Source organism: Ornithinimicrobium jinqii, from assembly GCF_045032595.1.
Taxonomy (GTDB): Bacteria; Actinomycetota; Actinomycetes; order Actinomycetales; family Dermatophilaceae; genus Ornithinicoccus.
The window spans coordinates 1-56,540 of the sequence record NZ_JBJFZS010000002.1 but is presented as its reverse complement, the minus strand read 5'-3'; the positions used below and the strand labels follow the sequence as shown (position 1 = coordinate 56,540).

General features: G+C 71.6%; 53 protein-coding genes (1 of these 53 running past the window's edge). 28 read left to right on the top strand and 25 right to left on the bottom strand.

Annotated features, from left to right (window positions below; genetic code table 11):
- From ACI3ET_RS00655 to ACI3ET_RS00645, 3 genes are all read left to right on the top strand, one after another.
- Positions 1-59 carry the 3' end of an ArsR/SmtB family transcription factor gene (locus ACI3ET_RS00655; RefSeq protein WP_405030967.1) on the top strand. It extends 631 nt beyond the left edge of the window, so 59 of the gene's 690 nt are visible here — the last part of the coding sequence; its start codon lies off the left edge, out of view; it ends in the stop codon at positions 57-59.
- An 80-nt stretch (positions 60-139) separates the two neighbouring features.
- Positions 140-898 carry a DsbA family protein gene (locus tag ACI3ET_RS00650; RefSeq protein WP_405030965.1) on the top strand — a complete coding sequence of 253 codons (759 nt, stop codon included), beginning with the start codon at positions 140-142 and terminating at the stop codon, positions 896-898.
- A complete protein-coding gene (locus ACI3ET_RS00645) occupies positions 895-1,794 on the top strand; it encodes a cytochrome c biogenesis CcdA family protein (protein ID WP_405030964.1) in 900 nt (299 codons plus the stop codon). Before ACI3ET_RS00650 ends, ACI3ET_RS00645 begins: the two co-directional genes overlap by 4 nt.
- Positions 1,795-1,913: 119 nt before the next feature.
- On the opposite strand, the gene ACI3ET_RS00640 is transcribed toward ACI3ET_RS00645, so the two are convergent.
- Together ACI3ET_RS00640 and ACI3ET_RS00635 are read right to left on the bottom strand one after the other, a co-directional pair.
- Positions 1,914-3,461, bottom strand: a complete 1,548-nt coding sequence (locus tag ACI3ET_RS00640) for a DEAD/DEAH box helicase (RefSeq protein ID WP_405030963.1) — start codon at positions 3,459-3,461, stop codon at positions 1,914-1,916.
- A gap of 181 nt (positions 3,462-3,642) precedes the next feature.
- The gene (locus tag ACI3ET_RS00635) at positions 3,643-4,632 is read right to left on the bottom strand and encodes an NYN domain-containing protein (RefSeq protein WP_405030962.1); all 990 of its coding nucleotides are present in this window, start codon (positions 4,630-4,632) and stop codon (positions 3,643-3,645) included.
- A 92-nt stretch (positions 4,633-4,724) separates the two neighbouring features.
- On the opposite strand from ACI3ET_RS00635, the gene arsB reads away from it, so the two are divergent.
- Together arsB and ACI3ET_RS00625 are read left to right on the top strand one after the other, a co-directional pair.
- A complete protein-coding gene (arsB, locus tag ACI3ET_RS00630) occupies positions 4,725-5,819 on the top strand; it encodes an ACR3 family arsenite efflux transporter (protein WP_405030961.1) in 1,095 nt (364 codons plus the stop codon).
- 45 nt (positions 5,820-5,864) lie between these two features.
- Positions 5,865-6,281 (top strand): arsenate reductase ArsC, encoded by a 417-nt coding sequence (locus ACI3ET_RS00625; protein WP_405030960.1) that lies wholly within the window; start codon positions 5,865-5,867, stop codon positions 6,279-6,281.
- 27 nt (positions 6,282-6,308) lie between these two features.
- Here ACI3ET_RS00625 and ACI3ET_RS00620 read toward each other — a convergent pair whose 3' ends face one another.
- Genes ACI3ET_RS00620 through ACI3ET_RS00610 form a run of 3 tightly spaced genes read right to left on the bottom strand, consistent with a single transcriptional unit; the run spans position 6,309 to position 7,897 of the window.
- On the bottom strand, positions 6,309-6,689 hold the full coding sequence (locus ACI3ET_RS00620) for an ArsR/SmtB family transcription factor (RefSeq protein ID WP_405030959.1): 381 nt from the start codon (positions 6,687-6,689) through the stop codon (positions 6,309-6,311).
- Between the two features lie 57 nt (positions 6,690-6,746).
- Complete coding sequence (gene arsM, locus ACI3ET_RS00615; protein ID WP_405030958.1) at positions 6,747-7,517, bottom strand: arsenite methyltransferase; 771 nt, start codon at positions 7,515-7,517, stop codon at positions 6,747-6,749.
- Positions 7,514-7,897, bottom strand: coding sequence for an ArsR/SmtB family transcription factor (locus ACI3ET_RS00610; protein WP_405030957.1), 384 nt, complete (start codon positions 7,895-7,897; stop codon positions 7,514-7,516). The genes arsM and ACI3ET_RS00610 overlap by 4 nt, the downstream gene beginning before the upstream one ends.
- Positions 7,898-7,945: 48 nt before the next feature.
- Here ACI3ET_RS00610 and ACI3ET_RS00605 point away from each other — a divergent pair, with 48 nt between their 5' ends.
- Complete coding sequence (locus ACI3ET_RS00605) at positions 7,946-10,780, top strand: FAD-binding and (Fe-S)-binding domain-containing protein (protein ID WP_405030956.1); 2,835 nt, start codon at positions 7,946-7,948, stop codon at positions 10,778-10,780.
- Here ACI3ET_RS00605 and ACI3ET_RS00600 read toward each other — a convergent pair.
- Genes ACI3ET_RS00600 through ACI3ET_RS00590 form a run of 3 tightly spaced genes read right to left on the bottom strand, consistent with a single transcriptional unit; the run spans position 10,722 to position 14,554 of the window.
- Complete coding sequence (locus ACI3ET_RS00600; RefSeq protein WP_405030955.1) at positions 10,722-11,879, bottom strand: YbfB/YjiJ family MFS transporter; 1,158 nt, start codon at positions 11,877-11,879, stop codon at positions 10,722-10,724. The genes ACI3ET_RS00605 and ACI3ET_RS00600 overlap by 59 nt on opposite strands.
- A gap of 44 nt (positions 11,880-11,923) precedes the next feature.
- A complete protein-coding gene (locus ACI3ET_RS00595) occupies positions 11,924-13,255 on the bottom strand; it encodes a glycoside hydrolase family 32 protein (protein ID WP_405030953.1) in 1,332 nt (443 codons plus the stop codon).
- 3 nt (positions 13,256-13,258) lie between these two features.
- On the bottom strand, positions 13,259-14,554 hold the full coding sequence (locus tag ACI3ET_RS00590) for an ABC transporter substrate-binding protein (protein WP_405030952.1): 1,296 nt from the start codon (positions 14,552-14,554) through the stop codon (positions 13,259-13,261).
- 160 nt (positions 14,555-14,714) lie between these two features.
- Here ACI3ET_RS00590 and ACI3ET_RS00585 point away from each other — a divergent pair, with 160 nt between their 5' ends.
- The gene (locus ACI3ET_RS00585) at positions 14,715-15,551 is read left to right on the top strand and encodes a L,D-transpeptidase family protein (RefSeq protein ID WP_405030951.1); all 837 of its coding nucleotides are present in this window, start codon (positions 14,715-14,717) and stop codon (positions 15,549-15,551) included.
- A 20-nt stretch (positions 15,552-15,571) separates the two neighbouring features.
- Here ACI3ET_RS00585 and ACI3ET_RS00580 read toward each other — a convergent pair whose 3' ends face one another.
- The gene (locus ACI3ET_RS00580; RefSeq protein ID WP_405030950.1) at positions 15,572-15,805 is read right to left on the bottom strand and encodes a hypothetical protein; all 234 of its coding nucleotides are present in this window, start codon (positions 15,803-15,805) and stop codon (positions 15,572-15,574) included.
- A complete protein-coding gene (locus ACI3ET_RS00575) occupies positions 15,802-17,304 on the bottom strand; it encodes a DHA2 family efflux MFS transporter permease subunit (RefSeq protein WP_405030949.1) in 1,503 nt (500 codons plus the stop codon). Before ACI3ET_RS00575 ends, ACI3ET_RS00580 begins: the two co-directional genes overlap by 4 nt.
- A gap of 155 nt (positions 17,305-17,459) precedes the next feature.
- Between ACI3ET_RS00575 and ACI3ET_RS00570 the strand changes: the two genes are divergently transcribed.
- The 15 genes from ACI3ET_RS00570 to ACI3ET_RS00500 all read left to right on the top strand — a co-directional run bounded on the left by ACI3ET_RS00570 (position 17,460) and on the right by ACI3ET_RS00500 (position 32,575).
- Positions 17,460-18,455 carry a tripartite tricarboxylate transporter substrate-binding protein gene (locus tag ACI3ET_RS00570; protein ID WP_405030948.1) on the top strand — a complete coding sequence of 332 codons (996 nt, stop codon included), beginning with the start codon at positions 17,460-17,462 and terminating at the stop codon, positions 18,453-18,455.
- Between the two features lie 94 nt (positions 18,456-18,549).
- Positions 18,550-19,056 (top strand): tripartite tricarboxylate transporter TctB family protein, encoded by a 507-nt coding sequence (locus ACI3ET_RS00565; RefSeq protein WP_405030947.1) that lies wholly within the window; start codon positions 18,550-18,552, stop codon positions 19,054-19,056.
- Between the two features lies 1 nt (position 19,057).
- Positions 19,058-20,566: a tripartite tricarboxylate transporter permease gene (locus ACI3ET_RS00560; RefSeq protein ID WP_405030946.1), complete on the top strand. Its 1,509-nt coding sequence runs from the start codon at positions 19,058-19,060 to the stop codon at positions 20,564-20,566.
- A gap of 52 nt (positions 20,567-20,618) precedes the next feature.
- On the top strand, positions 20,619-21,923 hold the full coding sequence (locus ACI3ET_RS00555; RefSeq protein WP_405030945.1) for an MFS transporter: 1,305 nt from the start codon (positions 20,619-20,621) through the stop codon (positions 21,921-21,923).
- 85 nt (positions 21,924-22,008) lie between these two features.
- Positions 22,009-22,980, top strand: coding sequence for a quinone oxidoreductase family protein (locus ACI3ET_RS00550; protein WP_405030943.1), 972 nt, complete (start codon positions 22,009-22,011; stop codon positions 22,978-22,980).
- Between the two features lie 142 nt (positions 22,981-23,122).
- On the top strand, positions 23,123-23,332 hold the full coding sequence (locus tag ACI3ET_RS00545) for a hypothetical protein (protein ID WP_405030942.1): 210 nt from the start codon (positions 23,123-23,125) through the stop codon (positions 23,330-23,332).
- Positions 23,333-23,335: 3 nt separating this feature from the next.
- Positions 23,336-24,523: a hypothetical protein gene (locus ACI3ET_RS00540; protein WP_405030941.1), complete on the top strand. Its 1,188-nt coding sequence runs from the start codon at positions 23,336-23,338 to the stop codon at positions 24,521-24,523.
- 399 nt (positions 24,524-24,922) lie between these two features.
- A complete protein-coding gene (locus ACI3ET_RS00535; protein ID WP_405030940.1) occupies positions 24,923-26,233 on the top strand; it encodes an ABC transporter substrate-binding protein in 1,311 nt (436 codons plus the stop codon).
- The gene (locus ACI3ET_RS00530; protein ID WP_405030994.1) at positions 26,230-27,216 is read left to right on the top strand and encodes a carbohydrate ABC transporter permease; all 987 of its coding nucleotides are present in this window, start codon (positions 26,230-26,232) and stop codon (positions 27,214-27,216) included. The genes ACI3ET_RS00535 and ACI3ET_RS00530 overlap by 4 nt, the downstream gene beginning before the upstream one ends.
- Complete coding sequence (locus ACI3ET_RS00525; protein ID WP_405030993.1) at positions 27,210-28,028, top strand: carbohydrate ABC transporter permease; 819 nt, start codon at positions 27,210-27,212, stop codon at positions 28,026-28,028. Before ACI3ET_RS00530 ends, ACI3ET_RS00525 begins: the two co-directional genes overlap by 7 nt.
- Complete coding sequence (locus tag ACI3ET_RS00520) at positions 28,025-29,491, top strand: glycoside hydrolase family 1 protein (RefSeq protein ID WP_405030939.1); 1,467 nt, start codon at positions 28,025-28,027, stop codon at positions 29,489-29,491. The genes ACI3ET_RS00525 and ACI3ET_RS00520 overlap by 4 nt, the downstream gene beginning before the upstream one ends.
- Positions 29,492-29,539: 48 nt before the next feature.
- Complete coding sequence (locus ACI3ET_RS00515) at positions 29,540-30,541, top strand: LacI family DNA-binding transcriptional regulator (protein WP_405030938.1); 1,002 nt, start codon at positions 29,540-29,542, stop codon at positions 30,539-30,541.
- A 19-nt stretch (positions 30,542-30,560) separates the two neighbouring features.
- Positions 30,561-31,385: an alpha/beta fold hydrolase gene (locus ACI3ET_RS00510; RefSeq protein WP_405030937.1), complete on the top strand. Its 825-nt coding sequence runs from the start codon at positions 30,561-30,563 to the stop codon at positions 31,383-31,385.
- Positions 31,386-31,430: 45 nt separating this feature from the next.
- Positions 31,431-31,790 carry an AAA family ATPase gene (locus ACI3ET_RS00505; protein WP_405030936.1) on the top strand — a complete coding sequence of 120 codons (360 nt, stop codon included), beginning with the start codon at positions 31,431-31,433 and terminating at the stop codon, positions 31,788-31,790.
- The gene (locus tag ACI3ET_RS00500; protein ID WP_405030935.1) at positions 31,787-32,575 is read left to right on the top strand and encodes a hypothetical protein; all 789 of its coding nucleotides are present in this window, start codon (positions 31,787-31,789) and stop codon (positions 32,573-32,575) included. Before ACI3ET_RS00505 ends, ACI3ET_RS00500 begins: the two co-directional genes overlap by 4 nt.
- A gap of 49 nt (positions 32,576-32,624) precedes the next feature.
- Here ACI3ET_RS00500 and ACI3ET_RS00495 read toward each other — a convergent pair whose 3' ends face one another.
- The 3 genes from ACI3ET_RS00495 to ACI3ET_RS00485 form a co-directional block, all read right to left on the bottom strand.
- On the bottom strand, positions 32,625-33,563 hold the full coding sequence (locus tag ACI3ET_RS00495; protein ID WP_405030934.1) for an aldo/keto reductase: 939 nt from the start codon (positions 33,561-33,563) through the stop codon (positions 32,625-32,627).
- A 213-nt stretch (positions 33,564-33,776) separates the two neighbouring features.
- Positions 33,777-34,661 carry an aldose-1-epimerase gene (locus tag ACI3ET_RS00490; protein WP_405030933.1) on the bottom strand — a complete coding sequence of 295 codons (885 nt, stop codon included), beginning with the start codon at positions 34,659-34,661 and terminating at the stop codon, positions 33,777-33,779.
- Between the two features lie 13 nt (positions 34,662-34,674).
- Positions 34,675-35,679 carry a LacI family DNA-binding transcriptional regulator gene (locus tag ACI3ET_RS00485; protein ID WP_405030932.1) on the bottom strand — a complete coding sequence of 335 codons (1,005 nt, stop codon included), beginning with the start codon at positions 35,677-35,679 and terminating at the stop codon, positions 34,675-34,677.
- A 134-nt stretch (positions 35,680-35,813) separates the two neighbouring features.
- Here ACI3ET_RS00485 and ACI3ET_RS00480 point away from each other — a divergent pair, with 134 nt between their 5' ends.
- The 5 genes from ACI3ET_RS00480 (at position 35,814) to ACI3ET_RS00460 (ending at position 41,997) form a co-directional block, all read left to right on the top strand.
- Entirely contained in the window at positions 35,814-37,169 is a 1,356-nt protein-coding gene (locus ACI3ET_RS00480; RefSeq protein ID WP_405030931.1) for an ABC transporter substrate-binding protein, read from the top strand.
- A gap of 5 nt (positions 37,170-37,174) precedes the next feature.
- Positions 37,175-38,176 (top strand): carbohydrate ABC transporter permease, encoded by a 1,002-nt coding sequence (locus tag ACI3ET_RS00475; RefSeq protein WP_405030930.1) that lies wholly within the window; start codon positions 37,175-37,177, stop codon positions 38,174-38,176.
- Positions 38,173-39,000, top strand: a complete 828-nt coding sequence (locus ACI3ET_RS00470; RefSeq protein WP_405030929.1) for a carbohydrate ABC transporter permease — start codon at positions 38,173-38,175, stop codon at positions 38,998-39,000. Before ACI3ET_RS00475 ends, ACI3ET_RS00470 begins: the two co-directional genes overlap by 4 nt.
- 64 nt (positions 39,001-39,064) lie before the next feature.
- Positions 39,065-40,132 (top strand): glycoside hydrolase family 43 protein, encoded by a 1,068-nt coding sequence (locus tag ACI3ET_RS00465; protein ID WP_405030928.1) that lies wholly within the window; start codon positions 39,065-39,067, stop codon positions 40,130-40,132.
- On the top strand, positions 40,129-41,997 hold the full coding sequence (locus ACI3ET_RS00460; protein ID WP_405030927.1) for a glycoside hydrolase family 2 protein: 1,869 nt from the start codon (positions 40,129-40,131) through the stop codon (positions 41,995-41,997). Before ACI3ET_RS00465 ends, ACI3ET_RS00460 begins: the two co-directional genes overlap by 4 nt.
- A 71-nt stretch (positions 41,998-42,068) precedes the next feature.
- Here ACI3ET_RS00460 and ACI3ET_RS00455 read toward each other — a convergent pair whose 3' ends face one another.
- The 7 genes from ACI3ET_RS00455 to araB form a co-directional block, all read right to left on the bottom strand.
- Positions 42,069-43,058, bottom strand: coding sequence for an aldo/keto reductase (locus ACI3ET_RS00455; protein WP_405030992.1), 990 nt, complete (start codon positions 43,056-43,058; stop codon positions 42,069-42,071).
- 28 nt (positions 43,059-43,086) lie between these two features.
- Positions 43,087-44,259 carry a multiple monosaccharide ABC transporter permease gene (gene mmsB, locus ACI3ET_RS00450; RefSeq protein ID WP_405030926.1) on the bottom strand — a complete coding sequence of 391 codons (1,173 nt, stop codon included), beginning with the start codon at positions 44,257-44,259 and terminating at the stop codon, positions 43,087-43,089.
- Positions 44,256-45,797: a multiple monosaccharide ABC transporter ATP-binding protein gene (mmsA, locus tag ACI3ET_RS00445; RefSeq protein ID WP_405030925.1), complete on the bottom strand. Its 1,542-nt coding sequence runs from the start codon at positions 45,795-45,797 to the stop codon at positions 44,256-44,258. The genes mmsB and mmsA overlap by 4 nt, the downstream gene beginning before the upstream one ends.
- A 122-nt stretch (positions 45,798-45,919) precedes the next feature.
- Positions 45,920-47,107: a multiple monosaccharide ABC transporter substrate-binding protein gene (chvE, locus tag ACI3ET_RS00440; protein WP_405030924.1), complete on the bottom strand. Its 1,188-nt coding sequence runs from the start codon at positions 47,105-47,107 to the stop codon at positions 45,920-45,922.
- An 83-nt stretch (positions 47,108-47,190) separates the two neighbouring features.
- Positions 47,191-48,699, bottom strand: coding sequence for an L-arabinose isomerase (gene araA, locus ACI3ET_RS00435; RefSeq protein ID WP_405030923.1), 1,509 nt, complete (start codon positions 48,697-48,699; stop codon positions 47,191-47,193).
- Complete coding sequence (locus ACI3ET_RS00430) at positions 48,696-49,409, bottom strand: L-ribulose-5-phosphate 4-epimerase (protein WP_405030922.1); 714 nt, start codon at positions 49,407-49,409, stop codon at positions 48,696-48,698. Before ACI3ET_RS00430 ends, araA begins: the two co-directional genes overlap by 4 nt.
- Positions 49,406-51,133 carry a ribulokinase gene (gene araB / locus ACI3ET_RS00425; RefSeq protein ID WP_405030921.1) on the bottom strand — a complete coding sequence of 576 codons (1,728 nt, stop codon included), beginning with the start codon at positions 51,131-51,133 and terminating at the stop codon, positions 49,406-49,408. Before araB ends, ACI3ET_RS00430 begins: the two co-directional genes overlap by 4 nt.
- A gap of 163 nt (positions 51,134-51,296) precedes the next feature.
- On the opposite strand from araB, the gene ACI3ET_RS00420 reads away from it, so the two are divergent.
- Positions 51,297-52,304 (top strand): LacI family DNA-binding transcriptional regulator, encoded by a 1,008-nt coding sequence (locus tag ACI3ET_RS00420; RefSeq protein ID WP_405030920.1) that lies wholly within the window; start codon positions 51,297-51,299, stop codon positions 52,302-52,304.
- 6 nt (positions 52,305-52,310) lie between these two features.
- Here ACI3ET_RS00420 and ACI3ET_RS00415 read toward each other — a convergent pair whose 3' ends face one another.
- From ACI3ET_RS00415 to ACI3ET_RS00395, 5 genes are all read right to left on the bottom strand, one after another.
- Positions 52,311-52,592, bottom strand: coding sequence for a WhiB family transcriptional regulator (locus ACI3ET_RS00415; protein ID WP_405030919.1), 282 nt, complete (start codon positions 52,590-52,592; stop codon positions 52,311-52,313).
- Between the two features lie 160 nt (positions 52,593-52,752).
- Positions 52,753-53,613: a dihydrodipicolinate synthase family protein gene (locus ACI3ET_RS00410; protein WP_405030918.1), complete on the bottom strand. Its 861-nt coding sequence runs from the start codon at positions 53,611-53,613 to the stop codon at positions 52,753-52,755.
- Positions 53,614-53,615: 2 nt separating this feature from the next.
- Positions 53,616-54,566, bottom strand: a complete 951-nt coding sequence (locus tag ACI3ET_RS00405) for a sugar kinase (protein ID WP_405030917.1) — start codon at positions 54,564-54,566, stop codon at positions 53,616-53,618.
- Positions 54,563-55,837 carry a TRAP transporter large permease gene (locus tag ACI3ET_RS00400; protein WP_405030916.1) on the bottom strand — a complete coding sequence of 425 codons (1,275 nt, stop codon included), beginning with the start codon at positions 55,835-55,837 and terminating at the stop codon, positions 54,563-54,565. The genes ACI3ET_RS00405 and ACI3ET_RS00400 overlap by 4 nt, the downstream gene beginning before the upstream one ends.
- 3 nt (positions 55,838-55,840) lie before the next feature.
- Positions 55,841-56,461 (bottom strand): TRAP transporter small permease, encoded by a 621-nt coding sequence (locus ACI3ET_RS00395; RefSeq protein WP_405030915.1) that lies wholly within the window; start codon positions 56,459-56,461, stop codon positions 55,841-55,843.
- Positions 56,462-56,540: the final 79 nt, after the last annotated feature.

Here is a 56,540-nt window from a genome sequence, read left to right as displayed (position 1 = left end):
TCGAGGACGGGCTCCTGGAGTGGCGCGTGAACGGACTCCACGTCGAGACCGGCGCCTGACCCCGACGCCGGTCCGCCCGACCGTCCACCCCCGCGAACGACCGTCCACCCCCGAGAACGACCGTCCCCCCAGGAGAACCATGCCCCGGACCACCAGCACCGCCCCCCGCAGGAGAGTCACCGTCCCCGTCGTCGTGGCGGTCGTCGCCGCTCTGATCACCGGCGTCATGCTCATCACCCTCGGCCTCACGCGCGGCGCACCCGCCGACGAGGGCGGCACGGCGGCAACGGCCGGACGCGCCGAGGCCGGTAGCGCCACGGTCCAGGACCCCTCCGCGCAGGAGGACCCGCTCCTGGCGGTCGTGCGACGGGACCCCCAGGACGGCCTGGCGGTCGGCGACGTCGACGCACCGGTCGTCATCGTCAACTACTCGGAGTTCCAGTGCCCGTTCTGCGGCAAGTTCGCCCGCGACACCGCCCCGGCGCTGCAGGAGTACGTGGACGACGGCACGCTGCGCATCGAGTGGCGCGACTTCCCCTACCTCGGTCCTGAGTCCATGACGGCGGCCCTGGCCGGCCGTGCCGCGGCGGCTCAGGGTGAGTTCTGGGCCTTCCACGACGCCATGTTCGCCGACCAGCAGCCGCCGAACAGCGGCAGGCTGACCGAGGACCACCTGGTCGGCATCGCCGAGACGGTCGGCCTCGACACCGAGCAGTTCGTCGAGGACCTCTCCGACGGAGCCGCCCGGGAAGCGGTCGAGGCGGACTTCGCCGAGGGCCAGGCGATCGGCGTGACCGGGACGCCGGCCTTCCTGGTGAACGGGCGCCCGATCATCGGGGCGCAGCCGACCGAGGTGTTCCTCCAGGCGGTCGAGCAGGCCGCGGACGAGGCACCGTGATCGAGGTCAGCCTGCTCGCGGCCTTTGCGGCAGGCGTGCTCGCACTCCTCTCCCCGTGCAGCGCGTTGCTGCTGCCGTCGTTCTTCGCCTATGCGTTCGCGAGCCGCTCCGCCCTGCTCCTGCGGACCGCGGCCTTCTACGGCGGACTGCTGCTGACCCTCGTCCCCCTGGGGACGGGCGCCGCCGCCGCGTCCACCCTCTTCTACGGCCACCGCGGACTGCTGATCACGATCGCCGGATGGTCCATCATCGGCCTGGGCGTCGTGCAGGTCCTCGGCCGATCCTTCGCCATGCCGTTCAGCCGCCAGCTCCAGGCGTGGACCAGCCGGCAGTCGCGGGGCTCCGGCACGGGGGGCGCGTCCTTGCTCTCCACCGTCGCGCTCGGGGCCGTCTACGGGCTCGCCGGGTTCTGCTCCGGACCCGTCCTCGGGGCGATCCTCACGATGGCGGCGACGCAGGACTCGCCCTGGCAGGGCGCTCTCCTGCTGGCCGTCTACGCCCTCGGCATGGCGGCGCCGCTGTTCGTGCTGGCCGCGCTCTGGGACCGGTTCGACCTGGGCCGCAAGCCCTGGCTGCGCGGCAGGATGCTGACGCTGGGCCCCGTGACCGTGCACTCCACGTCGTTGGTCTCCGGCGTGCTCTTCGTGCTCATCGGCATCCTCTTCCTGCGCTTCGACGGCACAGCAGGCCTGACCGGTGTCCTCGGTGCGGGTGACACCACGGACCTCGAGTTCGAGGCTCAGCGCTGGGTCGCCCAGGTCACGGCCGGGGTGCCCATGTGGCTGGTCCCGGCGACCGTCGCCGTGGTCGCAGGACTGGTGGCCTGGCGTCGGTCCCGGCGCGACCGGGAGGACGCCCCGGTCGTCGACGACCGCGAGGACACGTTCTCGACCTGAGGGCGACCGGTGGCCGGCCGGGCACCGCCCCGACGGGCGGGAACGCGGAACGGCGACCCTGGCGCTGTGCGCCAGGGTCGCCGTTCAACCGTAGTGGGAGACCCGCTCGGGTCGTTCTCTCAGCGGCGCCCGGACTGCGAGGACGACGAGAACGCGACCACCGAGCCGGAGCCGCGGCTGGCGCCGGAGCGCCCGCGACCGCCGGAGCCGGTGGAGGTGCGTCCCCCGGCACCGGTGGACGGACGACCGCCGCCGGTGCTGCGACGTGCGCCACCCTGACCCGCGCTGCTGCCGGAGCCCTGGCTCTGCTGCCCACGGTGGCCGGCTCCCTGGCCCGAGCGACCCCCGCCGCCGGCAGCGCTGCTGCCGCGAGCGCCACCACCGGTGGAGCGGCCACGACCGCCGCCACCGTTGCCGCCACGACCGCCGCCGTTGCCACGACCGCCGCCGCCCTGGGCCGCGCCCTCGCCGGCCGGCACGAGGCCGCCGGAGAGGGTGCGCTCGCCCGGTGCGAGGTCGGTGAGCACGGGGTGCCCGACGTGGGCACGGGTGGTCTGCGGCTTGATGCCGGCCGCCTTGGTCAGGGCGCGGACGTCGCGCACCTGGTCGTCGGTCATGATCGTGATGACGGTGCCCTCGGCTCCGGCGCGGGCGGTGCGCCCGGAGCGGTGCAGGTAGGCCTTGTGCTCGACCGGCGGGTCGGCGTGGACGACGAGCGCCACGTCGTCGACGTGGATGCCCCGGGCGGCGATGTCGGTGGCGACCATGGTGCTGGCCTTCCCGCTCATGAACGCGTCGAGGTTGCGGACGCGGGCGTTCTGGCTGAGGTTGCCGTGCAGCTCGACCGCCGGCACACCGGCGCCGTTGAGCTGCTTGGCCAGCTTCTTGGCGCCGTGCTTGGTCCGCGTGAACATCATCGTGCGGCCAGGTGCCGAGGCGAGGTCGGTGAGGACCGGCAGGCGGTCGGCCCCGTCGATGTGCAGCACGTGGTGGCTCATCGTCGACACGGGGGACTGCTCGGAGTCGGCGTGGTGGGTGACCGGCCGGGTGAGGTAGCGCTTGGCGAGCACGTCCACGCCCGCGTCCAGGGTCGCCGAGAACAGCATGCGCTGGCCCTCGCGCGGCGTCCGGTCGAGCAGGCGCTTGACGGCGGGCAGGAAGCCGAGGTCGGCCATGTGGTCGGCCTCGTCGAGGACGCTGACCTCGATGCGGGACAGGTCGGCGTGCCCCTGCCCGATGAGGTCCTCGAGGCGTCCCGGCGTGGCGATGAGGACGTCGATGCCGCCCTGGAGGGCCCGCACCTGCGGGTTCTGCCCGACACCGCCGAAGATCGTCACGGTGCTCAGACCACCGGCAGCCGCCAGGGGCGCGAGCGCCTCCGCGATCTGGCGGGCCAGCTCACGGGTGGGGGCGAGGACGAGCGCGCGCGGCGAACGTCCACGTCGGGTCGAGGCGGCGCGGTCGGCCATGAGTCGGGTCACGGTCGGCAGGAGGAAGGCGTAGGTCTTGCCCGACCCGGTGCGGCCGCGGCCGAGCACGTCGCGCCCGGCCATCGAGTCGGGAAGGGTCGCGGCCTGGATCGGCGTGGGCACGGTGATGCCGCGCTCGTCCAGGACGGAGATGAGGGAGGAGGGCACGCCGAGGTCGGCGAAGCGAGCAGAAGTCACGGAAGTCTTTCGAGACGGTTCGAGGCGTCTCACCCGGCGCGCAGGCCCGGAGGGGGCGGCGCGACCTGTCAGCCAGAACGGCTGTGATCGTGCATCCCGAGGCGAGACGGAGCGGGATGCTGCCGCCAGTCTATCAGCGCGCGGGCGTCTCGCCCCACACCAGCACGTCGGCCGCCCGGCGTCAGGTCGAGGTGGCCGCCGTGGTCGCACGGCGGGTCCGCTTCTTGGCGGGCAGCTGGGTCGTGGGCGGCTGCGTCGCGGGCTGCTGGTCAGGAGCGGCGGTGGCGACCGTCTCGGCGGCGGCGGCCTTCGGGGCCGCTGTCCTCGGGGCAGCCGTCTTCCTGGCAGCGGCCTTCGTGACAGGCGGGGTCGTGGCCGCCTGCTTGGCGGTCCGCTTCTGGCGCAGCCGCAGCTGCCGGTGGCTGCCCTCGGTGCGGGTGTCCAGGTAGGTCTGCTCGTCGATGAGCGTGCTGAGCTTCTGGTGGCCGAAGTCGCGCGGGTCGAAGTCGGGGTGGGCCCGGCTCAGGTGCTGACCGACCTGGCTGAGCGTGCTCCAGCCGTCGTCGCCGGACGTGGCGTTGATCGCCTTGGTCAGAGCGCTCTGCAGGTTGATGGTGGGTGCGTCGTCGGCCGGGTCGCCGCTCCGGGTGCCCGACACGGCCCGCTCACCACCGGCGTCGGACGTCGCCGCGGCCGCCGCCTGCTCGCTGTCCTGGCGGTCCTGCTCCTGCAGCACCTCCAGGAAGATGAACTGGTCGACGGCACGCCGCAGGCTCTCCGGCGTCTTGCGGTGGCCGAGACCGAAGACCCGCTTGCCCGACTCCCGCAGCCGCGTCGCGAGCCGGGTGAAGTCGGAGTCGGAGGAGACGATGGCGAAGGCCTCGACGTTGCTCTGCCACAGCAGGTCCATGGCGTCGATGATCAGCGCCGAGTCGGTCGAGTTCTTGCCGACGGTGTTGGAGAACTGCTGCACGGGCTGGATCGCGTTGCGCAGCAGCTCGGGCTTCCAGCTGGTCAGCTGGGTGGTCGTCCAGTCGCCGTAGGCCCGCTTGACCGTCGGGACGCCGTAGCTCGCGAGCTCCTCCAGCACCGCCCCGATGTGCCTGGCGGAGACGTTGTCGCAGTCGATGAGCACGGCGATCCGGGTCGAGCCGCTAGAGGTGGTGTCCACCCCCGCACCCTACCCGGCCACCCACATTGACAGTCGTCGATCCTGTGCGGGACGATGTGGTATATCGACGTTCGTCTATAGATAGGATCACGATGAGCCAGGGCGCGCCCGCGGCACCCCCGACCGCGACGGGTCGTCCGCCGGTCCACCTGTCCACCACCGACAAGTATCTCCCGCTGTGGATCGGCGTGGCCATGGTCGCCGGTCTGCTCCTCGGCCGTCTCGTCCCCCGCCTCGGAGCGGCGCTCGGGGCCGTCGAGATCGACGGCGTCTCGCTGCCCATCGCGCTCGGCCTGCTCGTCATGATGTACCCCGTCCTGGCCAAGGTCCGCTACGACCGACTGGACACCGTCGTCGCCGACCGCCCGCTCCTGATCAGCTCGCTCCTGCTCAACTGGGTGATCGGGCCCGCGCTGATGTTCGCGCTGGCGTGGATCTTCCTGGCAGACCTGCCGGAGTACCGCACCGGCCTCATCATCGTGGGCCTCGCCCGCTGCATCGCGATGGTCATCATCTGGAACGACCTCGCCTGCGGCGACCGGGAGGCTGCGGCGGTCCTGGTCGCGCTCAACTCGATCTTCCAGGTCATCGCCTTCGCCGGCCTCGGCTGGTTCTACCTCTCGGTGCTCCCCGGCTGGCTCGGCCTGGACCAGGCAGCACTCGACGTCTCGCCCTGGCAGATCGCCACGTCGGTCCTCATCTTCCTGGGCATCCCGCTGCTCGCCGGCTGGCTCTCCCGGATCTGGGGGGAGCGGGCCATGGGCCGCACCTGGTACGAGGAGCGGTTCCTGCCCCGCGTCGGCCCCTGGGCGCTCTACGGGCTGCTGTTCACGATCGTGCTCCTCTTCGCGCTCCAGGGCGAGCAGATCACTTCCAACCCGCTGGACGTCGTCCGCATCGCGGTCCCGCTGCTGGTCTACTTCGCCGTCATGTGGGGCACGGGCTACCTGACGGGCAAGGGCCTGGGCATGACGTACGAGCGCACGACCACGCTCGCGTTCACCGCGGCGGGCAACAACTTCGAGCTCGCCATCGCGGTGGCCATCGCCACCTTCGGCGTCACCTCCGGCCAGGCGCTGGCCGGGGTCGTCGGCCCGCTCATCGAGGTCCCCGTGCTCGTGGGCCTGGTCTACGTCTCGCTCGCCCTGCGCAGCCGTTTCCCGCACCAGGCGCCCGTCGCCACCTGACCCGAGCTCACGGCATACCCCCCTCTCCCCTGAAAGGCTCTCCCCATGACCGACAAGCCGACGGTGCTCTTCGTCTGCGTCCACAACGCCGGCCGCTCGCAGATGGCCGCGGGCTACCTGCAGCACCTCGCCCAGGGGCAGGTCGAGGTCCTGTCCGCCGGCTCCGCGCCCGCCGACCAGGTCAACCCCTGGGCGGTCGCGGCGATGGCCGAGGAGGGCATCGACATCACCGCAGAGCAGCCCAAGGTGCTGACCGACGGGGCCGTGCGGGCCTCGGACGTCGTCATCACGATGGGGTGCGGCGACACCTGCCCGATCTACCCGGGCAAGCGCTACGAGGACTGGGAGCTGGAGGACCCGGCGGGCCGGGGCCTCGACGGTGTGCGCCCGATCCGCGACGAGATCAAGGGGCGCGTCACCGCGCTGATCGAGTCCCTGGGCGTGCCGGTCGCGACGCGCTGACGCGGCGCAGCCCAGAGGTCCTACCGGTCAGCAGCAGAGGTCGCCGCTGCGGTGGGCCGGCAGCGCGAGGAAGCCGCGCACCCTCGCCAGCGACTCCGGGCGGATCGAGTAGTGGACCCACCGGCCGCGCTTCTCGCGCGTGACCAGCCCGGCGTCGTGCAGCTTGCGCATGTGGAAGGACAGGGTGGGCTGGCTGACCCCCAGCGCCGTGGGCAGGTGGCAGGCGCAGGCGGTGCCCGACTGCGACTCCGCGAGGTACTGCAGCAGCCGCACCCGCGTCGGGTCGGCCAGCGCCTTGAAGACGTCCGCCAGCTCGTCGGCCTGCTCGCGGGGGAGGAGCTCGCAGTCCGCGCCGGGGCAGCAGACGTCCTCCACCGCGTGGGTGTGGGGGGTGGCGAGGTTGGTCACCGCCCCAGGATACGCCTCATATCGACGACGGTCCATGTATCCACGTCGAGGATGTGGTCAGCCCGCGTCGCGCAGGGTGGCGCGCACGACGGCGGCCCGCGCGTGCGGGTGGACCTCGTGGGTGGGGGTGATCTCCACGTCGGTGAAGCCCGCGTCGGTCAGCGACCGCCGGAACTGCGTCTCGGTGAGCGCCCCGGCGATGCAGCCGGTCCACTGCGCGAGGTCGGCGCGGGTCGCGTCGTCCATGTCCTCGTCGGCGATGACGTCCGAGACCGCGAACCGGCCACCGGGCCGCAGGACCCGTGCCGCCTCGGCGAGGACGAGGGACTTGTCGGCCGCCAGGTTGATGACGCAGTTGGAGATGACGACGTCGACGCTGTCGTCGGGGAGCGGCACCTCCTCGAGGTAGCCCAGGAGGAACTCGACGTTGTCGACCCCGGCGGTCTCGGCGTTGTGGCGGGCCAGCTCGACCATCTCGGTGGTCATGTCCAGGCCGATGGCACGGCCACCGGGCGCCACGCGTCGGGCGGAGATCAGGACGTCCCCGCCGGCGCCGGACCCGAGGTCGAGGACGACGTCGCCGGGCTGCAGGTCGGCGACGGCGGTGGGCACGCCGCAGCCGAGCGAGGCCTGCAGGGCGGCGCCGACGCCCTCGGTGTCCTCGCCGTAGAGCTCGCGGCCGAAGACGGTGTGCCCACTCGCGTCCTGGCTCAGCTCGACGAAGGTGGTGCTGGAGCAGCACGACGCGGACGTGCCGTCGGCAGGTGCGGTGGCCGCCCTGGCTGCGGCGGCGTAGCGCTCGCGGACGGTCTCGCGGATGTCGGTCATGGTCTCTCCTGTGCTAGGTGCGGGACGCTGACGGGTGCGGCCAGGGTGCGGGTGGGGGAGCAGCAGATCCCGGAGGCGCCGGCCATGATCTGGTCGGCGGCGCCGGGCAGGGCGCTGAGGCAGGTCGGGTTGACCACGTAGTAGGTGCTCGTGCCACGCCGTTGCACCAGTACGAAGCAGGTGCGGGCGAGCGAGGCGAGGTGGTGGCTGACCGTCGACTGCGACAGCGGGAAGGCGTCGACCACGGCCCGGACCGGCACGGGTGCCTCCTGGCGGGCCAGCCACGCCAGCATCTGCACGCGCGTCGGGTCGGAGAGCGTGCGGAACCACCCCGCGTACTCCTCGGCGGTCTCCCGGGGCAAGATCTCGTTCTCGTTCATCGAAGATCGACGATAGTCGATGAACGGGAATCTGGCTAGAGTCTCCTCATGTCGATCGAACAGCTGACCGCCCAGCTGGCGGTGGCCCTCGGGCCTGGCCAGGTCTCCACGCGGGCGATCGACCGGCACGCGCTGGCCCACGACGCCTCGCACTACCTGCTGGTGCCCCGGCTCGTGGTCCGTCCCACCAGCAGCAGCCAGGTGTCGACGGTGATGGCGGCCTGCGACCGGGCCGGGATCCCGCTGACCTTCCGGGCCGGCGGGACGAGCCTGTCGGGACAGGCCATCAGCGACACCGTGCTCGTGGACGTGCGCCGCCACTTCTCCGGCGTCGAGGTCCTCGACGACGGCGCGCGGGTGCGGGTCGACCCCGGGGTGACCGTGGCTCGCGTCAACGCCCACCTGGCACGTCATGGGCGCCGTCTCGGTCCCGACCCCGCCAGCGAGGCGGCCTGCACGATCGGCGGGGTGGTCGCCAACAACTCCTCGGGCATGCAGTGCGGCACCGAGCACAACACCTACGCCACCCTCGACTCGATGGTCGTCGTGCTGCCCAACGGCACCCTGCTCGACACCGGCGACCGCGACGCGGACGAGTACCTGCGCACGGTCGCCCCCGAGATCCACGAGGGCCTGCTCCGGCTGCGCGACCGGGTCCGGGGCGACGCCGCGTCGGTGGCGACGATCCGCCGGCTGTTCGCCCTGAAGAACACGATGGGCTACGGCGTCAACTCCTACCTCGACCACGACAGCCCGGTCAAGATCCTCGAGCACCTCATGATCGGCAGCGAGGGCACCCTGGGCTTCATCGCCTCGGCGACCTTTCGGACCGTGCCGGTGCGACCCCACATCGCGTCCGGCCTGTTGGTCTTCGACGACGTCCTGCGCGCCACCGCCAGCGTCCCGCAGCTCGTCGCCGCCGGGGCGGCCACGGCCGAGCTGCTGGACGCCGCGTCGTTGCGCGTCTCCGCGCAGGACCCGACCTGCCCGGCGGTCATCCGGGACCTCGACGTGGTCGACCACGCCGCGATCCTCGTCGAGTGGCAGACCGACGACGCCGGCGAGCTGGACGCCACGGTCGAGCGCGTGGGTGCCGACCTCGCGGACCTGCCGGTGAGCTCGCCCTACCGGCTGACCCGCGTGGCTGCCGAGCGAGCCGGTCTGTGGCGGGTGCGCAAGGGGCTCTACAGCGCGGTCGCGGGGGCTCGGCCGCAGGGGACCAACGCGCTCCTCGAGGACGTCGTGGTCACCGTCGACCGCCTGGGGGAGACGATCCGCTCGCTCACCGAGCTCTTCGAGCGGCACGACTACCCGGAGACGGTGATCTTCGGGCACGCGCGCGACGGCAACGTCCACTTCATGCTCAACGAGCAGTTCGACGACCCCGCGTCCATGCGCCGCTACGAGGAGTTCACCGACGACATGGTCGACCTCGTGCTGGGCCAGGGCGGATCGCTCAAGGCCGAGCACGGCACGGGCCGGATCATGGCTCCCTTCGTGCGACGGCAGTACGGCGACGAGCTCTACGCGGTGATGTGCGAGACCAAGGAGCTCCTCGACCCCCGCGGGTTGCTCAACCCGGGCTCGGTGCTCTCCGACGACCCCACGTCATACCTCCAGCACCTCAAGACCGCGCCCGAGGTGGAGGACGAGGTCGACCGCTGCGTCGAGTGCGGCTTCTGCGAGCCGGTCTGCCCCTCGCGCGCCCTCACCACCACGCCGCGCCAGCGGATCGCCACGCGCCGCGAGATCCGGGCCGCGCAGCTGCGCGGCGACACGGGACTGGCGGAGGAGCTCACCGAGCAGTACGAGTACGACGGCACCGACACCTGCGCCGTCGACGGCATGTGCCTCACCGTCTGTCCGGTGCAGATCAACACCGGCGACCTCACGCGCCGCCTGCGGAAGGAGGCGTCGGGGCCGGTCGGGGAGGCCGTGTGGGGGACGGCCGCACGGGTATGGGGTGCCGGCTCGACCCTGGCGGGCGCGGCGCTGACCGTCGCCCGCGTGCTGCCGGGTGCGCTGCCCGAGGCGGTGACCGGGGTCGCGCGGACGGTGGCGGACCACGACGCGGTGCCGGCCTACGACCGGCGCCTGCCGGCCGGAGGCCGACGACGACGGTCCGCGGCCGGCGGGGAAGGTGCCGAGGGTGCCGGGGCCGACGGCGCGGTGGCCGTGCACTTCGCCCCCTGCGTCGGCACGATGTTCGGTCCGGAGCGGGACGCCGGAGGAGTCGGGGCGGACCGCGCGGTGCGTGAGCTGGCGGAGCGGGCAGGGGTGGTCCTGCGCACGCCGCCGGGCATCGGCGGGCTGTGCTGCGGCACGCCGTGGAAGTCCAAGGGTCGGGCGGCGGGCTACCGCGCGATGGCGCAGCGGGTGCTGCCCGCGCTGTGGGAGGCGACCGAGCACGGGCGGCTGCCGGTGGTGTGCGAGGCGTCCTCGTGCGCGGAGGGCCTGATGCAGATGATCGCCGGTTCGCCGGAGCACCGGGAGCTGCGGGTCGTCGACGCCGTCCAGTGGGTCGCGGACACCCTGCTGGACCGGCTGGCCGTCACCCGGCCGGTGGCCTCCGTCGTGGTGCACCCGACCTGCTCGGGCCAGCACCTGGGCTCCAACCCTGCGCTGGAGCAGGTCGCGCGCCACGTCACCGACGACGTGACGGTGCCCATCGCGTGGGGCTGCTGCGGCTTCGCCGGAGACCGCGGGCTGCTGCACCCCGAGCTCACCGCCTCGGCCACGGCGCCGGAAGCCGCAGAGGTCGCCGAACGACGCTACGACGCCTACGTCTCGTCCAACCGCACCTGCGAGATCGGCCTGACGAGGGCTACCGGGCAGCCCTACCAGCACGTCCTCGAGCTGCTGGAGCACGCCACCCGACCGTGACCGCCGCCACCACGAGCACGACCGTCGCGACGACGAACGCCGCCTCGTAGCCCCGGTCGAGCGTGGGGGCGACGACGATCGGACCGACGATCTGCCCGAGCCCGTAGACCACCGTCAGCGTGGCGGCGGCGCTCGGCAGCCCGAGCCGCGCGCCCCACGTCATCGCGGTGAGGACCAGCCCCAGGAAGGTGGCGCCGAAGAGCACCCCGGACACGATCGTGGTGACGAGTCCGGGCAGGATGACGGGCAGCAGTGCCGAGAGCGCCTGCAGCAGGAGGGCGCCGACCATGAGCGCCCGCAGCGACCAGTGCCGGCGCGCCCAGGAGACGGCGACGGCACCGGACGCGGCCGAGAGGCCGACGACCGACCAGGCGGCCGGTCCGGCCCACACCACCCCGAGGGTGTCGCGCACCAGGGCGACGAGGAAGGTCCCGACGATGATGTAGCCCATCCCCTCGAGGGAGTAGGCCACCGCGAGCAGGACGCCGTCCCGGGTCCAGCCGGAGCGCGAGTGCGGCACCGACGGCACGGCATGGTCCGGGCGGAGCCACCAGGAGGCCAGGGCCAGCACGGCGGTGAGCGCGGCCGCGACGAGCCACAGCTCCCGCCACCCGAGCACAGGCTCGAGCAGGAGGGTCAGGGCGCCGGAGAGGAAGATGCCCAGCCCCACGCCGGCATACCCCAGCCCGGCGGGCACCGCACCCGCGATGGTCCGCGCGCAGAAGACGAAGACGAACGCGCTCGCCACCCCCGCCACCAGCCGTGCCGCGCCCCACAGGGCGACGGACTCGCCGGCCACCATCGCCAGCTCGCTGAGCACGAGGGCGACCAGTGCTCCTCGGTTGAGCAGGGGGACGGCGAGGTCGTGGCGCCACATGAGGAGGGCGGCTCCGAGGAGGTAGCCCGTGTAGTTCACGGTCGCCAGCCAGGCACCGACCTCCGGGGTCAGCGTCGACTGCTCGATCATCACCGGCAGCAGCGGGGTGTAGACGAAGCGTCCGAGCCCCATCGCCGCCGCCAGCCCGCACGCGGCCGCCAGGGCGACGAGCACCGGGTGCGCCGCCCCGGCGGTTCGAGCGGTCGTCGGCGGGGTCGGCACGGGTCGATCGTAGGGGGCCGCGGCGCCCGGTCCCCGCCCGCCGCTCAGGTCCAGGTCGCGGTCGTCAGCATCGCCGACGGGAAGACCTGCGCGGTGAGGGTGACGAGGCCGCCCTGGGCGTAGACCTCCACGACGCAGCCGTCGACGACGACCAGCACGTCGACGGTCGGACCGGCCGGCGCCTGGGCCACCAGCGGTGCCGTCGCCACCCCCGAGAACGGTCCGCCGAGCTGGTCCCCGCACCGGCTCCGGTCGAGCACGAGGACGCCGGCGGCCGCGTCGACCGTGACCACGAGCGGGTCGCGCCCCTCGTCGGTGGTGAGGGTGAGCGTGGCCACGCCCTCGGCCGGTACCGCGCGGGTATGCCGTGCCACGTCGGCGTGGGCAGGCAGGACCGGTCGCTGCCGCAGCGCGGGCCCCTCGGAGGTCCGGACGAGGTCGACCTCGCGGGCCAGCGACATGACGCCCACCCACGGGGAGGTCGGGACGTCGGTGGCATAGGCCCAGTTGCCCGCCCAGCCGACCATCAGGCGACGCCCCGGGGTGTTGTCGAAGGAGACGGCCGCGTAGTGGTCCGGCCCGTGGTCCAGCCAGCGCACGGGGGGTGGCCCCGCCCCGGCGGGCGCGAACGTGACACCGTCGAAGGACCCCACCCACCACTGCGTCCCCGACCCGCCGGCAGGACCGCCGGCGCCGACGCTGGCGACGAGCACCCAGGCCGTCCCGTCCGTCCCGGCCACCGGCACCTCGAAGAGGTCCGGGCACTCCCACACGCCCTCGGTGCTGCCGGCCGGGCCGAACGTCGAGGCGTGCTCCCACGTCCGCAGGTCCCAGGAGCGGTAGACGACCACCTGCCGCTCGAGAGCCTCGACCGCCACCATCACCCAGGAGGCCGTCGGCCGGTGCCAGAAGACCTTGGGGTCGCGGAAGTCCGAGGAGCCGCGGTCCAGCACCGGGTTGTCGGGGTAGGTCGTCCAGGTGGTGCCGCCGTCCCGGCTCCAGGCCAGCGACTGCGCCTCGGTGCCGCCGCGCGGTGCGTGCGGCTCGTAGTGGCTCGTGTAGACCGCCACCAGCGTCGGCGCGTCGTCCGACGGCTCGCCGAAGCCGGAGGTGTTGTCGTGGTCGACGACGACGCTGCCGGAGTAGATGGCCTCGGACCCGTTGTGCCGCAGCGCGACCGGCTGCTCGACCCAGGTGATGAGGTCCTGCGACGTCGCGTGCCCCCACGACATGGTGCCCCAGACGGCGCCGTCGGGGTTGGTCTGGAAGAACAGGTGGTAGGTGCCGTCGACGAGCACGAGCCCGTTCGGATCGTTGAGCCAGGTGCTCGCCGTCGTGAAGTGCGCGCGCGGTCGCAGGTGGTGCGTCTCGGGCACGGGTCAGGCCGTGACCCGGTCGAGCTCGGCCTCGACGACCGGCACCAGCGCGTCGAGCTCCTCCTGGGGGTCGGAGCCGTCGTGCACGATACGGGTCATCATCTCGCCCCACGCGCTCGCGCAGGCGTCGGTCCACAGCAGGGGGGTCAGCGACCGGCCGTGCTCGGCGACGTAGGTCGCGGCGTCCTGCTCCGGGCCGGAGGCCAGGGCCTCGGCGTCGGCGGCCACGCTGATCCGCGCCGGGATGCCCAGGCCGTGGGAGGTGGCGAAGTCGAGCTGGTGGTCGGGGGAGTCGACCCACAGCCAGCGGACGTACTCCCGTGCCGCGTCGATGTCGCGCGCGAGCGCGGACACGCTGGCGGCGTAGGCGGTGACGGGCACGGAGGGCGCCCCGCCCGGCATCGAGGGCCACGGCACAGCGCCGAAGTCGTCGCCGAGCCGTTCGCGGATGCGGGGGAAGGCGGACAGCTCGGTCCACTGCATCGCCACCCGACCTGCCGTCAGCGGCGTGGGGTCGGTCCAGTCGTCGGAGGCGTCGAGCAGGAGCACCTCGTCGGTCCACAGGGTGCGCAGGACCGCCAGCGACTCGGCCGCGCCGGCGTTGTCGAAGCCGACCGACTCGTCGTCCAGGAAGTCGAAGCCACCGGCCCACAGCATCGGCCCGCCCATCCGGCCGGCCCCGCCGTCGGCGCCGAGGAACAGACCCTTGACGTCGTCGCGGGTCAGCGCCCGGGAGGACTCGAGCAGCTGCTCCATCTGCTGAGGGGGAGCGATCCCGGCCTGATCGAGCATGCTCCTGCGGTAGACGAGCAGCTGCGTGGAGACCACCTGCGGCACCGCGTAGATCCTGCCGTCCCAGGTCACCCGCTCCACCAGCGCGGGAGGGAAGTCGGACAGCTCGCGGCCGAAGACGTCGGTGAGGTCGACGACCTGCTCGCCGCGGATCATGTCGATGGTCGGGCCGTTGGCGTACTCGAAGACGTCCGGGCCGGCCGGCGTCAGGAGCGCCTCGGCCGTGGTGCGGGCGTAGTCACCCGGGCGCCAGGAGACGGTGACGTCGGCGGCGGAGTAGGCCTCGGCATACCGGGTCGCAGCCTCGTGCCGACCCTCCTCGGGGTACTGGTGGTACCAGTGCGCCAAGGCGGGCCGCGGTCCTCCGGCGGTCGTCTCGGCCTCACCCGTCGGGGTCAGGCCCGGGGGCGCGCCGCCGGTGCACGAGGAGAGCAGGGCGCCGAGGGTCGCGCTGCCCCCGAGGGCCAGCACGCTGCGGCGGGACAGAGGCGGGGTCGGACGGGCCATCGTCACCTCCGGGCGTCGTTGCGGGACAGGGTCTCGTGCACCACCCTATTCGGTGAGCGGCAGATCACGTTTCGGCAAAGGCCGCGTGTCCGGGGCGGCACCGCGGGGGCCCCTGACGTCTACTTGTCGACCGGGACGGTGCGAGGGAGCGAGGGGAACGATGAGGCTGCAGAGGTATGACGTGCTGCCGGGGGTGGTGCTGAGCGAGCTGGCGCTGCACCGCAGGGACCTCATCAAGGGTGGGCTCGGGCTCGTGATGGGGACCCTCGTCGGCGGGCTCTCGGAGAACGACGACGTCGTGGCCGCTCCGGCTCCGCCGGAGCCTGTCGTGCCGGAGCCGGTGGCCGAGCCCGAGCCCGAGCCCGAGCCCGAGCCCGAGCCCGAGCCCGAGCCGCCGGCGCAGACCGTCTTCAGCCTGGGCTCGGCCGGTGAGGGTGTCCGGGCGCTGCAGGAGCAGCTCGACGAGCACGGCTACTGGTGCGGCTCGCCCGACGGCGGCTTCGGCCACCTCACCGAGCAGGCCGTCTTCGCGGTGCAGAAGGCTCACGGCCTGGTGCGCGACGGAGTCGCCGGTCCCGCGACGCAGGAGGCGCTGGCCACCGGCTACCGGGTGCCGCCGGTCTCCGGCGGCGACCACGTCGAGGTCCACCTGGGTCGGCAGCTGCTGCTCGTGGTGCGCGGCGGGTCGACGTCGATGACGCTGAACACCTCGACCGGCAACGGCGAGCCGTACGAGTACCAGGGCGCCGACTACTCCGCGATCACACCGACCGGCGACTTCTCGGTCTGGTTCACCGACGGCAGCGGCTGGCGGGTGGGCGAGCTGGGCGAGCTGTACCGGCCGATGTTCTACTCCGGCGACTACGCCGTCCACGGCTCCGGCTCGATCCCGCCCTACCCCGCCTCGCACGGCTGCGCGCGCATCTCGGTCGCGGCGATGGACATGTTCTGGTCCAAGGGGCTGCTGGGCATGGGCGGACGCGTGCTCGTCGTCTGACAGCGGTGCGAGGCGGGGTGTCAGCTCGGGTGGCCCGCAAGCGTCTCGTCGTCGCTGTCCCGGGTCGGTACAGGTCGAGCCGCCGGCGTGCCCGCGCGGTCGCGGCGGTCCAGGACCGCGCGGGTGGCGGCCCCGAGGGCCACGAACGACAGCGCGGCGCCGAAGATCCAGGCGAACGGCGACGGGTCCTGCGAACGGTCTGACGAACGGCTCATGTCCTTCTCCTCGTCTGACTCGATGACCAGAGTGTTCATCGTCTCACCATGTGCCGCGGCCGCTCGAAGAACAGCGACGCCACCGCGCCGACCAGGATCACCACCACCGGTAGCGACAGCGACTCGGCCAGCGCCTGCGACAGCTCCTCCGCCACCGCGGGCGGCACCGTGGCGCCGGCGGACGGCATACCCTCCGGTGTCCCGACGGCGCCGGCCCACCCGCCCCCGCCACCCACGCGCGCTGCGATCCGGGCCTCCATGAGCACGGCGATCGTGGCGCTGCCCAGCACCGCACCGATCTGGCGGGTCGTGTTGTAGACACCCGCGCCCGCCCCCGCGCGCGCCAGGGGCAGGTTGCGGGTGGCCGTGGTCGACAGCGGCCCCCAGACCAGGGGGTTCGCGACGCCCATCAGGGTGGCCGCCACGACGGTTCGCCACAGGGGGGCGTCCGGCGTCATCGCCGACGACAGCATCCAGATCGACGCCGCGAGCAGGGTGGTGCCGGTGCCCACGAGCAGCCGGGGGTGCACGCGGTCGGTGAGGTGGCCCGCCAACGGCGCGAGGAGGAAGGAGACGACCGACGACGGCGCCATCAGCAGCGCGGCGGTCGACGGCGACAGACCCCGCACGCTCTGCGCCCACAGGTAGAAGGGGAAGATCATCGCCGTCACCGTGAACGCCATCGTCGTGATCGCGGTGTTCGCCAGGGAGAAGTTGCGGTCGGCGAACAGGGACAGCGGCACGAGCGGCTCGGCCGGGTTCCGGGCCTGCCACCAGACGAACGCCACGAGGAGCAGCACCCCGGTCACGAGCAGCCCCCGCACCCCGACCGGCCCCCAGATCTGCCCCCAGTCGTAGGTCTGTCCCTCCTGGATCGCGAAGACCGCGCAGAAGAGACCCACCGCGCTGAGCGCCACGCCCAGCACGTCGAAGCGGTGGACGTGCGTCTCCAGCCTCGGCACGAGCCGCGCGGCGAGCACCAGACCGACGATGCCGACCGGCACGTTGACGAAGAAGATCCACTCCCAGCCCAGCGTGTCGACGAGCACGCCGCCGAGCAGCGGACCGACCAGTGTCGCCACCCCGGCGGTCGCGCCCCACAGCGCCATCGCCTGGCCGCGGCGCTCGGCGGGAAAGGTCCGCGTGATGACCGCCATCGTCTGCGGCGTCATCATGGCCGCCCCGAGCCCCTGGACCACACGCCCCGCGATCAGCCCGCTGATGCCGGTCCCGAGCTCGCCCGACAGCCCGCACCACAGGGAGGACAGCGTGAAGACGCTCAGCCCCACCAGGTAGACCCGCCTCGGCCCCACCCGGTCACCGAGGCGGCCGGTGATCAGGAGCGGCACGGCATACGCGAGCAGGTAGGCCGAGGTCACCCACAGCACCTCGGTGACCCCGACGCCGAAGGCTCCCATGAGCGCCGGTGTCGCCACCGACACGATCGTCGAGTCGACGAGGATCATGAAGAAGCCGATGACGAGCGCCCACAGGGCGGGCCACGGGTTGGTGGGGAGGGCGGGGGCGGGGGCGGCCACCCCCCGGACTGTATGCCGCGCGCGTCGCCGCAGCAGGTGCGGCCGCCCCGCGCGACACGCTCCAGCGTGCCTGTGGTGCCCGAGATACCCGAGGGAGTACCTTGTCGCCAGAGCCCGCTTGCTCGCCCCCGGGTCAACGACGATCGGAGCACCACATGGCAACTCTTCCAAGGCCTTCGCGGAGCGTGCGGGCCACCGCAGCCCTCGCCCCCCTGATGCTCGTCCTGGCTGCCTGCGGCGCCGGTGACAGTGACCCGGCGGACTACCCGGAGGAGAGCGTCAGCATCATCGTCCCGTTCTCCGCGGGCGGTCCGACGGACACGGTCACCCGCCTCATCGCCGAACCCATGAGCGAGGCCCTCGGCCAGCAGGTGCTCGTCGAGAACGTCGAGGGTGCAGGCGGCACCGTGGCGGGCGCCGAGGCCGCCTCGGCCGACCCGGACGGCTACACGGTGCTCATGCACCACATCGGCATGTCGACAGCCCCGACCCTCTACGAGGACCTCGCCTACGACCCGCTCACGGACTTCAAGACGGTCGGGCTCGTCACCGAGGTGCCGATGACGATCATCGCCCGGTCCGACTTCGAGCCGGAGACGATGGAGGAGCTGACGACCTACCTGCAGGAGAACGCCGACACGGTCAACCTCGCCAACGCCGGCGTGGGCGCCGCGTCCCAGCTCTGCGGCGTGCTGCTGCAGGACGCGCTGGGGGTGGAGCTCAACGAGGTGCCCTACGACGGCACCGGTCCCGCGATGACCGAGCTCGTCGGTGGGCAGGTCGACCTCATGTGCGACCAGACCACCAACACCACCAACCAGATCAACGCGGGCGAGGTCAAGGCGTACGCCGTCACCACACCCGAGCGGATCGACGCGCTGCCCGACGTGCCGACGGCCGTCGAGTCGGGACTCGACCTCGAGGTCAGCGTCTGGCACGGCCTCTACGTGCCGGCCGAGACGCCGGACGAGATCGTCGCGACCCTGACCGAGGCACTCCAGGCGGCGCTCACCGACCAGAACGTGATCGACGAGATGGCCAAGCTCGGCACGGCACCCGTGCCCGAGGACCAGGCGACCCCCGAGGCGCACACCGCCAAGCTGGAGGACCAGATCGAGCTGTGGCGGGACCTGCTGTCCGCCGGAGGCTGACATCAGCACTCCTGACCGACCGACGTCCTCGCGCGGCGGGCCGACCGACGGCTCGTCGCGCGAGGGTGCGTCCCCCGAGGTGTCGTCGGGTGAGGTGTCGTCCCGCACGTGGTCGTCGGCGGACCTCGCGGCCGGCCTCATGTTCATCGCCATCGGGGGCGCGTTCGCCGTCGGCTCGCTCTCCTACGACCTCGGCAGCCTCCTGCAGATGGGCCCGGCCTACGTGCCGCTCCTGGTGGGGCTGGTGCTCGCCGCGCTCGGAGCGGGCATCATCGTGAAGGCTTTCGTCGCGCCGGACCGCACCCCTTCCGCGACGGACGGGACGACGGATCAGGGGGCCCCGCTGCAGTTCGGGCGCATCCACTGGCGGCCCACCTTGTTCATCTTCGCCTCGCTCTTCTTCTTCGCCTTCACCTTCGAGGGGCTCGGCCTCTTCATCACGGTCTTCGGCACCTCGGTGCTGGCGTCCTACGCGCGCGCGGGCACCACCGTGCGGCAGGCCGTCCTGCCGGCCGTCGGCCTGTCCGTCGGGTCCTGGCTGGTCTTCGTGCTGGCCCTGCAGCAGCGCCTGCCGCTCCTCGGCGAGTGGCTGGGGGGCTGACGTGGAGCTCTTCGACAACCTGGCGCTCGGGCTCGCGACGGCCTTCCAGTGGCAGAACCTCCTCTTCTGCCTGGTCGGGGTGGCCCTGGGCACAGCGGTCGGCGTCCTGCCGGGGATCGGGCCGACCGCCACGGTCGCCATGCTGCTGCCCATCACCTACACCTTCGACGAACCGGTCACCGCGATCATCATGCTGGCCGGCATCTACTACGGAGCGCAGTACGGCGGCTCCACGACCGCGATCCTCATCAACCTGCCGGGGGAGTCGTCGTCCGCCGTGACAGCTCTCGACGGTCACCAGCTGGCCCTGCAGGGCAAGGCCGGCACCGCGCTGGCGGTGGCCGCGATCTCCTCGTTCATCGCCGGGACCGTGGCCACCGTCGTCATCGCCGTCGCGGCACCGCCGTTGACGGACGTCGCCCTGGAGTTCGGCCAGGCCGAGCTCTTCTCCGTCGTCGTCCTCGGGTTCATCGTGTCCATCGCCCTCGCCAGCGGCTCGCCGCTCAAGGCGCTGGCGATGATCGTGCTGGGCGTCCTGCTGTCCACCGTCGGTCGGGACAGCTTCACCAACACCGCCCGGTTCACCTTCGGCCAGCCGGCCCTCGACGGCGGGTTCAACTTCGTCTCCGTGGCCGTCGGTCTCTTCGGCATCGCGGAGATCCTGCGCAACCTGCACGACCCCCACCACACCGGCCGCATCGTCGGTGCCGTCAAGGGCCTGTGGCCCTCCCGGTCCGACCTGCGCAAGATCGGTGGCCCCGTGGCCCGCGCCACGGGTCTGGGCTCGATACTCGGCGTGCTGCCCGGTGGCGGCCACGTCCTCGCCTCCTTCGGTTCCTACGCCCTGGAGAAGCGCATCTCCAAGAACCCCCAGGAGTTCGGACGCGGCGCCATCGCGGGCGTCGCCGGACCAGAGGCGGCCAACAACGCGGCGGCGCAGACCTCGTTCATCCCGCTCCTCACGCTGGGCCTGCCGGCCAACGGGGTGATGGCCATGATCGCCGGGGCCCTCATCCTGCAGGGCATCACCCCCGGACCGGGTGTCCTCACCGACGAGCCCGAGCTGGTCTGGGGCCTCATCGCCTCCATGTGGATCGGCAACCTGCTGCTCGTCCTGCTGAACCTGCCGCTCATCGGCATCTGGGTGAAGATGCTCTCGGTCCCCTACTGGATCCTCTTCCCTTCCATCATCATCTTCGCCTCCATCGGCTGCTACTCCATCCGGGGCAACATCTGGGAGGTCCTGGGGGTCGTGGTCTTCGGCGCCGGCGGCTTCCTGCTGATCCGAGCCGGCTGCGAGCCGGTGCCTCTTCTGCTCGGCTTCGTCCTCGGCCCGTTCCTGGAGGAGAACCTGCGTCGCGCGCTCATCATCAGCAGGGGCGACCCCACCACCTTCATCACCCGACCGATCTCCGCGACCCTGCTGGCACTGGCCTTCGTCGCACTCGTCCTCGCGCTGCTCCCGGCGGTGCGCAAGAAGCGCGAGGTGGTCTTCGCCGAGGAGGAGTGACCTGAGCAGGGCTGCCTGTCAGGACGAGGAAGGCACGACGGACGGAGACCAGTTGCCGCGCGTCAGCTCCGGACCGGGGGAGGCTGTCGCAGCTCCCGACCCCGGGTCTGCGCTGGCGACGATGCTCGGGGCGAGCGCCCTGACGACGCTGGGGGCGATCCCGCCCTTCCTGCTCGGGGCGCAGGCGGTGCTGATGCGGCGCGACCTGGACTTCGGGGCGGCCGGCCTGGGCGCTGCCGTCAGTGCCTTCTTCGCGGTGGCAGCCCTCGTCACGATCGGGGCCGGCGGAGCGTTCGAACGGTGGTCGCGCCGTCGTGGTCTCCTCCTCGCGGGCACCCTGGTGGCGGCCGGTGGCCTGGGCATGGCCCTGCTGGCCGAGGGCTGGGTCGCGCTCATGCTGCTCATGGCACTGCTCGGCGCGGCGAACGCGGCCTGCCAGGGCAGCTCCAACGCGACGGTCTCGACCGCCTTGCCGCCGCACCGTCGGGGACTCGGCTTCGGCATCAAGCAGAGCGCGGTGCCCGCGGCGATCATGTTCGGAGGGCTCGCGGTCCCCACCACCACGGCCCTGCTGGGCTGGCGCAGCACCTTCCTCACGACCGGGGTGCTGGGACTCGTCGTCGTCGTCGCGGCCCTCCTGCCCGACCGGTCGCGACGACGTCCCGTGAGGGCTCGCCGGCTGAGGTCGGGCGAGCGGGCGCCGCGCGGCCCGCTCCTCGTGGCCGGCGCCTCCATCACGTTCGCCAGCGCCGCGGCCAACTTCCTCGGTGCCTACCTCGCCAGCTGGGCGCACGGGATCGGTCTGACCGTCGGACAGGCCGGCCTGCTCATGGCTGCCGGGTCGGCCAGCTCGATCGTGGTGCGGATCGTGAGCGGCCACCGGGCCGACCGGCGCCACGGCGGGAACCTGTCCCTCGTGGCGGTCCAGATGTTCGTCGGCGGCGCCTGCCTGGCCCTCATCGCCCTCCTGCCGTTCGCCTGGTCGGTCGTCCTCTTCGGCTTCGTCGCCTTCGCGCTCGGCTGGTCCTGGCCGGGTCTGCTGCTGTATGCCGTGGCGCGCGTCGGTCGGGACGCGCCCGGTCAGGCGTCCTCGGTCGTCCAGGCCGGTGCCTTCACGGGCGGGGCCCTGGGGCCGGTGCTGTTCGGCCTCGTCGTCGGCGAGGTCGGTTTCGTGGCCGCCTGGTTCACCGCGTCGGCCTCGTTCCTGGTGGCCGGGGTCCTGGCGCTGGCGGCGCGCACGGGGTTCCGGCGCGACCTGCGCCGGCGCCCGCCGACAACGCCCTTCGGATACGGCGGAGGTCGCGACCGGCCCCGCTACACCGCCGGACCTCGTCCAGCGGCGGAAGGAGGAGCGTGAGCGGCCACGACCTCCCCGGCAGCCCCGTCGCCGTCGCCTCCCACCCACAGGGCCGCGCTCGACGTGGCCCCGCTAGGGTCGCCCCATGCGTGCAGTCGTGGTGGAGCAGACCGGTGGACCCGAGGTCCTGACCCTCGTCGAGCGGGAGACTCCCGAGCCCGGACCGGGGGAGGTGCGGGTCGACCTCGCCGCCGGCGGCGTCAACTTCATCGACGTCTACCAGCGGGAGGGCCGCTACCCGCTGCCGCTGCCCTTCGTCGGCGGCAGCGAGGGCGCCGGGACCGTCTCGGCCGTGGGCGAGGGCGTTCCGGACGTGCAGGTGGGCGACCGCGTCGCATGGGCGATGGTCGTCGGCACCGGGTACGCCGAGCAGGCACTGGTCCCCGCCGACCGGCTCGTGCCGGTCCCCGAGGGCCTCGACCTCGAGCTGGCCGCCGCGTCGATGCTGCAGGGCATGACCGCGCACTACCTGGTCACCTCGACCTTCGAGGCGCGCGAGGGCCAGACCGCCGTCGTGACGGCCGCCGCCGGCGGGGTCGGCCTCCTGCTCTGCCAGATGCTGCGCGACAGGGGCGTCCGGGTCACCGGCACGGTCGGGAACGAGGGCAAGGCCCAGCTGGCCCGCGACCACGGCGCCACGGACATCGTGCTCTACCGGGAGAACGACCTCGCGGACGAGGTCCGGCGGCTGACCGACGGCGAGGGCGTGCACGTCGTCTACGACGGGGTCGGCAAGGACACCTTCGACGCCGGTCTGTCCGTGCTCCGCCCCCGCGGGATGATGGTGCTCTTCGGCGCCGCCAGCGGCGCGGTGCCGCCGGTCGACCCCATGCGCCTCAGCAGCGGCGGCTCCCTGTTCCTGACCCGTCCGACGCTGGCCCACTACGCCGCCGAGCGGGACGAGCTGCTCTGGCGCGCGGGGGAGGTCCTCGGCGCCGTCGCCGCCGGCTCGCTGGCCGTCCGCGTCGGGGAGCGCTATCCGCTGGCCGACGCTCGCCGGGCCCACGAGGACCTCGAGGGTGGCGGCACCACCGGCAAGCTGCTGCTGGTCCCGTGAGCAGACAAGCGCCCGTGAGCAACGAGGAGACCGTCCCGGGCCGACTGGAGCACCGTTGACGGTGGTCGCGGGGCTGACTGGAGCACCGTTGACGGTGGTCGCCGAGGGGGAGGAGACTCTGATCTCGGAAGGGAGCGGAATCATGACACAGGTGCCGAGCGAGCCGGAGCTTCCCCGTCGTGAGGGCTGGGTCGAGGAGGACCGGCAGGCGCGGATGGTGCAGGAGCCGGAGCTGCCGGGCGACGCGGAGGACGCTTCGGAGGCGGAGGACGTCGTCCTGGACAGGGAGATGCTGGACGCTCCGTCGATGATCAACGAGCCGGACATGCCCCAGCACGGCGACACGGACTGACCAGTGGGGCAGACGCCGGTGGCCGGGACGCCGGTGGGCCCCGCACAGGCGCCGGACCCGGTCGAGGTGCGCGTGCAGAGCAACTTCCCGGACCTCTACGCCACGGTGACCCAGGGGCACGCGTCCTTCGACCATGTCGCGCAGGCGCGACGGATCCGTCAGCGGGACCCGCGGTACAGCGCCGAGAGCAGACGGCTCGAGGAGCTGGCCGAGAAGCGCTTCCTCGGACCGCTCGACGACGCCATCGAGGCCGAGTACTGGTGCGAGCACGAGTACGCCGGCTGCGCGCTCACCCGGGACGGTCGGCTGCTGTCCGTGTCCAACACCCACCAGCAGGACCTGGTCGTGCTTGAGGCACAGGTGCGGCAGCTGGGCCGGGACGTGGAACAGGTCTTCGGCCGAGCCAGGCTGGCCGCGCCGCGCCGAGCCGCGGCGGCCACGCTCTACTCGGTGCTCACCCGGCTGATGGCCACCGCAGACCTCGTCAAGGTCGGCGGGGAGCCTGAGCCGGTCGAGCAGGCCCTCGGGTCGCTGCGGGCCGAGTGGTCGCTGGCCAGGGCGCGCGTCACGGCCGCCATCCAGCGCCAGGCACGTTTCGAGTACCTCCAGGGCGTGGCTGCTGGCCTGGTCCTCGCGCTGTTGCTCCTGGCCGTCCTGGGCTGGGCCGCGTCCGAGTGGTGGCCGCGTCAGATCAACGCCCCAGCGTTCCTGGCGGCCTCGCTCTCGGGCGCTGTCGGCGCGCTGGTGAGCGTGCTCGAGCGCATGACTCCCCGCAGCGGCGGCCCGACGCGGGTGCTCGTGCTCGACTACACGGCACCACGCGCGCAGAAGGTGATGATCGGTGCCACGCGTCCGCTGGTGGGCGGGATCTTCGCGATCGTCGTCTACTTCGCCCTGCTCGGGGGACTGCTCACCATCCAGGGACCGGACAGCCAGACCCAGGACACGCCGGCCACCTTTGCCTTCTTCGGCCTGCTCGGGTTCGCGGCCGGTTTCACCGAGCGGTTCGCCACCGACATCCTCGAGCGGGCCGTCGCACCCCTGACGACCGCGGCGACACCTCCCGCGACCGCACCCTCGACCACCACCGCGGCCCCACCCCCGACCACCACCGCGGCCGCACCCTCGACCACGACCTCCTCGACCACGGCTACCGACGACGACCCACCGGTCGCCCAGCCGGGCGGCTGAAGGGCTGTGGGTCCCTGGGCCGAGCGACCGAACGAGTGATGCGGGTCGGCCGGCAGCGAGCAGGTCGAGCTGTCACCGCCTCCCCGCACGCCGCGAGGGCGGACTCGCCCGACGTTTCCACGACATCGACTTCTCTTGTGTCACAGTGGTTGTCGGGCCGACCACCGTGACGCGACATCCGTGCACATCGGTGGCCAAGACCACCGGGTGCCAGCTGGCGCCCGCCCGAGACTCTGCCGCTGCCGGTCCCCGGCACGCCGCGGCCCCCGGGAGACGCGGCGAACGGCATACCCGGGTGGGGGTTGACAGCGAGGAGCACCTGCCTCCATCATGTTCGTGAGAGCGCTCTCACGACGACATGGACGTCGGGTGCTCCCTACGTGGACAAAGGAGTTCGGCATGCAGCGCAGCAAGCACACCTACTACCTCATCGCCGCGAGCACGGCCCTCGGGCTCGTCCTCAGCGGGTGCGGCGGAGAGTCCGACGCCACCGGATCCGGCGACGGTGACGGCGGCGAGGGCACCGCCGGCGGCGGCGAGGAGATCACGCTCAGCGTGGCCACCTTCAACGAGTTCGGCTACGAAGACCTGCTCACGGAGTACGAGGACGCGAACCCCGGCGTCACCGTCAAGCACGTCAAGGCGGACACCGCGGACAACGCCCGCGCGGCCCTGCGCAACAGCCTCGGCGCCAACTCCGGCGCCGCGGACATCGAGGCGATCGAGGTCGACTGGGTCACCGAGTTCAAGCAGTACCCCGACAAGTTCGTCGACCTGTCCTCGCCGGACGTCGAGGGCCGCTGGCTGGACTGGAAGACCGAGGCCGTCACCCTCGAGGACGGCACCCTCATGGGCTACGGGACCGACATCGGGCCGGAGGCCGTCTGCTACCGCGCGGACCTCTTCGAGGAGGCCGGTCTGCCGACCGACCGCGAGGAGGTCGCCGAGCTGCTCGGTGAGTCGTGGGAGGACTACTTCGGGGTCGGCAAGGAGTTCGTCGCCGCGTCCGACGCCGCCTGGTACGACTCCGCGGGCGCCCTGTGGCAGGGCATGATCAACCAGGTCGACTACGCCTACGAGGACGCCGACGACGAGATCGTCGCGCTGGAGAACGCCGAGGTGCGCGCCCTCTACGACCAGGTGCTGGCCGCCTCCGTCGACGACGAGCTCTCCGCCGGCCTGGGCCAGTGGAGCGCCGACTGGGCCTCGGCCTTCCAGGGCGACGAGTTCGCCACCATGCTGTGCCCGGGCTGGATGCTCGGCGTCATCGAGGGCAACGCCGCGGGCGTCGAGGGCTGGGACATCGCCAACGTCTTCCCCGGCGGCGGCGGCAACTGGGGCGGCTCCTACCTGACCGTCCCCGCCCAGGGCGAGAACATCGAGGAGGCCAAGAAGCTGGCTGCCTGGCTGACCGCCCCGGAGCAGCAGATCAAGGCCTTCGAGGCCAAGGGCACGTTCCCGAGCCAGGTCGAGGCGCTGGAGTCCGACGTCCTCCTCAGCTCGACGAACGCGTTCTTCAACGACGCACCGACCGGGCAGATCCTCGCCGAGCGCGCCGAGGCGGTCACGATGATGCCGCACAAGGGCCCGCGCTACTTCGAGATCAACACCGCTCTCCAGGACGCCATCACCCGGGTGGACGTCGACGGCACCGACGACCCCGACAGCAGCTGGGACAAGTTCGCGGCCGCCGTGGAGGCGCTGGGCTGACGTGGGTGCCACCACCACGGCCCCGCCCTCCGGCGCCCGCGCCCGCGCCGGCCCCGGTCTCGCCTCGCCGCGAGAGCCGGGGCCGGCTCGGCCGGCTCGACGCGAAGGTCTCGCCGTACCTCTACATCGCGCCCTTCTTCCTGCTCTTCCTGGTCACCGGCCTCTTCCCGCTCTTCTACACCGGGTGGGTCGCCATGCACGACTGGGACCAGATCATGGGCAAGGGCGAGTTCGTCGGGATGGCCAACTTCGTCGACGTGCTCACGGGGCGCGGCTTCTGGCGGGCGCTGGCCAACACGGTCAGCATCTTCCTGCTCTCCTCGGTCCCGCAGATCCTCGCCGCCCTGCTGATCGCGGCGCTGCTGGACCGCAACCTGCGGGCCAAGACCCTGTGGCGGATGGGCGTCCTGCTGCCCTACGTCGTCGCGCCGGTGGCGGTGGCCCTCATCTTCTCCAACCTCTTCGCCGACCGCTTCGGCCTCATCAACGCGCTGCTCGAGACGGTCGGGATCGAACCGGTCCGCTGGCACTCCGACCGGCTCGCCAGCCACATCGCCATCGCCACCATGGTCAACTTCCGCTGGACCGGCTACAACGCGCTCATCCTGCTGGCCGCCATGCAGGCGGTCCCGAAGGACCTCTACGAGCAGGCGTCCATCGACGGAGCCTCGGCGTGGCGGCAGTTCTGGTCGGTCACCGTCCCGATGCTGCGCCCCACGATCATCTTCGTCATCATCACCTCCACCATCGGTGGCCTGCAGATCTTCGACGAGCCCAAGATGTACGACCAGTTCGGTCGCGGCGGCGCCGACCAGCAGTGGCAGACGCTGACGATCTACCTCTACGAGCTGGGGTGGACCCGCGCCGACTTCGGTATGGCGTCCGCGGTCGCCGTGCTCCTGTTCCTGGTGATCGTGGTGTTCGGGATCGTCAACTTCCTGCTCACCCGGCACATCGCCCACGACGAGGGGAAGCGATCGTGAGACGCCCCGGCTGGACCGTCTACGGGATGCTCGCGGCTGTCGTCCTCGGCAGCATGTTCCCGCTCTGGTGGTCGTTCGTGATCGCCAGCCACGACTCGACCGTGCTCGCGCGCACCCGCTTCCCGCTGCTTCCCGGCGGCAACTTCCTGCGCAACGCGGCCACCGTGCTGGACACCGTGCCGTTCTGGCAGGCCACCCTCAACTCGATCATCGTCTCCACGACGGTGGCCGTCTCCGTGGTGTTCTTCTCCACGCTGGCCGGCTACGCCTTCGCCAAGCTGCGCTTCCCCGGGTCCAAGCCCCTGCTGGTCTTCGTCATCGCCACGATGGCGGTGCCGACCCAGCTCGGCGTCGTCCCGCTCTACCAGGTGATGGCCCGGCTGGGCTGGACCGGTGAGCTGACCGCGGTGATCGTGCCCGGGCTGGTGACCGCCTTCGGTGTCTTCTGGATGACGCAGTACCTCAGCCAGGCCGTGCCGACGGAGCTCATCGAGGCGGCCCGCGTCGACGGCGCCAGCATGTTCCGCACCTTCTGGCACGTGGGCCTGCCCGCGGCCCGACCCGCGGCGACGATGCTCGGCCTGTTCACGTTCGTCGCGACGTGGACCAACTTCTTCTGGCCGTTCATCGTGCTCGGTCCGTCCAACCCCACCCTGCCCGTCGCGCTGCAGCAGCTCCAGGCGGCGCACTACGTGGACTACTCGCTCGTCCTCGCGGGGGCCGTGCTCGCCACGATCCCGCTCATCCTGCTGTTCGTCGTGGCCGGTCGCCAGCTGGTGTCCGGCATCATGCAAGGAGCTGTGAAGCAATGACCGCAGGTTCACCCCTGTCCTTCCCGGACGACTTCCTCTGGGGCGCCGCCACCGCGTCCTACCAGATCGAGGGCGCCGCGGACGCGGACGGCAGGTCCGACAGCATCTGGGACACCTTCGCCCGCCAGCCGTGCAAGGTGCTCCACGGGCACGACGGTGCGGTCGCGTGCGACCACTACCACCGCTACCCGGACGACGTGGCCCTGATGCGTGAGCTCAACCTCTCGGCCTACCGCTTCTCGCTCGCCTGGCCCAGGGTCGTCCCGGACGGGCGCACGGTCAACCAGGGGGGTCTCGACTTCTACTCCCGTCTCGTCGACGAGCTGCTCGGAGCCGGCGTCACGCCGTGGCTCACGCTCTACCACTGGGACCTGCCCCAGGTCCTCGAGGACGCCGGGGGCTGGCCGGAGCGCGACACGGCGCTGCGGTTCGTGGACTACGCCGCGGCCGTCCACGACGCGCTGGGCGACCGGGTGCACTACTGGACCACGCTCAACGAACCCTGGTGCTCGGCCTTCCTCGGGTATGGAGCGGGCGTGCACGCGCCCGGTCGGACGGACCCCCGGGCGGCGCTGCGCGCGGCCCACCACCTGCTGCTCGGCCACGGCCTCGTCACCCAGGAGCTGCGCCGCCGCGACCCGGACCTCAGCCTCGGCCTGACGCTCAACTTCACCGACACGCAGCCGCTCGACCCCGCGTCCGAGCGCGACCGGGACGCCGCTCGCCGGATCGACGGACTGGCCAACCGGTTCTTCGTCGAGCCGATCACCCTGGGTGCCTACCCGGAGGACGTGCTGGAGGACCTGGACGAGCTCTGGCCCGACGACCTCGTGCGGGACGGCGACCTCGAGGTCATCTCCGCACCGATCGACGTCCTCGGGGTCAACTACTACGCGACGCAGGCCGTCGCCGCCGGGTGCGCGCCTGAGCTCGCGCCGGTCGCGGCGGCCCAGGCCCGCCGCTTCGACCCACCCTCGCCCGCGGTCGGGTCCGAGCACGTGGCCGTGGTGCGACGCGGCATACCCGTCTCGGACATGGGCTGGGAGATCTCGCCCGACGGGCTCAGCGACCTGCTGCTGCGCCTGCACAGGGACTACACCGGCCCGCTGGGCGTGCGGCTGGCGGTCACCGAGAACGGGGCGGCCGCGGACGACCAGCCCGACGAGACGGGGTACGTCGAGGACCGGGACCGGGTGGACTACCTGGACCGGCACCTGCGCGCGGTCCACGACGCGATGGAGCGCGGCGCGGACGTCGACGGCTACTTCGTGTGGTCGCTGCTCGACAACTTCGAGTGGGCGTGGGGCTACACGAAGCGGTTCGGGATCGTGCGCGTCGACTACGACACGCAGGAGCGGACGCCCAAGGCGAGCGCCCGGTGGTACGCCGACGTGGCAGGATCGGGCACGATCCGCGCCAGCGCGGTCGGCATACCGGTCCCCACCGGCGGGCCCGTGGCCTGACGGCGAGGGCACCCGACAGAGAGCCCTGACAGTGAGGTGGAGGTGAGCGTGCGACGACCGCCGACGCTGGAGGACGTCGCCGCCCACGCCGGCGTGTCGCGCGCGACCGCCTCGCGCGTCGTCAACGCCGACCCGCGGGTGCGTGAGACGGCCAGGTATGCGGTGACCGCGGCGATCGCCGAGCTGGGCTACCTGCCCAACCGGGCCGCCCGCTCGCTCGTCGTGCGCGAGCCGGACTCCGTCGCGGTGCTCATCCACGAGCCGGACGAGCGGATCTTCGCCGACCCGTTCTTCAGCGGCATGCTGCGGGGGGTCAGCCAGCGGCTGGCGGACACGCCGCTGCAGATGGTGCTGCTGATGGGGGAGCCGGCGCGCGACGCCGAGCGGATGGAGCGCTACCTGCGGGCGGGGCACACCGACGGGGTGATCGTCGTCAGCGCGCACCGGGGCGACAGCCTCATCACGGCGCTGACCGAGACGCGGCTGCCGACGGTCTTCGTCGGGCGACCGCTCACGCAGGACACGGCGTTCGTCTACGTCGACGTCGACAACCGTGAGGGTGGCCGCATCGCCGCGCGTCGCCTGGTCGAGCGCGGCTGCCGCCGGATCGGGACCATCAGCGGCCCGACCGACATGGCCGCAGGTATCGACCGTCTCCAGGGCTGGCACGACGTGCTCACCGAGGCGGGGCTGCCGACCGACGCCGTGGAGACCGGGGACTTCACCCCGCAGGGGGGCGCGGACGCGATGCGCCGGCTGCTGGCCGCCCACCCGGACCTTGACGGGGTCTTCGTGGCCTCGGACCTCATGGCGACGGCGGCGATGGCCGAGCTGCAGGCGGCGGGCCGGCGGATCCCCGAGGACGTCGCGCTGGTGGGCTTCGACGCCTCGGCGGCGGCCTCGATGACGCGGCCACCGTTGACGACCGTCGCCAACCCGGTGTCCGAGATGGCCGTGCGCGCCACCGAGCTGCTGCTCCAGCTGCTGGGGGGCGAGGAGGCGCGGTCCGAGGTGCTGCCGACGCGGCTGGTGGAGGGCGGGACCGCCTGACACGGCGCTACCGTGGCCCATGGACTCCTTTGCCCACGACGGCCTGCGCTTCGACGTGCTCGACGGCGGCCCGACCGACGGTGAGGTCGTGGTCCTGCTGCACGGCTTCCCGCAGGACGCGACGGCGTGGGCGGGGGTCGCGCCCCTCCTCCACGAGGCCGGGCTGCGGACCCTCGCACCCCACCAGCGCGGCTACTCCGGCGGCGCGCGCCCACGGCGCGTGACGGCATACCGGATGGAGCACCTCGTCGGGGACGTGCTCGCGCTCCTGGACGCCGCGGGCGTGGAGCGCGCGCACGTCGTCGGGCACGACTGGGGCGGGGGTGTCGCGTGGGCGCTCGCGGAGCAGCACCCGGACCGCGTGGCAAGCCTGGTGGTGCTGTCGACGCCGCACCCCGCGGCGATGCTGTGGGCGGTGCGCCACGCGGACCAGGGCCGCCGCAGCTGGTACATGCTCGCGCTCCAGCTGCCGGTGCTCCCCGAGCGTGGCCTGGCCCGGATGCTGCGGCGCGGTGGCCTCGCGCGGTCGGGCGTGCCGGTCGAGCAGGACCGCCGGTATGCCGCGCGCCTGGGTCGCGCGCGCGACCTGCGGGGGCCGGTCAACTGGTACCGCGCGATGCTGCGGCCGTCGGTGGGGCGGCGACCGGGGCGCGGCGGCAGGGTGACGGTGCCGACGACCTACGTGTGGGGGAGTCGCGACCCCTTCCTGGGACGCGCAGCTGCCGAGCGGACCGCGCAGCACGTGGTGGGGGACTACCGGTTCGTGGAGGTGGCTGCCGGGCACTGGCTGCCGGAGCGGCAGGTGGAGCTGGTGGCCAGGGAGGTGATGGCCAGGGCGCTATAACGTGCTATAAAAGCGACCATTTCCTATATGCGCTATATTGCGCCCATGTCTCGTCGCACGCCGAACCCCTACCGTCCCGGCTTCAACCAGGCACCCGCCCGGCTGGTCGGCCGGGACGCGATCCTCGCCGCGGCGGCCGAGGCGCTGGAGATCGCGGCGTTCGACGGGCGGACGCCTCGCCCCCTGCTCCTGGTCGGTCCGCGGGGCGTGGGCAAGACGGTGCTGCTGGGGGAGATCGCCACGGTGGCGGCGCAGGGCACGGCTGGCCCACCGTCGCGGTCGAGATCCGTCCCGGCACCCCCTTCACCGCTGAGCTGGTCGAACGGCTGCGGGATGCGGCCACCCTGCTCCGACAGGCGACGGTGGAGAAGGGCGGACGGCTGCGGGTGTCCGGTGGCAAGGTGAGCGCGAAGGTCTTCGGCGTCGGCGGTGAGGTCGACGTGGTCCGCAGCGCGGCCGGGTCGGTAGCCGTCCCGCTGGACGAGGCGCTGAGCGACGCGGCGGACGCTGCCACCGCCTGCGGCGGCGGCCTCGTGATCACGGTCGACGAGCTGCAGCTCGCCGATCGTGCCGAGCTCGCCAACCTCGCCGCCGTCCTGCAGCAGCACGTCGCCGACCACTGGCCGCTGGTGGTCGCCGGCGCCGGGCTGCCCAGCCTGCGCGAGCGAGACCGGACCGTCACCTACCTCGAGCGGGGCGAGTGGCACGAGCTCGGGCTCCTCGAGCCTGCCGACACGCGGGAGGCGCTGGTGGCTCCGGCCGCAGACGCCGGCCGACCGATGGACGAGGCTGCGGCCGACGTCCTCACCCGCGCCTCGGGCGGCTATCCCTACGCCGTCCAGGTCCTGGGGCACCACGCGTGGCGAGCCTCGCACGGGCAGGAGCGCATCGGGGTGGTCCACGCCTGTGCGGCCCTCTCCGCCGCCCAGCGGGACCTGTCCGCGGGGCTCTACGCCTCCAGGTGGAACGACGCGTCGCCGAAGGAGCGTGAGTACCTCGCAGCCCTGGCCCACCTGCCGGAGGGCGCCGGGGGTGGGGACGTCGCACGGGAGCTCGGTCAGCCCACCTCGGGCGTGTCCTACCTGCGTGACCGCCTGATCAAGAAGGGCACGCTCTTCCCCGAGCGGGGAGCGCTGCGCTTCCTCGTCCCGGGCATGGCGAGGTGGATACGCGAGCAGGCCGACGCGTGACGTGACCACTCGGAGGAACGACCTGGGCACCGAGGATGGGGTCGACCCCCTAGAACCCGGCGGACGCCTCGTCCAGCGCAGCGACGTCCTCGGTCGTCAGCCGCAGCGACGGTGCCGCCATCAGCGCCTCGAGCTGCTCGGGCCGGGAGACGGACGCGATCGGCGCCGTGACCCCCTTGGCCAGCACCCAGGCGAGCGCGACGGTGGCGGGCGTGACGTCATACCGGTCCGCGATCTGCACCTGCACGTCGACGACGCGCAGCCCGCCTGCCTCGAGGTAGCGCCGGGCGGCCCCGCCGCGGGCCGCGCCCTCGAGGTCGGCCTCGGTGCGGTACTTGCCGGTGAGGAAGCCGGACGCCAGCGCCGGGTAGCTGAAGACCAGCGGCCCGAACTCGGACACGATCGGCGCGTAGCTGCGCTCGTAGCTCGCGCGCGCGACGAGGCTGTAGCGCGGCTGGATCGCGGCGGGGACGGTCAGGCGCTCGCGCGTGGCCGTCTCGAACCACGCGCGCATCCGCTCGGGCGAGTAGTTGGACAGGCCGACCGCGCCCACCTTGCCGGACGTCACGAGGAAGTGGAAGGTCCGGACCTGGTCCGCGACCGGCACCTCCTCGTCGTCGAAGTGGGCGTAGTAGAGGTCGACGTGGTCGGTGCCCAGGCGCTCCAGCGACTCGTCGAGCGCGGCGACGACGTTGTCGTGGGCGAGCCCCTCGCGGCCCGGCTTCTTCGCCACCTTCGTCGCGACGACGACTTCGTGGCGGACCCCGCGGTCGGTCATCCAGCGGCCGATGATCCGCTCCGACTCACCGCCCTCGTGCCCGTCGACCCAGGCCGAGTAGGAGTCGGCAGTGTCGACGAAGTTGCCGCCCCCTTCGTGGAACGCGTCCAGGACGGCGAACGACGCCTCCTCGTCGGCGGTCCAGCCGAACGGGTTGCCGCCCAGGTTGATCGGGAACAGGTCGAGGGCGCTGCCGGGCAGGGTGGGCACAGAGTCTCCTGGGACGGACGGGGTGTGGGCGGGGCTGGGCTGGGTGGGGTCGCCCGACCAGGGTATGCCGTCGGCCGGCTCGGGGAGCCCCCACTGCTACTACGCCGCGGCCACTCGTGTGGCTTCCAGAAGCCCTCGCAGTGGCCGCCACGTGAGAGCAGTGGCGGTGCTCGGGGCGCGGCGTCCCCGACGGGTGCCTCGGTCTGCCGAGCTTCAGCCGATGGCGCTGATGGTGAGCCTGAGCTCTCGGGTCGCGCCCGGCGCCAGCAGGACCTCGTCGGGCCGGGTGTTGAAGGCGTCCGGCGGACAGGTCATCGGCTCGACCGCGGCACCGAGCCGGCCGATGCGGTCACCGGTGTAGAGCTGGACCCAGCGCGCGTCGCTCGTCATCCGCACCCCCACGGCGTCCGGGTGGGTCAGCTCGACCGCCCAGTGGCCGGCCGGCAGGTCGGTGTAGGCGTTGTCGACGAGCCGCTCGCCGACCAGCGTCGGCGCGCGGAAGTCGCGCTCGGTCCCGGCGACCGGCTCGGTGCTGGTCGGGCTCAGGTCCTCGTCCGTGAGGAGGGCGCTCGGGGCCGGCAGGAGCAGCGTGCAGCCGGCCAACGGTCGGGTGTCGCACGAGAGGTAGGGGTGGGTCGAGGCGCCGAACGGTGCCGCCAGCTCGCCGCGGTTGGTCCCGGCCACCGTCACCGTGAGCCCCTCGTCGGCGTCGAGCGCGTGGTCGACCCGGCACTCCACCTCAAAGGGGTAGCCGTAGCTCGCCGGCAGGTCGAGCACCCACCGACCCCGGTCGGCCGCGACCTCGACGACGTCCCAGCGCTGGAAGACGGCGAGCCCGTGCAGGGCCGCGCCGGTCTCCGCCTCGTTGACCGGGAGCTGGTATGCGGTGCCGCGCACCTCGTACCGGCCCCCCACGACGCGGTTGGGCCACGGCACGAGCGTGCGGCCCTGGTAGCCGTCGGCGAGCGAGTCGCCGTCGACCGGCTGGACCAGGTGACGTCCGCGGTGGGTCAGCGACAGCAGGCTGGCGCCGACGGCCCCGATCGTCGCCTCGTAGTCCCCGGCGCGCAGCCGGGTGATGGTCCCGTTGACGGTCATGTCTCTCCAAGGGTCAGCACGAGGTCGACTCGCGGACGGTCAGTGCCCACGGCACCGACGGGTGCTGTGGCGGGGCCGTGGAGCCCTCCACCCGCGCGAGCAGGAGGTCGAGCACCTGGCTTGTGAGTGCGTCGAGGTCGGGGGTGATGGTGGTCAGGCTCGGGGTGTGGAAGCGACCCTCCGGGATGTCGTCGAACCCGGCCACGGCGATGTCCTGGGGGACGCGGACACCGGCCTGGTGGCAGGCGCGCAGCGCACCGATCGCCATGAGGTCGTTGAAGGCGTATACCCCGTCGGGACGCTGCGCGGACGGCAGCGACAGCAGCTGCTGCATCGCGCGATGGCCCTCCCGGCGGCCGAACCCGGCAACCTTCACCACGCGCTCGGTGGGGAGCTCGACACCCGCCTCGTCCAGGGCCTCGGTGAAGCCGCGCAGCCGGACCGACGCCGTGCCCTCGCCGTGCTCGCGACCGATGGCCGCCAACCGCTGCCGACCGCAGCGCAGCAGGTGCTGGCCCATCGCCCGGGACGCGGCCACGGAGTCGACGGCCACGTGGTCGAACTGGTGGGGGGTGCGCCGCTCGCCGAGGAGGACGAGCGGGATGTCCGCGGTGCGCGCGGCGATCTCCCCTGCCGGCAGGGCCAGGGGCGAGAAGATGACGCCGTCGACCCTGTGCGGACGCATTCCGGAGAGCACCAGGCGTTCCTCGTCGACATCAGCACGGGTGATGTCGAGGAGGAAGAGGTAGCCCCGTCGAGTGGCCTCGGCGGACAACCGTGCGGCCAGCTCGGAGAAGTAGGGCGAGCTGAGCTCGGGAACTGCCAGCGTGATGAACCCGCCTCGACCGTGCTTGAGCTGGCGCGCAGCGAGGTTGGGGCGGTAGCCCAGCGCCGTGATGGAGGCGCGCACGCGCTCCCGCATGGGGGGGCTGACGTGCGGTTGATCGTTGACGACGTTGGACACGGTCTTGACCGAGACGCCGGCGTGCAGCGCGACGTCCTTCAGTCTGACCGGCATGGGGCACATGCTATGCCGCTCGCACGCCCAGAGGGCGACACGCGGCCGGGACTCTTTACAACGTTGCAGGACGACAGGCATACTTCGTCACAACCAGATGCGGTTATCCGTTGCAAACACGACAAGGACGTCACATGAGCACCTCGCAGAGCCCCCGTCGACCATTCACCCGCCGCACCTTCCTGTCGCTCTCGGCGGCGGGCGGTCTGACGGCCACCCTCGCTGCGTGCGGGGGAGGGAGCTCGCCCCGGGAGGGCGCTGCCGACCCCGCGCCCGCCACCGGGGACGGTGGCGCCAGCGGCTACGACGGCCCGAACGTGGACCTGAAGTTCTGGAACGGCTTCACGGGTGGCGACGGCCCGACGATGAAGGCGCTCGTCGACGAGTTCAACACCGAGCACGCCAACATCGCCGTGACGATGACCACGATGCAGTGGGCCGACTACTACACCAAGCTCCCCACCGCGGTGACCTCCGGGAATGGTCCGGACGTGGGCATCATGCACGTGGACTCGGTGCCGACCAACGCCGCCCGCAACGTGATCCAGCCCCTGGACGACGTGGCTACGGCACTCGGTCTGGCGGAGTCCGACTTCGCCCCCGTCCCGTGGAAGGCGGGCCTCTACGACGGCAAGCGCTTCGCGATCCCGCTCGACGTGCACCCCCTCGGCTTCTACTACAACAAGGACGTCATGGAGGAGGCCGGCCTCGACCCCGAGGCACCCCCGATGGACAACGAGTCCTACATGTCCGCCCTCGAGTCGTTCAAGAGCGCCGGCATCGAGGGCCACTGGGCCAGCCCGTTCCCGTTCACGGGCGGGTTGTCGCTGCAGAGTCTGATCTGGCAGTTCGGCGGCAACCTGTTCAACGAGGACGGCACCGAGGTGCTGTGGGCCGAGGAGCCCGGCGTCAAGGCCCTGACCTGGTGGGCGGACCTCATCAAGCAGGGATACTCCCCGGCCAAGGTCGACCAGGACGCGGACTACGTCGCCTTCAAGAACGGTGAGAACGCCTTCAACTGGAACGGCATCTGGCAGATCAACGACCTCAAGAAGACGGACATCGGCTGGGGCGTGGCGGCCCTGCCGAACATCGGCGGCACCGACGCGGCGTGGGCCGGCTCCCACCAGTTCGTGCTCCCCGTCCAGAAGGCGGCGGACGACAACAAGGCGCAGGCGTCGCGGGTGTTCCTCGCCTGGATCAGTGAGAAGTCACAGGCATGGGCTGAGGCAGGTCAGGTTCCGGCCCGCAACTCCGCCCGAGAGTCGCAGGAGTTCACCGATCTCGCCGAGCAGTCTGAGCTGGCGTCCCAGATCGACAACCTCCACTTCCTGCCGTCTGTCCCGGGCATCGGCGACTCCATGGGCGAGTTCGACAAGGCCCTCAACGCAGCCACCCTGGGCGGTACCGACCCGGCCACGGCACTGGCCGACGCCGCCGGCCGCGCGCAGAAGATCCTGGACGACAACGCGAAGAAGTACGGCGGCTGAGCCTCATGGCCCCCCGCACCACGTCCGGGGCGAGCCGGCGCTCCGGGTCGCCCCTGACGCCCTACCTGTTCCTGCTGCCCTACCTGGCACTGTTCGTGACGTTCGTCATGATTCCCGGGGTGTTTGGCCTGTGGATCAGCCTGCACGACTGGGACTACATGCTCGACTCCAAGCTGTTCGTCGGGTTCGAGAACTACGCCAACCTGCTCGACGAGAACTCCGTGGTCTACCCGGACTTCTGGAACGGGATGAAGAACACCCTGATCTTCGTCGTGCTCAGCGTGCCGCTCCTCGTCGTCCTGCCGCTGCTGCTCGCCCTGCTCCTGCACCAGAAGTTTCCGGGCCGTACCTTCTTCCGCGCGATGTTCTTCGCTCCCTACGTGCTGGGCGTCGCGGTCATCGGACTCATGTGGCGCTACCTGCTGGACGGCAACTTCGGCATCATCAACTCCATCTTCGGCACCGACATCGCCTGGACGACCTCGCAGCCCTGGGCGTGGATCGGACTGGTGATCGTGACCGTCTGGTGGACGATGGGCTTCAACGCGATCATCTACCTCGCGGGGCTGGGAGACATTCCCACCGAGCAGTACGAGGCCGCCGAGCTCGACGGCGCCGGCGGGTGGGGGAAGTTCGTCAACGTCACTATCCCCGGTCTGCGTCCGGTCCTCATCTTCATCGTGGTCATCACGCTCATCGCCAGCGCCAACATGTTCGGGCAGTCCTACCTCATCACCGCGGGTGGCCCGACGCAGTCGACGCAGACGGCGATCATGGTCATCACCGAGCTCGGCCTGTCCCGCTTCCAGATGGGGGCCGCCGCCGCCGAGAGCTACGTGCTCGCGCTCTTCCTGGCCGTGGTCTCGATCGTCAACTTCTGGATCATGCGCGACCGCGACGAGGTCGCCCAGCGCAAGGCCCTCAAGGCCCAGCGACGAGCCCAGGAGTCCGCCGACAAGGCGGCCCCGACCTCCGCCGACCCACGCACGATGGAGGCGTCCCGATGAGATCCGTCGCCCGCAACCCGTTCCTGTGGGTCCTGCTGACCCTGCTCTCGGTCGTCTTCATCGGCCCGCTCGTGGTCATGTTCCTGACCTCGTTCAAGACCACTCAGGAGTCCCAGTCCGTCCCTCCGACGATCTGGCCGGGGGAGTGGACCACGCGCGCCTACGACGTCCTCCTCTCCTCCGCGGACAACCCCATCCTGCGCTGGTTCTTCAACTCGTTCGCGGCCGCGACCGCCCACGCCCTGCTCGTCGTGCTCACCGCCTCGATGGCGGGTTACGCGCTGGCCCGGATGGACTTCAAGTTCAAGAACATCATCTTCGCGATGATCATCTCCACGATGTTCGTCCCGGGATTCATCTTCCTGATGCCGAACTTCCTCATCCTGGACTCCTTCGGCTGGCTGGACACCCTGCTCGCGATCGTCGTGCCCGGGGCCGCCGGCGCCTTCGGCGTCTTCTTCATGCGGCAGTTCTTCCTGTCGCTGCCCAAGGAGTTCGAGGAGAGCGCCCGCATCGACGGGGCCGGACCGTTCACGACGTTCTTCCGGGTGATGCTGCCCAACGCGGTCCCGGCGATGGTGACCCTGATGGTGCTCAGCTTTCTCACCAACTGGAACGACTTCATCTGGCCGCTCTACGTGCTCTTCAACGACTCCAGCCTCACGCTGCCGATCGGTCTGACGAAGCTGCAGGGCGCCTACACCATCGACTACCCGGTGATCATGGCCGGTGCCGTCATCGCGTCCGTGCCGGTCCTGATCCTCTACACCTTCGTGCAGCGCTTCGTCATCGACGGCGTCGCGAGCTCGGGGGTCAAGGGCTGACCCCCGCAGGCACCGCACACCCAGCGACCGGGTCGTCACGCGCCGACCCACCCAGGAGAGAACGATGCCCGCACCACGGCTCCGCGCCACGCTGTGCCCGCTCGCCGCGCTGACTCTTCTCGCCGCGTGCGGCGGAGGTGGCGGCACGGCGGACGGCGACGCGCCGCCTGCGACCGCCGGCACGGCCGCCGACGCCGCCACGACGGACGAGGGCGGGTTCACCAACCCTGTCTACGCCACGAACTTCCCCGACCCGCACATCCTGGCCGACGGCGAGGGCGGCTACCTCGCGTTCGCCACCAACGGCAACACGATGAACGTGCAGACGGCCGTCAGCGACGACATGGTCACCTGGAGCCAAGGGAGCGACGCGCTGCCGCAGCTGCCGTCGTGGTCCACGCCCGGCAAGGTCTGGGCGCCGGAGGCGGTGGAGTGGACGGACGGCACCTACCGGCTCTACTACACGACCGCCCTCGCCGGCGAGGACCGCCAGTGCCTCTCGGTCGCGACGTCAGACACGCCGGCGGGTCCCTACGAGGACACCTCCAGCGAGCCGCTCCTCTGCGAGATCGACGAGGGCGGGTCGATCGACTCCAGCGCCTTCGTCGCCTCCGACGGCACCGCCTGGCTGTACTGGAAGAACGACGGCAACCACATCGGCGTGGACACCTTCATCCGCGTCGCGCCGCTGAGCGAGGACGGGCTCTCGGTCACGGGCGAACCCACCGACGTGCTCCAGCAAGACCTGCCCTGGGAGGACATGCTCGTCGAGGGGCCGGCGCTGTGGGAGCACGAGGGCACCGTGCACCTGTTCTACTCCGGCAACGGGTACTGGACGGACCGGTATGCCGTGGGGCACGCCGTCGCGGACAGCCCCGTGGGCCCCTTCACCAAGGACCCCGAGCCCCTCCTCGTCACCAACGACGCCGCCGCCGGCCCGGGCCACAACTCCCTGGTCGAGGTGGACGGGCAGCTGTGGATGGTCTACCACGCCTGGGTCCCCGGGGCCGTCGGCGACGAGGTCGAGGGACGCCAGATGTGGCTCTCCCGCGTCACCTTCGGCGACGACGGCTCCGTCGAGGTCGAACCCCCCACCGTCGACCACCCGGTCGCACCGGAAGAAGGCGAGTGAACGTGCAGGACAGCAGCGTCCCCCGGCCCGAGCACCCCCGGCCGCAGTTCGTCCGGCCCCGGTGGCTCTCGCTCAACGGCACCTGGCAGTGGGAGCGCGACCCGTCGGACTCAGGCCTCGAACGCGGGCTCGTCGACACGGAGCTGACCGGGCAGATCGTCGTCCCGTTCGCCCCGGAGTCCGAGCTGTCCGGCGTCGCCGACCCCGACTGGCACGAGGCGGTCTGGTACCGCCGCAGGGTGGAGCTGCCCGAGGACTGGCCGGAGGGCGACCGGGTCCTCCTGCACTGCCAGGCGGTCGACCACGACGCGACCGTGTGGGTCGACGGCACCGAGGTCGGCCGGCACCGTGGCGGCCACACCTCGTTCACGCTCGACCTCACCGACGCGCTCGACGGGCGCCGCTCCGCCACGCTCGTCCTGCGGGCCCGCGACCCGAGGCACGAGCTCCTGCCACGCGGCAAGCAGGCCACCTGGTTCGCCAACACCCACTGCAACTACACCCGCACCACGGGGATCTGGCAACCGGTCTGGCTGGAGTCGGTGCCCACGGCATACCTCGGTCGGGCCCGCATCACCCCGGACGCCGCCGGCGCCTTCGACCTCGACGTCCCGGTCGTGCACGGCATACCCGGACAGCGCGTGCGCGCGACCCTGACCGACGAGGCGGGCGACGTGGTGTCGGCCGAGGTCCCCGTCGGTCTGCAGCTCACCCCTCACCTGCGTCTTGACGTGCCCCGGGAGCGGCAGCGCTGGTGGGGCCCGGAGGACCCGCACCTCTACGGGCTGTCCCTCGAGCTGCTCGACGCCGACGGCGGGGTGCTGGACCAGGTCGGGTCCTACGCGGGGCTGCGGACCATCGCGATTCACGGCCATCGGATCCTGCTCAACGGGGAACCGGTCTTCCAGCGGCTCGTCCTGGACCAGGGCTACTGGCCCGACGGACTGATGACGGCACCGAGCGAGGAGGCGCTGGTGCGCGACATCGAGCTCGGGCTCGCCGCCGGCTTCAACGGTGCGCGGATCCACCAGAAGATCGCCGAGGAGCGGTTCCTCTACCACTGCGACCGGATGGGCTACCTGGTCTGGGGGGAGTTCCCCGACTGGGGGGTCTCCGGGCAGGGTCCGGCGGGCCACAACCAGAAGCCGGGGCCGACCTTCGTCGCGCAGTGGGTGGAGGCGGTCGAGCGCGACTACTCCCACCCCTCAATCGTCGGCTGGTGCCCGCTCAACGAGACCCACCAGTTCCTGCACGACCGCTTCACCGTCCTGGACGACGTGACCTTCGCGATGTACTGGGCCACGAAGGGGATGGACCGCACGCGCCCGGTGATCGACGCCTCCGGGTACAGCCACCGGGTGGCGACGACGGACGTGTGGGACAGCCACGACTACACCCAGGACCCCGAGGAGTTCGCGCGGGTGATGGACGGGCTGGCCGAGGGCCGCCCGCACACCAACACCGGTGAGAACACCGGGGACGGCGTCGAGGGTGCCCCGCCCTACTCGTTGCCCTACGCGGGCCAGCCCTACTTCTGCAGCGAGTACGGCGGCATCTGGTGGGTGCCGGAGCATCAACGCTCCGCCGAGGACGCCACCAACGACGAGGGGGAGTCGTGGGGCTACGGCAACCGGCCGGCCGACGAGGAGGAGTTCTACAGCCGGGCCGAGGGATTGACGCGGGTGCTCGACCAGAACCCGCTGATGTTCGGCTACTGCTACACCCAGCTCACCGACGTCTTCCAGGAGAAGAACGGCATCTACGCCTTCGACCGGTCGAGCAAGCTCGACGTGGCCCGGGTGAGGAGCATCTTCGACCACCCGTCGGCCTACGAGCGCGCGGACGATCACCCCAGCACGCCCTGACGCCTCGGTGAGGCGGGGTCGTTCTGGTCACGCGGTCCCGCGGGCTCTGGCGGGGGGCCGGGGCCGCCGGCTCACCACCGCGCGTGGACGTGGCTGCGGATGCGCTCGTCGTAGAGCCGCTCGTAGGCGGCCGCCGCCTCGGGGGACGTGGGCGGCAGCTGCGCGGCTCCCGCGTTGGCGCGCGCCTGCTCGGGCGAGCTCGCACCGGGGATCGTCGTGGTCACCCCCGGCTGGTCGACGATCCATCGCAGGGCCCGCTGCGCCGGCGTGCTCCCGGGTGGCCCCTCGATCGTGGAAAACGCCCGCGCGGCCTGCACGCCGACCTCGTAGGGGACCCCGGAGAACGTCTCGCCGACGTCGAAGGCCTCGCCGTGCCGGTTGAACAGGCGGTGGTCGTCGGCGGCGAAGGTGGACCGTTCGTCGAACTTGCCGGTCAGCAGACCGCTGGCGAGGGGAACCCGGGCGATGACCCCGACGCCGGCCTCCTGCGCGGCCGCGGTGACCTCCTCGAGCGGCTTGCGACGGAAGACGTTGAGGATGATCTGCACGGTGGCCACGTGCGGCCGGGCGATCGCGGTGAGCGCCTCCGCGGTCGTCTCGACCGACACCCCGTAGGCCCGCATCCGCCCCTCGTCGACCATCTCGTCGAGGGTGTCGAAGAGCGCGTCGCTGGCGTAGAGCTCGGTCGGCGGGCAGTGCAGCTGGACGAGGTCGAGCGTCTCGTCGCGCAGCAGCTCGCGGGAGCGGTCGTTCCACCGTCGCAGGGCGTCGGGGGTGTAGCCCGCAGCCTCGTGCGGCTGCGCCCGCCGCCCCATCTTGGTGGCGACGACGAAGCCGTCCCGTCCGCGCTCGTGGACGAACGCCCCGACGAGTCGCTCGGACCGGCCGTCGCCGTAGACGTCGGCGGTGTCGAGGAAGGTCACACCGGCGTCGGCCGCTGCTCCCAGCACCGCCAGGGCCTGCTCCTCACCGACCTCGCCCCAGTCCGCGCCCAGCTGCCAGCAGCCGAGGCCGACCACGCTGAGGTCGCGACCCAGGCGCGGGACCCGACGATGCTCCATACCCGTGCTCTTCTCCATGTCCATGTCCTCAGTTTCCCGCACGGCGCTTGTTGTAGACGTCGAAGGCGACCGCGAGGAGCAGGACCAGGCCCTTGACCACCTGCTGCACGGACTGGTCGATGCCCATGAGCTGCATGCCGTTGCTCATCACGGCCATGATCAGACCGCCGATCATCGCCCCGGACACGCGGCCGACGCCGCCGGTGACGGCCGCACCGCCGATGAAGCACGCAGCGATCGCGTCCAGCTCGAACATGTTGCCCGCGCCCGGCTGGGCACCGTTCATGCGCGAGGAGAAGACGATGCCGGCGACCGAGGCCAGCAGGCCCATGTTGACGAAGATGAGGAAGTTGACCTTCTTCACCTTGACCCCCGACAGCTGCGCGGCGTGGAGGTTGCCGCCGATGGCGTAGACGTTGCGGCCGAAGACGGTCTTCTGCGTGATCAGGCCGTAGGCGAGGATGAGGATCGCCAGCAGGATGAGCACGTTGGGCAGGCCGCGGCTGCTGGCGAGCTGGTAGCCGAACCACATGACGACGGCGCCGAAGACGACGATCTTCAGCACGAACAGCGCCAGGGAGCCGACCTCCTGGTGGTAGCTGAGGGCGGCGCGACGGTTGCGCCAGGAGTTCACGGCATACCCGGCGACGGCGATGCCGAAGATGACGAGGGTGAAGACGTCCACCCCGCGACCGCCGAGCAGACCGTTCTGGAAGCCGTTGGCGAACTCGTAGTAGGTGCCGCCGAACGGCGAGAGGGAGATGTTGTCCAGCACCCGGAAGGTGAGCCCGCGGAAGATGAGCATGCCGGCGAGGGTGACGATGAAGGCCGGGATGCCGACGTAGGCCACCCAGAAGCCCTGCCAGACGCCCGCGAGCAGGCCGACGGCGAGCGCGGCGAGCACGCCGACCCACCAGGGCTGGCCGTTCTTGATCACGACGACCGCCGACACCGCACCGGTGAGCGCGACGAGGGAGCCCACGGACAGGTCGATGTGGCCGCCGATGATGACGATGACCATGCCGATGGCCAGGATCAGGATGTAGGAGTACTGCAGGACGATGTTGGTGATGTTGCCCGGGGACAGGAAGTTCGGGTGGAGCAGGGCGAAGAGCGCCACGATCGCCACGAAGGCGACGAGGATGCCGCTCTGCCGCAGGTTGCTCGTGAGGATCTCCCGGAGGTTCATGATCCCGGTCATCGGGCGCTCTCCTTCTCCATGGTCATCAGAGCCATGAGTCGTTCCTGGGTGGCCTCTGCCCGGGGCAGCTCGCCGGTGATCCGGCCGAAGGCCAGGGTGTAGATGCGGTCGCAGATCCCGAGCAGCTCGGGCAGCTCGGAGGAGATGACGAGCACGCCCTCACCAGCCGCCACCATCTGGTTGATGATCGTGTAAATCTCGTACTTCGCCCCGACGTCGATGCCACGCGTGGGCTCGTCGAGGATGAGCACCTCCGGCTCGGTCATCAGCCACTTGCTCAGCACGACCTTCTGCTGGTTGCCGCCGGACAGCTTGCCGACGACCGAGAGCACCGAGGGGGCCTTGGTGTTGAGGCTCTTCCGGTACTCGTTGGTGACCTTGAGCTCCTCGAGCCCGTTGATCCAGCCCCGGGTGGAGATCTTGTCCAGGGCGGCGGCCGAGGTGTTGTGCCGGACGTCGGCGATGAGGTTGAGCCCGTAGCGCTTGCGGTCCTCGGTCGCGTAGGCGAGGCCGGCCCCGATCGCCTCGTCGACGCTGCGCATCCTCACCTCCTTGCCGTGCAGGTAGGTCGTGCCGGAGACGTAGCGTCCCCAGCTGCGCCCGAAGAGGCTCATGGCCAGCTCCGTGCGGCCCGCGCCCATCAGACCGGCGAGACCGACGACCTCGCCGGCGTGCACGGTGAGCGACGCGTTGTCGATGACCCGCCGGCCCGCCTGGGTCGGGTGGTCCACGGTCCAGCCCTCGACCCGGAAGAGCTCCGCGCCGATCTTCGGCTCGCGCTCGGGATAGCGGTGCTCGAGGTCGCGGCCGACCATGCCCCGGATGATCCGGTCCTGGGTGGAGGCGGGGTCCGCCATGTCGATCGTCTCGATGGTCCGGCCGTCGCGCAGGATGGTCGTGCGGTCGCCGATGTCGGCGATCTCGTTGAGCTTGTGCGAGATCATGATGCAGGTCACGCCCTGGGCGTTGAGCTGGCGGAGCAGACCCAGGAGGTGCTGCGAGTCGGTGTCGTTGAGGGCGGCCGTCGGCTCGTCGAGGATGAGCAGCTTGACGTCCTTGGACAGCGCCTTGGCGATCTCCACCAGCTGCTGCTTGCCGACGCCGATGTGACCGATCCGGGTGACCGGCAGCTCGCTCAGCCCGACCCGCCGCATCAGCTCCGAGGCCTCGGAGTTCGTCTGGTGCCAGTCGATGAGCCCGAGTCGCCCTCGGCGCTCGTTGCCGAGGAACATGTTCTCCGCGATCGACAGGTGCGGGATGAGCGCGAGCTCCTGGTGGATGATGACGATCCCCTTGTCCTCGCTCTGGTTGATCGAGGAGAAGGACACCTCCTCGCCGTCGAAGAGGATGGTGCCGTCGTAGCTGCCGTGCGGGTAGACGCCGGAGAGCACCTTCATGAGCGTGGACTTGCCGGCGCCGTTCTCTCCGCAGATGGCGTGGATCTCGCCGCGCCGGACCTCGAGGTTGACGTCCTGGAGCGCCTTGACGCCAGGGAAGGTCTTGGTGATGCCCTGCATCTGGAGAATGTTGTCGGTCATGCGACGGTCCTCACTGGCGTGGGTCGGGGTGGGCGGGGGTGTCCCCCGGGGGTGTCCCGGGGGTGGCCCCCGGGGGGCCGGCCCCGGCCGCCGTGGGGCGGCCGGGACCGGGACGGGTCAGGTCACTCGGCGACGCCGGACTCGACCTCGGCCTGGGTCCAGTAGCCGGAGTCGACCAGCGCCGTCTGGATGTTGTCCGCGTAGACGATCTCGGACTCCAGCAGGTAGGACGGGACGACCTTCACGCCGTTGTCGTAGGTCTCGGTGTCGTTGGCCTCCGGCTCCTCGCCCTGCAGGTAGGCCTCCACCGACACGATCGCCTGGTCGGCCAGCAGCCGGGTGTCCTTGAAGATCGTCGCGAACTGCACGTCGTCGGCGATCAGCTTGACCGAGGCGATCTCGGCGTCCTGACCGCTGACGATCGGCAGGCCGTCGGCGACGGTGGTGCCGTAGCCGGCGTTCTGCAGCGCGGTGATGATGCCGCGCGACAGGCCGTCGTAGGGGGAGAGGACGCCGTCGAGCTGCATGCTGCCGCCGTCGTAGGAGCTGGTCAGCAGGTCCTCCATGCGCTTCTGCGCGGTCTCCTGCTGCCAGCGCAGGATGGCGGCCTGCTCGATGTCGGTCTGCTCCGAGGGGACCACGAGCACGCCGGAGTCCATGAACGGCTGGAGGGTGTCCATCGCGCCCTGCCAGAAGAAGTGCGCGTTGTTGTCGTCCAGCGAGCCGGCGAAGAGCTCGATGTTGAACGGGCCCTCCTCACCGGTCTCGGCACCGTCCTTGTCCAGGACGCCCAGACCGACCAGCAGCGAGGTCGCCTGCTGCACCCCGACGTTGTAGTTGTCGAAGGTGACGTAGAAGTCGACGTTCTCGCTGTCGCGGATCAGCCGGTCGTAGGCGATGACGGGGATGTCGGCGGCGGCCGCCGCCTCGAGCTGGCTGGACAGTGCCGTGCCGTCGATCGCGGCGATGATCAGGGCGTCGGCCCCGTTGGTGATCATCTGGTCGATCTGCTGGCTCTGCGTGGGGATGTCGTCGCCGGCGAACTGCAGGTCGACGCTGTAGCCGGCCGCCTCCAGGCCCTCCTGGACGGACTCGCCGTCGGCGATCCAGCGCTCGGAGGTCTGGGTGGGCATCGCGACGCCGACCGTCAGGTCCTCGTCGCCGCCCCCGCCGCCGGCGGCAGCGCTGGTGCCGGCGTCCTCGTCGTCGTTGCTCGTGTCGCCCGCACCCTCGCCGCCGCAGGCGGAGAGGCCGAGGACCAGGGTGCCGGTCGCGGCGATGGCGAAGACCCGGCGGAAGGGAGTGAACATGTGTGCTCCTTGGTGAGGGGTGGGTGGTGCTGTGTGCAGGTATGCCGTGCGCGTGAGGGTGCGGTCTGCTCGGGGGTCGGGCATCACATCCCCTGGGCCAGGCGGTGGTAGGCCTGGTTCCAGCGGACCTCGCGGGTGAACCCGCGGGTGGTGGTCTCCTCGTCGATGACGAGCAGCTCGGTGCCGGCGATCTCGGCGAACACCTCGAACGCCGCGACGCCCACCTGGGTGGACAGCACGGTGTGGTGGGCCGCGCCAGCGAGCATCCAGGACTCGGCCGAGGTCGCGAGGTCCGGCCGCGGCCGCCACACCGCGTGGGCGACCGGCAGGTGGGGGAGCGGCTCGGGCGGCTCGATGACGTCGACGACGTTGGCGGTGAGCCGGAAGCGGTCGCGCATGTCGGACATGGCCACCACCACCCCCTCGCCCGGGTCGGCGGAGAAGACGAGGCGAACCGGGTCCTCCCGGCCCCCGATGCCCAGCGGGTGGACCTGCAGGCTCGGCCGGCTCGTCGTGAGCGAAGGACAGATCTCCAGCATGTGGGCGCCGAGGATGAGCTCGCGGCCGGGGGTCAGGTCGTAGGTGTAGTCCTCCATCAGCGAGGCGCCACCGGGCCGGCCCTCGCCTATGACCTTGGCGGCCCGCACGAGGATGGCGGTCTTCCAGTCGCCCTCGGCACCGAAGCCGTAGCCGGCCGCCATCAGCCGCTGGACCGCCAGCCCCGGTAGCTGCCGCAGCGCGCCCAGGTCCTCGAAGGTGGTGGTGAAGGCGCGCGCGCCGACCGACTCCAGGAAGGTGAGGAGCGCGAGCTCCTGGCGTGCTCCGTACCGCAGCGACTCGTGCCGCTCCCCGCTGCGTCGAAGCTCGGGAGCCACGTCGTAGAGGTCCTCGTACTCCTCCACCAGCGTGTCGACGGCGGTGTCCTCCACCTGGGCGACGGCGTCGGCGAGGTCGTTGACCCCCCAGGTGTTGACCGAGACGCCCAGGCGGATCTCGGCCTCGGTCTTGTCGCCCTCGGTGACGGCGACGTTGCGCATGTTGTCGCCGAACCGGGCCAGTCGCAGACCCCGGGTCGCGTCCCAGCCGGCGGCCGCCCGCACCCAGGTCCCGACGCGGCGCTGCACGCTCTCGTGCGACACGTGCCCGGCGACCGTCGTGCGGCGCACGCCCATCCGGCTCTGGATGTAGGCGAACTCGCGGTCGCCGTGCGCGGCCTGGTTGAGGTTCATGAAGTCGAAGTCGATGGTCGACCAGGGCAGGGCGACGTTGGCCTGCGTGTGGAGGTGCAGGAGCGGCACGTCGAGGGCGTCCAGGCCGGCGATCCACATCTTGGCCGGCGAGAAGGTGTGCATCCAGGCGATGACGCCGATGCAGTGCGGGTCGGCGTTGGCCTCCCGCGCCAGCCGGTGGATGGCGTCCCGGTCCTTGAGCACCGGCGTCCACACGATGTCCGCCGGCACGGCGTCGGCAGCCCCGAGCTCGGTGGCGATGGCCTGCGACTGCTCGGCCACCTGGCGCAGGGTCTCCTCGCCGTAGAGGTCCTGGCTGCCGGTGCAGAACCAGATCTGGCGCGGGCCGTACGGCTTGGTCATCGGGAGGGCTCCTGGTCGGTGGTGGGCTGCTGGCCGTAGACGTGCTGGTAGCGCTCGTAGAGCGCGTCGACGTCGGCCTGGGGGATCGGGACGGGCTCGCCGAGCTGGCGGGAGACGTGGACGGTCCGCGCCACCTCCTCGACCATGACCGCGGCCTTGACCGCGGCCCTGGCGTCGGTCCCGACGGTGAACGGTCCGTGGTTCTGCATGAGGACGGCCCGGCTGCGCGAGCGCTGCAGGGTCTCGACGATGCCCCGCCCGATCGAGTCGTCACCGATGAGCGCGAACGGCCCCACGGGGACGGGTCCGCCGAACTCGTCCGCCATCATCGTCAGCACGCACGGGATCTGCTCGCCGCGCGCGGCCCAGGCCACCGCATACGTGGAGTGGGTGTGCACGACGCCGCCCACCTCGGGCAGGTGGCGGTAGACGTAGGCGTGCGCGGCGGTGTCCGAGGACGGGGAGCGCTCGCCGTCGACGAGGACGCCGTCGAGGTCGCACACCACCATCGCCTCCGGCGTGAGCTCGTCGTAGCCGACGCCGCTCGGCTTGATGACGAACAGGTCGGCGCTCTCCAGCCGCTGCGAGACGTTGCCCGCGGTCCAGACCACCAGCTCCCAGCGGGTCAGCTCGGCGTGCAGGCGCGCGACGACCTCCCGCACGCGGGCCACCTCGTCCCGCACCTCCTGCGGGTATGGCGTGAGCGTCACCGTCCCACCCCCGCCGTGTCGTGCGTCAGGCGTGCCTCGCGGCGGATCGACCGGAGCCGGCGCATCACGTCGTTGCCGCCGCGCCCGAAGTGGTCGTGGAGCAGGCGGTACTCGGCGAACAGCTGGTCGTAGGCCTGCGCCCGGGTCTCGTCCGGGCTGTAGACGGCCCGGTCCACCTTGCCCATGGCGGCAGCCGCGGCCCCGACGTCCGGATAGGCGCCGGCGGCCACCGCGGCGTGGATCGCGGACCCCAGGGCGGGACCCTGGTCCGTCGCGATGGTCGACAGCGGGAGGCGGGTGACGTCGGCGTAGATCTGCATGAGCAGACGGTTCTTGAGCAGGCCGCCGGCCACGATGAACTCGCGCACCGGCACGCCCGCGTCCTGGAAGGCCTCGACGATCACCCTCGTGCCGAAGGCGGTCGCCTCGAGGAGGGCGCGGTAGACGTCCTCGGCGCGGGTGGCCAGCGTCTGGCCGACGATCAGCCCGGACAGCTCATGGTCGACGAGGACCGACCGGTTGCCCGAGTGCCAGTCCAGGGCGACGAGGCCGTGCTCGCCGACGGCCTGGGCGGCGGCCTTCTCGGTGAGCAGCTCGTGGGTCGAGATGCCCCGCGCCGCCGCCTCGTCGTGGTAGCTGCCGGGCACGCCGTGCTCGACGAACCAGCCGAAGATGTCGCCGACGCCGGACTGCCCGGCCTCGTAGCCCCACAGGCCCTCCACGATGCCGCCGTCGACGACGCCGCACATGCCCGGGACCGCGCGCAGGGCGTCGCCGTTCATCACGTGGCAGGTCGAGGTGCCCATGATGGCGACCATCTGGCCGGGCTCGACGGCACCGGCGGCGGGTGCGGTGACGTGGGCGTCCACGTTGCCGACGGCCACGGCGATGCCCTCGGGCAGCCCGGTCCAGGACGCCGCCTCGGCGGTCAGGCGTCCGGCGGCGTGGCCGAGCTGTCCGATCGGGTGCTCGACCTTGTCGGTGACGAAGTCGGCGAACGCCGGGTTGAGCGCGCCCAGGAACGCGGGGGAGGGGTAAGCACCGTCCTGCAGGATGCCCTTGTAGCCGGCGGTGCAGGCGTTGCGGACGTAGCGGCCGGACAGCTGCCAGACGATCCAGTCCGCGGCCTCCACCCAGTGCTGCATGGCGCCGTAGACCTCCGGGTCCTCCTCCAGCAGCTGCAGGCCCTTGGCGAACTCCCACTCCGAGGAGATCAGCCCGCCGTAGCGCTCGATCCAGCCCTCGCCGCGCGCGTGGGCCAGGTCGTTGATCCGGTCGGCGTGCGGCTGGGCGGCGTGGTGCTTCCACAGCTTGACGTAAGCGTGCGGCCGGTCGACGAAGCGTTCGAGCTCGTTGAGCGGCGTGCCGTCGGCCGTCGTCGGGACCATCGTGCAGGCCGTGAAGTCGGTGCCGATGCCGACCACCTGGGACGGCTCGGCGCCGTGCTCCCGGCGCGCCTGCCCCAGCGCCGCGGGAACGGCCACGCGGAGCACCTCGACGTAGTCGGCCGGGACCTGCAGGGCCCAGTCGGGCGGGAGGTGCGGGGGGACGCCCGTGGAGGAGGAGGTGGCGTCGGCGGTCAGCTCGCGCTCCATCACGCCGTGCCGGTAGTCGTGGACGCCCGAACCCAGGACCTGGCCGTCGCTCACACGGACCACCACGGCCCGCCCCGACAGCGTGCCGTAGTCCACGCCGACCACGAGGGGTTCTGCGGCGTCGGTCATCGGGTTCCTTCCTCGTCCTTGAGGTGGGGGCCACGGCGTCGATCCGACGATGTGAGCGCTCACGTATCTGCTACGTTAGCGCTCACATGTGCGGGTCTGTCAAGGGGGTCCAGGTCACGATCTCGTCACGGTCCGCTGGGAGTCTCGTGGGAGGATGGACGGCATGGACGGACACGCTGGACGGGTCACGATGTATGACGTCGCCCGGCACGCCGGGGTGTCGCACCAGACCGTCTCCCGGGTGATCAACGGCGCCGCCCACGTCGCCCCGCCCACGAAGGAGCGGGTCCGCGAGGCCATGCGGCTGCTGGGTTACCGTCCGAGCGCCTCCGCCCGCAACCTCGCCGCCCGACGCTCCCGCGCGGTCGGGGTGGTCACCTTCATCGGGCCCTACTTCGGTCCTGGGTCGACCCTGCTCAGCATCGAGGTCGCGGCCCGCTCGCACGGCTACTCCGCCCACATCTCCTCGCTCGCCGGACTGGGGCCCGTGGACGCGCGGGCGGCCCTGGAGGACCTGCTGCAGCGGGACGTCGAGGGCCTCATGGTCGTGGCCCCGACGGACGAGCAGGCCGAGCTGGTGGCGTCCGTCCTGCCCCACGAGCTGCCCGTGCTGGCGCTCGAGGCCCGGTTGACCGGTCGACCACTCGTCGCCAGCGACAACGAGCTCGGCGGCGCCCTGGCTGCCGAGCACCTGATCACGCTGGGGCACACCAGGATCGGCCACGCAGCGGGGCCGCTGGACTGGTCGGAGGCGCGCCTGCGGACGGTCGGCTGGGAGCGGGTGCTGCGCGAGCACGAGCTGGAGCCGGGCCCCCGAGTGGACGGCGACTGGTCGGCGCGCTCCGGCTACGAGGCCGGGGTCGTGCTGGCCGGGTCAGGGGTGAGCGCGGTCTTCGCCGCGAACGACCAGATGGCTCTCGGGCTGCTGACCGCCCTGCACGAGAGGGGGATCCGCGTGCCGGAGGACATCAGCGTCGTGGGCTACGACAACACCCCGGACAGCGGCTGGTACTTCCCGCCGCTCACCACCGTGGAGCAGGAGTTCCGGGAGGTCGGCGCGGTCGGCATCACCCAGCTGCTCGCGCTCGTCGAGGGCCGGCCGGTCGAGGCCCAGACCTTCGTCCCACCTGCCCTGGTGGTCCGGCGGAGCACCGCCCCACCGCTGACCTGAGGTCGGTCAGGCGATGCGCGGGTCTCCCGTCTGGAGGACGGACTCCCGCTCGGCCTCGGTGAGCCCGCCCCAGACGCCGTAGGGCTCGCCCACCCGGAGCGCGTGGTCACGGCACGCGCGCACGACGGGGCACTGCTCGCAGACGGCGACCGCTCTGCGGTCGCGCGAACGACGCGCCGGACCCCGCTCGCCCTCGGGGTGGAAGAACACCTCCGGGTTGACGTCCCGGCACAGACCATCGTGCTGCCACTCCCACAGCGATGCGATCGGCTCTGTCTGACCCGGCATGCGCCCTCCTTGGTCGGTGACTGCTCAGCCTGCCGTGGATCGGGTCCCTGCGGCTTCCCCCCGGGGGGTGAGGCGCGGGTCGGGTGCGGGCTGTCCAGCCGCTCCACCGGAGACGCGATCGCAGCGACAACCGCCGGTTCCGCAGGGCCCTGCTCGCGCATCAGCCGAGTCCGGTCACGCCCATCACGTCCAGCGCCCGACCCACGTCGTAGTCGGCGGGCAGCGGCACCAGCGGCGGTCGCACGGTCCCCATGGGGGCTCCGTGGCGGGCCTGGGCAAGTGCCTTGAGCACGCCGGGCGAGGCATACTCCTTCGTCATCGCGCGGACCCGCTGCAGGTGCTCCGAGAGCTCACCGGCACGCGCCTGGTCGCCGGCGCGGACGCACGCGTACAGCTCACGGACCTGCTCGGGGACGATGTTGGCCAGCGCCGAGATCACGCCCGTCGCGACGGGCAGGCGACCGGGGTAGTCGTCCTCGGTGCCCAGAAGCACCCCCTGTCCTGCGGCGTGGACCGCGTCAGCATAGTCGGCCTGGCCCCCCGAGTCCTTGACCCCCCAGACCCCCAGCGTCGTGACCAGATCGGCCGGGACCGGGACCGCGTACTTGGGAATGTGGTAGATCACGACCGGGTGTCTGCTGACCTCCAGCACCCGCTGGTAGAACAGCCGCAGGCCCTCGGTCTCCACCGGTGTGAAGAAATAGGGCGGGAGCACCAGCACGGCCGGGATGTCGACCCCGTTGAGGTACTCCAGCATGTCCACCGTGCCGGGCAGGGTGCCCTCCGCCACGGTGGGCAGCACCGACAGGGGCAGGTCCGCGCTCAGCACCTCGGCCAGCACCGCCTGCTTCTCGGCGGTGGTCACCGACGGACCCTCGCCGTTGGTCCCGAACGGGACGATGCCGTCGACCCCCATGCCGGCCAGCCAGCGCACGTGGGCCAGGTAGCTGTCCAGGTCCACGGCATGAGCGGGTCCGGGTCCGAAGGGTGTGACGTTGGCTACGTAGACGCCGTCGAGCATGATCATCTCCCGAGGTGGGTGCGGTCGGAAAGGAAGTCGTCGAGCTCGCCCCGGCTGGGCAGGCTCTCGTAGTCGCCGTGGCCACGCACGCACAGGGCGCCGAGCGCGTTGGCGGTGCGCAGCCGATGTGGCACCGCGCCGCCGGAGAGGTGGGCGAAGAGGTAGCCGGCGGCGAACGCGTCCCCGGCACCGATGGGGTCCAGCTCGGGAACCACGAAGCCGGGTGACTGGACGAAGCTGCCGTCCTCGAGACACGCGGCGCCCTCGGCGCCGCGCTTGAGCACGACCTCGGCCGGGCCCTGGTCGGCCAGCCGGCGGGCCACCTGCTCATCGCCGTCCCACGGCCACAGGGCGCGGCCCTCCTCGGTGCCCACCAGCAGCAGGTCCACCCAGGGGAGGATCGTGGTGGTGAACGTCGCCGCCGTGGCCACGTCCCACAGCTTGGAGCGGAAGTTGACGTCGTAGCTGACCCGCACCCCGGCCTCCCGGGCGGTCCGCGCCAACCACTGCGTCGCCGTGGCACATTCCGGTGACAGGGCCGGCGTGATGCCGGTCAGGTGCAGCCAGGTCGCGCCGTCGAGCTGCCTGGGGTCGATGCTGTCCGGGGAGAGGGTCGAGGCAGCGGAGCCCCGGCGGTAGTAGGTCACGTGCACCGTGTTCCCGACCTGCTCGCGCAGGTACAGGCCGGTGGGACGGTCCGGGACGCGCTGCACCGCTGAGGTGTCCACGCCCTCGGCCCGGATCCGGTCCAGCACCGTCTGCCCCGGCTCGTCCTGGCCGAGCAGGCCGATCCAGCGGGTCGGCACCCCCAACCTGGCCAGGGCGATGGCCACGTTGGACTCGGCGCCCCCGATCCCGACCGCCAACGAGCGGGCGTGCCGGAGCCGCCCCGGGGGGGAGACGACGCCGAGCAGCATCGTCTCCCCGACGGTCACCACGTCCGGTGTGGTCACAGAGCTGCGTCCGGCAACCAGGTCACGATGCCCGGCACCGCGATGAGCAGCACCAGCACCGCGGTCAGCGCGATGTAGAAGGGCCACATGTTGCGCAGCAGCTCTTCCATGCTCACCTTGCCCACGGCGCAGCCCACGTAGAGGCAGGTGCCCACCGGCGGCGTGATCAGCCCCAGGCCCAGCACGACCGACATGAGGACACCGAAGTACACGGGGGGCACACCGACGGCGACGACGACGGGCGTGAGGATCGGCGCCAGGATGATCATGGCCGGGGTCAGGTCCATCACCACGCCCACCACGATCAGCACCACGGTGACCAGCGCCAGCACGACATACGGGTTCGTCGAGACGGCGGCGGTCGCCTCGACGATCTGCTGCGGTACCTGCGCGGTGGTCAGCAGGTAGGCCACCGAGGTGGCGATGGCGAGCAGGAAGAGGACCATCCCGGTCAGCCGTCCGGTGCGGATCAGGATCGGCCACAGGTCCCGGACGTGCAGCTCCCGGTAGACGAAGAGCGAGACGATCAGCGCGTACACGACGGCGACGACCGCAGCCTCGGTCGCCGTGAAGACGCCGAACAAGATCCCGCCGATGATGATCAGCGGCAGGGCCAGGCCCAGGATCGCTCCCTTGAAGCTGCGGCCGAGGTTGATCCAGCTGAACGGCTGACGGGCCCCACCTGGCAGCCGGCGGGCGGTCAGGTAGGTGGTGAACATCAGGGCCACCCCGATCAGGATGCCGGGCACGATCCCGGCGATGAAGAGCTGGCTGATCGAGGTGTTGGTGACGATCCCGTAGAGGATCAGGGGGATCGACGGGGGGATGATGATCCCGATCACCGAGGAGGACACCGTGATCGCCGTCGCGTGACCGCCGGAGTAGCCCTGCTCCTTCATCGGGCCGATCATGATGCCACCGATGGCGGAGGTGTCCGCGACCGCTGACCCGGAGATGCCTCCGAAGAACATCGACGCGGCGACGTTCACCTGTCCCAGGCCACCGGCGATGAAACCGACGAGAGCCTGGGCGAAGGCGACCAGGCGCCGGGCCAGCCCCCCGGTGCTCATGATCTCGCCCACCAGGATGAAGAACGGGATCGCGAGCAGCGGGAAGCTGTTGACGCCCCGGACGCCTGCCTCGACCAGGATGGCGAAGCTCACGTCCATGACGAAGATCATCGCGATGGCGGCGAGGCCGAGGCCGAAGGAGATCGGCACGCCGATCGCGATGCAGGCGAAGAGCACGCCCAAGAAGACCCAGGTAGCCATGGTCTATGCCGCCTTCTGCTCGGGGGAGGACCGCAGCGCGACGGCTATGCGGTACAGGGTGATGAGGCCCATGAGGCCGGCGCTGAACGGGACCGAGAAGTTGACCCACTGCAGCGGCACGTTGAGGAGCGCGGAGGTTCCCGGGTCGATCGACATCACCTGGACAGCGCTGAGGAGCAGGGCGACGACCACGACCAGGATGATCACCTCCTGCAGGACCACCACCCAGCGCCGGGCAGCGGGCGTGAGCCGGTCGACGAAGACGGTCACCGCGATGTGCTCGTTGTGCAGGTGAGCCAGCGCGGCACCGAGGAAGATCACCCAGATGAACAAGAACCGGGCGAGCTCGGCCGACGCCGGCAGCGACGTGTTCAGCACGAAGCGACCGAACACGTTGGCCCCCACCGCGACCAGCAGCACGACGAGGAACACGACCATCACGGTCTTCACGACCGAGTCGATCACCCGGAAGAAGAGCGGCAGATGGACATGCCACTCCTGCTCTTCCGCTGCGGCCTGTTCCGGGTCCTCGAACGTCTCGAGCTCCCACCCCGCGGCGCGGTGCGGATCATCCTCCGGGGCGGTGCGGTCCTCGTCGCCGCCACCCGGGTACGTGTGTGCCACCGTGTGCCTCCTCTGCCGTGCCGATAAGAGAGGCGGTCCGGCGGGGGGCGGCCCTGTGGGCCGCCCCCCGCCAGGATCC

What these genes read in the sequence shown, in the direction of transcription:
- ACI3ET_RS00650 (WP_405030965.1), top strand. Translation starts at nt 140, where the DNA reads ATGCCCCGGACCACCAGCACCGCCCCCCGCAGGAGAGTCACCGTCCCC.
- arsB (WP_405030961.1), top strand. Translation starts at nt 4,725, where the DNA reads ATGAGCCAGGGCGCGCCCGCGGCACCCCCGACCGCGACGGGTCGTCCG.
- ACI3ET_RS00625 (WP_405030960.1), top strand. Translation starts at nt 5,865, where the DNA reads ATGACCGACAAGCCGACGGTGCTCTTCGTCTGCGTCCACAACGCCGGC.
- arsM (WP_405030958.1), bottom strand. Translation starts at nt 7,517, where the DNA reads ATGACCGACATCCGCGAGACCGTCCGCGAGCGCTACGCCGCCGCAGCC.
- ACI3ET_RS00610 (WP_405030957.1), bottom strand. Translation starts at nt 7,897, where the DNA reads ATGAACGAGAACGAGATCTTGCCCCGGGAGACCGCCGAGGAGTACGCG.
- ACI3ET_RS00605 (WP_405030956.1), top strand. Translation starts at nt 7,946, where the DNA reads ATGTCGATCGAACAGCTGACCGCCCAGCTGGCGGTGGCCCTCGGGCCT.
- ACI3ET_RS00590 (WP_405030952.1), bottom strand. Translation starts at nt 14,554, where the DNA reads ATGGCCCGTCCGACCCCGCCTCTGTCCCGCCGCAGCGTGCTGGCCCTC.
- ACI3ET_RS00585 (WP_405030951.1), top strand. Translation starts at nt 14,715, where the DNA reads ATGAGGCTGCAGAGGTATGACGTGCTGCCGGGGGTGGTGCTGAGCGAG.
- ACI3ET_RS00580 (WP_405030950.1), bottom strand. Translation starts at nt 15,805, where the DNA reads ATGAACACTCTGGTCATCGAGTCAGACGAGGAGAAGGACATGAGCCGT.
- ACI3ET_RS00570 (WP_405030948.1), top strand. Translation starts at nt 17,460, where the DNA reads ATGGCAACTCTTCCAAGGCCTTCGCGGAGCGTGCGGGCCACCGCAGCC.
- ACI3ET_RS00550 (WP_405030943.1), top strand. Translation starts at nt 22,009, where the DNA reads ATGCGTGCAGTCGTGGTGGAGCAGACCGGTGGACCCGAGGTCCTGACC.
- ACI3ET_RS00545 (WP_405030942.1), top strand. Translation starts at nt 23,123, where the DNA reads ATGACACAGGTGCCGAGCGAGCCGGAGCTTCCCCGTCGTGAGGGCTGG.
- ACI3ET_RS00535 (WP_405030940.1), top strand. Translation starts at nt 24,923, where the DNA reads ATGCAGCGCAGCAAGCACACCTACTACCTCATCGCCGCGAGCACGGCC.
- ACI3ET_RS00520 (WP_405030939.1), top strand. Translation starts at nt 28,025, where the DNA reads ATGACCGCAGGTTCACCCCTGTCCTTCCCGGACGACTTCCTCTGGGGC.
- ACI3ET_RS00510 (WP_405030937.1), top strand. Translation starts at nt 30,561, where the DNA reads ATGGACTCCTTTGCCCACGACGGCCTGCGCTTCGACGTGCTCGACGGC.
- ACI3ET_RS00505 (WP_405030936.1), top strand. Translation starts at nt 31,431, where the DNA reads ATGTCTCGTCGCACGCCGAACCCCTACCGTCCCGGCTTCAACCAGGCA.
- ACI3ET_RS00490 (WP_405030933.1), bottom strand. Translation starts at nt 34,661, where the DNA reads ATGACCGTCAACGGGACCATCACCCGGCTGCGCGCCGGGGACTACGAG.
- ACI3ET_RS00485 (WP_405030932.1), bottom strand. Translation starts at nt 35,679, where the DNA reads ATGCCGGTCAGACTGAAGGACGTCGCGCTGCACGCCGGCGTCTCGGTC.
- ACI3ET_RS00480 (WP_405030931.1), top strand. Translation starts at nt 35,814, where the DNA reads ATGAGCACCTCGCAGAGCCCCCGTCGACCATTCACCCGCCGCACCTTC.
- ACI3ET_RS00475 (WP_405030930.1), top strand. Translation starts at nt 37,175, where the DNA reads ATGGCCCCCCGCACCACGTCCGGGGCGAGCCGGCGCTCCGGGTCGCCC.
- ACI3ET_RS00470 (WP_405030929.1), top strand. Translation starts at nt 38,173, where the DNA reads ATGAGATCCGTCGCCCGCAACCCGTTCCTGTGGGTCCTGCTGACCCTG.
- ACI3ET_RS00465 (WP_405030928.1), top strand. Translation starts at nt 39,065, where the DNA reads ATGCCCGCACCACGGCTCCGCGCCACGCTGTGCCCGCTCGCCGCGCTG.
- ACI3ET_RS00455 (WP_405030992.1), bottom strand. Translation starts at nt 43,058, where the DNA reads ATGGAGCATCGTCGGGTCCCGCGCCTGGGTCGCGACCTCAGCGTGGTC.
- mmsB (WP_405030926.1), bottom strand. Translation starts at nt 44,259, where the DNA reads ATGACCGGGATCATGAACCTCCGGGAGATCCTCACGAGCAACCTGCGG.
- mmsA (WP_405030925.1), bottom strand. Translation starts at nt 45,797, where the DNA reads ATGACCGACAACATTCTCCAGATGCAGGGCATCACCAAGACCTTCCCT.
- chvE (WP_405030924.1), bottom strand. Translation starts at nt 47,107, where the DNA reads ATGTTCACTCCCTTCCGCCGGGTCTTCGCCATCGCCGCGACCGGCACC.
- araA (WP_405030923.1), bottom strand. Translation starts at nt 48,699, where the DNA reads ATGACCAAGCCGTACGGCCCGCGCCAGATCTGGTTCTGCACCGGCAGC.
- araB (WP_405030921.1), bottom strand. Translation starts at nt 51,133, where the DNA reads ATGACCGACGCCGCAGAACCCCTCGTGGTCGGCGTGGACTACGGCACG.
- ACI3ET_RS00420 (WP_405030920.1), top strand. Translation starts at nt 51,297, where the DNA reads ATGGACGGACACGCTGGACGGGTCACGATGTATGACGTCGCCCGGCAC.
- ACI3ET_RS00415 (WP_405030919.1), bottom strand. Translation starts at nt 52,592, where the DNA reads ATGCCGGGTCAGACAGAGCCGATCGCATCGCTGTGGGAGTGGCAGCAC.
- ACI3ET_RS00410 (WP_405030918.1), bottom strand. Translation starts at nt 53,613, where the DNA reads ATGCTCGACGGCGTCTACGTAGCCAACGTCACACCCTTCGGACCCGGA.
- ACI3ET_RS00400 (WP_405030916.1), bottom strand. Translation starts at nt 55,837, where the DNA reads ATGGCTACCTGGGTCTTCTTGGGCGTGCTCTTCGCCTGCATCGCGATC.